The organism is Holdemania sp. Marseille-P2844, assembly GCF_900120005.1.
In the GTDB taxonomy this organism is placed as follows: domain Bacteria; phylum Bacillota_I; class Bacilli_A; order Erysipelotrichales; family Erysipelotrichaceae; genus Holdemania.
Genome location: NZ_LT635453.1, coordinates 173,015 through 230,685 on the forward strand (window position 1 = coordinate 173,015; position 57,671 = coordinate 230,685).

A 57,671-nucleotide genomic window follows, 5' to 3' on the forward strand; every position below is an offset into this window, starting at 1 on the left:
AGATGCTGGCGAGCGCGAAGGAAAACTATCCGGATTTAGCGGAGCTGACAGCCACGGTTGAAAAGCAGTATGAAGAATACAAAGCCAATCCGACAGGTTACTTTGATACCGAAGAGCTGTTTATGCTGGATACGCTGGTCGGCGGCAAGAACCTGAACGATCACGCTTTAGTTGAAGTTCTGGCGAATGAAGCGAAGAACGGCATTGAATGGTTAAAGACAATCGACGCGAACCTGTCGCAGGTCGGCAGCTTCGGCGGCGCGAGCGTCAAGCGGATTCACAAGCCGGTCAACGACGAAGGCAAGACAGTCGCAGTGGGTTCTTACCTGGTTCCGAAGCTGACAAAAGCAGCGGAAGACAAAGGCGTTCAGTTTGTAATGGAAACGGCGGCGACGGAATTAGTCGTTACTGACGGCAAGGTTACCGGCGTTAAGGCTGGCGATACGACGTATACCGGCAAAGCAGTTATTCTGGCGACCGGCGGTTTTGCGGCGAATACGGAAATGGTTCTGAAATACAAGCCAGATTATAAAGGCTTTGTCTGTACGAATGCTCCGGGCATGACGGGCGACGGCATCGTGATGGCAACGGCCATCGGCGCAGATACCGTGGATATGGAACAGATCCAGATCCATCCGACAGTTTCTCAGGAAACCAGCGCGTTGATCACAGAAGGTCTGCGCGGCGACGGTGCGATTCTGGTCAACAGCGAAGGCAAGCGTTTCTTTGACGAAGTCGGCACGCGTGATGCGGTATCGGCAGCGGAAGTTGCGCAGCCGGGCGGATTTGCATGGCTGATCGTCGACAACAAGATGGTCGAAGCTTCCAGCGTTATCGCGGGATACATCAAGCAGGGCCTGACGGTGGAAGGCGCCGACGTTGAAGCGTTAGCGGCGGCAATGGGCGTTGACGGCGCGGCGTTAGTTGAAACAATGGACAAGTGGAATGCCTGCGTCGAAGCCGGCAAGGATGAAGAATTCGGCCGGACCAGCTTCGCGAACAAGCTGGACGAAGGTCCTTACTATGCGATCAAAGTGGCTCCGGGCGTTCACCACACGATGGGCGGTCTGAAGATCAACACAAACACGGAAGTTCTGGATGCTTCCGGCAATCCGATTCCGGGTCTGTTCGCAGCGGGCGAAGTCACCGGCGGCGTGCATGGCGCTAACCGTTTAGGCGGCAACGCGGTGGCGGATATTATCGTCTTCGGACGGATCGCCGGCCAGCAGGCGGCGGCTTACGCAAACTAAGCAAGATTAACAATATCGAAGAAAGAGCGGATGTTCAGGCATGAATGTCCGTTTTTTTATGAATTTACCGTTAAAATAGGAAGTTTGAATTCTTTGTTTCATTTATTTTCTTTTGATGAATGCTATTTTTGAACTGGAAAGTTGATCGCGGACTGGTATAATGATAGAGAAAAGCTTAGCTTGCTAACTGTTGATAAAGGAAACTAAGTATGTGGAGGGGGAATGGGAATCTGTTATGGAACTCTTGAAGAAATACTTGAAACCGCTGCTGAAAGAGATGTCGATCAGCTTTTTGATGAAGACGCTGGGGGCGCTGGCGGTTTTGCTTCTGCCGTATCTGTTGGCGTATGTGATTGATACGATCGTGCCGACGAAGGACATTCAGCGGATTGTAGTTTACGGTCTGATCATGATCGCCGTGTCCATCGCGGGCTGGATTTTTGACATTAAGGCCAATCGGCTTGCCTCGCGCGTAGCCCGGGACGCCACGATTCACATCCGGCATGATCTGTTTGAAAAAACGATCCGACTGTCGTGCCGCAAGGGGGATGAATTTACGATTCCATCGCTGGAAAGCCGTCTGACCAGCGACACCTACAATGTCCATCGGATGATCGGCATGATTCAGCGAATGGGCGTCCGCGCGCCGATCCTGCTGATCGGGGGAATTGTGATCACGCTGATAATGGAGCCGGTGCTGGCGCTGGTGATGCTGGCGACGCTGCCGTTTATCACGCTTTTGGTTTACTCCAAAGCGACCAAGGGTATTCCGATGTTTACCAAGGTTCAGCGGGCACAGGACCGGATGATTTCCGTCGTGCGGGAAAACGCCCAGGGCATTCGCGTGATCAAGGCACTGTCCAAAGCGGATCATGAAAAAAAGCGTTATGAAACAGTCAATATGGGACTGGCGAACGAAGAACTCAAAGCCAATACCCGGATGGCCGCGATCAATCCGCTGATGAACCTGTTTATGAACCTTGGACTGGTCGGCGTCATTCTCGTCGGTGCGTGGCGGGTCAACGGGGGACTAAGTGAAACCGGCAAGATCATCGCCTTCACCAATTACTTTACGATCATTACCAACGCGATGATGTCGATCAGCCGAATCTTCGTCATGGTCTCCAAGGGCATCGCCAGCGCAAACCGGATTGAGGAAGTGCTTCAGGCCCACGATGAAATGGAAATCATCGCCGACGATTCTCCGCTCAATGACAAGATCGTTGAATTTGATCATGTCAATTTCTCCTATCTTGGCGTAAAGGATAACGTCGAGGACATCACGTTTGAATTGAAAAAAGGCCAGACGCTGGGGATTATCGGCGCAACCGGTTCCGGCAAGTCGACGATTCTGCAGCTGCTGATGCGCTTTTACGACGCAGACAGCGGCACGATCCGGATTCACGGCCGCGATATCCGCAGCTATGATCCGAAGGATCTGCGGAAGGAATACGGCATCGTCATGCAGAACGATTTCATCTTTCAGGATTCCGTGCGCGAAAACATCGCTTTCGGCCGACCGATCGACGACGAGCTGCTGGATGAAGCGACGCAGATTGCTCAGGCCCGGCCATTTATCAAGAGTCTGACCGATGAATTTGATTATAAGCTGAACTCCAAAGGCACCAACCTTTCCGGCGGCCAGCGCCAGCGGATATTCTTATCCCGAGCGTTTGTCAACAATCCGAAGATTCTGCTGCTGGACGATTCCAGCTCGGCGCTGGATTATGAAACCGACGCCCGGCTGCGCAAGGCAATCAATACGCACTTTGCCGATACGGCCAAGGTGATCGTTGCCCAGCGGGTTTCCAGCATCATGCACGCGGATGAGATTCTCGTGCTGGATCAGGGAAAAATCGTGGCCCGCGGAACACATGACGAGCTGATGCAGACCAGTGAGATTTACTCGTCAATCAGCGACAGCCAGATGGGAGGTGCGCTGCTTGAATAGAAAAGCGACAATCCGACGGTTGATCGGATATTTAAAGGAATCTCAGTTTCTGCTTTTACTGGCATGTGTGACGACGATCGTCGCCAACGTGCTCGCATTGTACGGCCCGAAGCTGACCGGCGTCGCGATCGACGCAATCGGCGGTCCGGGACAAGTTAATTTTGACAAGGTTCTCTATTACTGCGTTCTGATGATCCTTTTCTATGTTATATCCAGCGTGCTGACCTACATCCTGCAGATCATTCTGCTGCAGGTATCAAAGAAGATCACGCACCGGATGCGCAGGCAGGTGTTCGAGCATCTGCTGGAGCTGCCGGTCAGTTATTTTGACCGCAACCAGACCGGCGATATCGTATCCAAAATTTCCTATGATATCGACACAATCAACACCTCGCTGTCCAGCGATATTCTGCAGCTGGTCACCGGGGTGATCACGGTTGTCGGCTCGTTGTTGATGATGTTGTCCATCGCGCCAATATTGGTGCTGGTCTTTGTCATCACCGTCCCGATCACGCTGGTGTTTGCACGCTATCGGATGATTAAAGTCAAGCCGCTGTTCCGCCGGCGTTCCCGCAAGCTGGGTGAGCTGAACGGTTTTACGGAAGAAATGTTGTCAGGCAACAAGACGATCAAGGCGTATGGTCAGGAAGATACGATCATCACGAAGTATGACAGCCGCAATGAGGACGCCAGCCAGGCCTACTACACCGCGGACTATGAGGGTAGTATTATGGGGCCTTCCGTCAACTTCGTCAACAACCTCTCGCTTTCCTTAATCAGTATGTTCGGCGCGATTCTGTTTCTTCTGGGCAAAATCACGATCGGCAACATTTCCTCGTTTGTCATGTATTCGCGGAAGTTCTCCGGTCCGATCAATGAAACAGCCAACATCATCACAGAGCTGCAGACCGCGGCGGCTGCGGCGGAGCGGGTGTTCCGGCTGCTGGATGAGCCATCGGAAATTCCGGACGCTCCGGACGCCAAGGTTCTGATCGACACGAAGGGGATGGTTGATATTGATCATGTCAAATTCGGATACACACCGGAAAAAGAAATTATCCATGATTTGCGTCTGCATGCCGACCCGGGCCAGCTGGTTGCGATCGTCGGTCCGACCGGCGCGGGCAAGACGACGATTATCAATCTGCTGATGCGTTTCTACGACGTCAATGAAGGCGTGATCTCGGTCGACGGCTATCCGATCCGCAATCTGACCCGCGACAGTCTGCGCAAGGCGTTTACGATGGTGCTGCAGGATACCTGGCTGTTCCAGGGCACAATTGAGGAAAACGTCGCGTATGCCCGCGAAGACGCGACACTGGAGGAAGTGATCGCGGTCTGTAAGAAGGCGCATATCCATGACTTTGTGGAAACGCTGCCGCAGGGCTATCAGACCGTGCTGACCGATGACGGCGTGAATATTTCCAAGGGCCAGAAGCAGCTGTTGACGATTGCCCGGGCAATGCTGTCCAACGCACGGATGTTGATCCTGGACGAAGCCACCTCCAACGTCGATTCCCGCACGGAAATGGCGATTCAGGACGCGATGCTGGAACTGATGAAGGGACGCACCTGCTTTGTCATCGCGCACCGGTTGTCGACGATCAAAAACGCCGATGTCATTCTGGTACTGAAGGACGGGGACATTATCGAGTCCGGGACGCATGACGAACTGCTTCAGGCGCGCGGCTTCTATGCCAAGCTGTTTAACAGTCAGTTTGAAAGTTGAATTTCGCAGCGATCAGAAACTTAATTTCTGGTCGCTTTTTTTTAGATCGCAGGACATTGCTTCCGCGATTCCGCTCAGTTATAGGTTTTAAAATTTGACTTCTGAGTGAAATTCAAGGAAAGTATGCGACAATGAAGACAAAGAAAGTAATGTCATGACCCGCAAGGAATGGGGACAGTCCTGTTTTAAGAATGTTTTCAGCCGATTCCGGTTTTATCTGATCACTTCTGTACTGATATCGTTGGTCATCACCGGCGCGGTACTGAAATGGAAGGAACCGGTGTTGATCGGGATCGCTGTGATTTTCTGGCTGGTGACACTGGGCGTTTTGCTTTTGCTTCTTCTGGAATGGAGAGGAATCCAGCGGATGATGCAGAACTTGCCGGAGTCGCTGGGACCTGTGCGGCAGCTGAATACACTGTGGCTGGGAGAAGATACTGTCTATTTCTGGTACCGCCGTCAGGGACATGTCATTCCGATTCGAGAGATTGTGTCCTGCAGCGTCGCATCCGTTACGGAAAGTCCGTATGCCAGCGGCAGTGCCCGCAATAGCATGTTGATTCTGGGCTTGAAGGATCGAAATCTGGGTGTAAATGTCAGCGACCGAAAGAACGCAATCCAGGCTGCGCAGTTTCTGAAAACAAAAAATCCGCGGCTGACGCTGATGGATATTGAAGAAAAAAAGGTGTCTTTGACAGAAATTCACACTGAATAATAATCAGAAAGTTGAGACGTTGGACTGGAAGCAAGATTCAGAAAGACTTAGTTCTCTTAAAGCCATCGCTATTCAACGAAAGTTTGGAAAGGTTTTTGAGCTTGAAGTAAACTTTGGCTTATGAGTATGAGTTCACGGAAAAAGTATAATGAAAAACAGGAGAAACAGACTGATTGAGAGGGATATCCCTTGTCAGCAGGGTAAAACTCCTGTTTTTCTTTCGCTTATTTTTGTCTTAAAAGCCATTTTGCTTGTGGAAAAATTAAGTTCAAAATAAAAGAGATTGGGATCAGTCCGTAATATCTGATTTGCTTTTTTGTGATGCACTTCATTTTACATTAAATTTCATCGATATTTCTTCTTGTCAGACAGGTCTGCTTATCCCTAAAAAGTGATAAGTAGAAAGAAGAAACAGAGCTCTTTTTGAATTCAGGAAATTTCAATTTTCAAAACAGCGATGCTGAAAAGGCGGCAAATAAAAAGAAGCTTTCGCGTTGACAGCGGCGCTTTTTTCCGTTATTTTATGGATAGAGAGAGGGCGGCTGTTTTGGCAGCTGTCTGAATGAGGAATTCCGCCCGGCCATGCAGGACGAGTTCACGAACCGAATTCTAATGAATGGAATAGACTAAAGAGAAGCCTGGAATCGACTTCTTTTTCCGTATTCTTAAGTGAAAATGACACAAACTAACAGAAAGGTGATGATGAATGTTTAAATTAGCGATTTTATTGATTGCGCTGTTGTATTGGATTCTGCATTAAAAAGTGACAGAGTGTTCAGTGAAAAACGAATGGGATTTGACTGAACAGCCTGATCGAAACGGAAAAACGATGTCGCATGACTTCCACAGGAGCTGCCGAAAATCCGGCAGTTTTCATTTTGCGCCGCAAGTGAATTGAAAAAGTAAACGCAGCCTTAAGACAAAAAGAAATTGCATTTACTTTTGCAAAGACGCGGACTGCATTTACTCGTGCAAATGAGTTATAGTCATCTTGTATCTCCCTGTCCAGATAGGAGTCCTCATTATGAGCCACTTAACTTTGCAAGATCGGATTACGATTCAATCCGAGTTGAATCAGGGTTCTTCTTTCAACACGATTGCTCGTTTGATTTCCAAGAGTCCTACCACGCTCTCCCGCGAGATTCGAAATCATCTGCTGATTCGCGATCGTTCTTCTTACCCTCAGTCTCGCATGATGAACGATTGCCTCCATCGCTTTGAATGCCGGCTAAAATTTGTCTGTCAGCCTCAGTGCCATTTTCAAAAGGGGAATTGTCGTTTTTGTGGTCATTGTTTCCGGGTTTGTCATGATTATGAAAAAGAGTGCTGTCCTTCTCTCTCTCATCCTCCTTATGTTTGTAATGGCTGTCGGCAGCGTCAGCGCTGCTCCCTGGAACAACGTGATTATAAGGCAGCAGAAGCCCACCAGGAATATCGGCAGAGGCTCGTTGAAACCCGTTCTGGATTTAATTTAACCGAAGCTGAATTGGCTTTGATTCAGCGGGAGCTTACTCCGCTTATTAAAGAGAATAAACAATCCGTACATCATGCTTGTCTGGTTAAAGCTGATATTCTCCCTTGTCATGAGAAAACCATTTATAATCTCATTGACGCCAACCTGCTTCCCGGTATCAAAAATTTAGATTTGCCTCGAAAGTGCCGCTTAAAACCTAGAAAATCAGGGCGGAAAGAACATAAGGTCGATAGTCAATGTCGGATTCACCGAACTTATGCAGACTACCTGGACTTCGTTCAAGCTCATCCGGATGTCTCCGTTGTAGAGATGGATACTGTTGAAGGGATTAAAGGCGGTAAGGTGATTCTCACGTTTCTCTTCAAGTCCTGCAATCTTCAATTATACTTCCTGGCCGACCACCATACCTCTCAAGCTACAATTCAACAGATGGATCAACTTTATGAACAACGATTCGGTCCTGAGTTATTCAAGAAAATATTTGAAGTCACCCTGACGGATAATGGCTCCGAATTCTCCAATCCGACGGCGATTGAAAACGATGCCTTCCATCAATCCAGGTCTCGTTTATTCTACTGTGATCCCGCTGCTTCCTATCAAAAAGGGACTTGCGAGAATAACCATGAAATGTTGCGCAGATTCTATCCTAAAGGATCATCTTTCGATCAGTTAACACAAGATGAATTGAACCTCATTTCAAGCCATATCAATTCTTATAAAAGAAAAAGACTGAATGATCACTCGCCTCTTGAGTTATTCAGTCTTCTCTTCGGGAACGAAACGCTCGATAAATTAGGGCTTGTTTCCATCGCTCCTGAAAGCGTTTGCCTTTCCCTCCGGGGTTTGTTCAACAAATAAAGAATAGACACAGGGAGATCCATTGACAAGCCAGCCTAAGAACGAATTTAGCACCTGCATTTACTCAACGAAATAAATTGCATTTCGCTAAATATCTTTTCTTGTACCCTTTTTTATCTGGTTTCTACGGATATTTTAACACTTTTCCCTCATTATCTGGCTCTTTTTTTGTTTCCTTTTACTCTGTTTCTCCTTTTACTCTGCCCCGATACACATTTTCTTCTTTACCTGCGTTTACTTTTACTATTGACCCATTTTGCGCCGCAGGATACTCAATTCAAATTAATTATGTTTAAGCGATGCTCAGAAAAAGCTTGTGGGCGCAGATCAGGTAGGCTATAATGTTCTGGATTTTGTAAATCGGAAGGGGGAAAAGAATGCATAATCGAATGACGGAAGGCAGTCCGCTGAAACTGATCCTGATGTTTGCGATGCCGGTTTTGTTAGGCAATGTCTTCCAGCAATTTTATAATATGGCCGATACGATGATGGTCGGCAGGATTCTGGGGGTGGACGCTTTGGCGGCAATGGGCGCTACGGCTTCGGTTTCCGGTCTGGTTTTGGGCTTGAATATCGGTTTGGCGCAGGGCTTTGCGATTCCGATCGCGCAGTATGTCGGCGCTGGAGACATGGGGAAAGTCAGAAAAGCGGTAGCGGGCACGCTGATGCTGGGGGTGATCTTTGTTCTCGGCATTACGATCGCTGCGCTTATGACAGGCATTCCGGTACTGAAGCTGTTGGGGACGCCGGAAGAAATCATGGGAATGTCAGTTGAGTATATCTTTATTATTTACGGCGGGCTGATCATCACGATGATGTACAACATGGCCGCCAGTATCTTACGTTCCTACGGCGACAGCCGGACTCCGCTGTATTTTCTGATTCTGGCCTCGCTGACCAACATTGTGCTGGACTATGTATTTTTAAAGACCCTGCGGATGGGCGTCGGCGGCGCGGCGATTGCGACGTTGATTTCCCAAGCTCTGTCCGTCGTGCTCTGCGTCTTGTATATCAAAGAAAAGACAAGCTTTCTGATTCCGGGAAAAGAGGATTTCTGCTGGGATAGAGAGATGCTGAAAGCGCAGCTGTCGTTGGGAATCTCCATGGGTTTGATGAATTCGATCGTTTCGATCGGCTCGGTCATTCTGCAAAGCGCCGTCAACAAGCTGGGGTCGGTGATCATCGCCGGACATACTGCTTCCCGCAAGGTGATCGAAATGTTCATGCAGCCGCTGATCAGCATCGGCGTTACCGCAACAACCTATGTTTCACAGAATCTGGGGGCCGGGAAGCTCGAACGGATCCGCAAAGGGCTGCACTGCTGCACGGCGATCAGCTTTGTGTGGTCGACGTTCTGCATCCTCATTTCCTTCTGGGGAATTGACTTGATCCTGGCGCTGGTGGTGGACGCGAAGGAGATTCAGGTCATCGCCACCGCCCGGCAGTATTTTAAAATCAACGTGTTCTTCTTCTATGCTTTGTCGGTTTTGTTTATCTACCGCAACGCGCTGCAGGGATTGGGAAAAAGTCAGGCGCCGATCTTTTCCAGCTGTATCGAGATGGTCGTGAAGATCCTGGCGACGCTGCTGCTGACGCCGGCTCTGGGGTATCTGGGCGTATGTTATACCGAACCGATTGCCTGGATCTTGATGGCGGTGTTTCTGTTGGCGGCCTTTTACCGGGATCCCCGGTTCCATCCCGACTTTCATCACAAAAAAGTCTGAACAAAGACACGAAAAAGGTTGGTATAAATGTGGAAATCGCTTTCTTTAACTGCGCGGTGCCAAAACGATAAAAAAGGAAAGAAAAATCTGGCAGATTGCGGTAAATTTTTGTGCCGAATGGGCATAACTGTGCTAAACTAGTTCTGCATTATATGGAGGAAAAGGCATGAATAAAGTTTACACTGGAAAGACAAAAGATGTTTACGCGTTAGACAACGGCAACTACCAGCTGAAATTCAAGGACGATTGCACGGGCACCGACGGCGTCTTCGATCCGGGAGCCAACACCGTTGGATTGCAGATTGAAGGCATTGGCCGCGAAAATCTGAAAGTATCGGTTTATTTCTTCGAAATTTTGAAAAAAGCAGGTGTGAAAACACATTATGTCAGTGCGGATATCGACAATGCGACAATGGAAGTGCTGCCGGCGAAGGTGTTCGGCAAAGGTCTGGAAGTCATCTGCCGTTACCGTGCGGTCGGAAGCTTCATCCGTCGTTATGGCGCCTATATGGAAAGCGGCACACCGCTGAACGCTTATGTGGAAACAACGCTGAAAGATGATGATCTGGGTGATCCGCTGATCACGCCGGATGGTCTGGAAGCGATTGGGGTCATGACGCTGGATCAGTATGCACAGATGAAGGCGATGACGCAGAAGATTTCCGGTATTGTCAAAGACACGCTGGCGGAAAAAGGTCTTGATCTGTACGACATCAAGTTTGAATTCGGTTATTATAACGGCGAAGTTATCTTAATTGATGAAATTGCGTCAGGCAATATGCGCGTTTACAAAGACGGCGAAATTGTTGAACCGACGGATCTGACAAAATTAATCTTAGGGTAAACGTAAGCAAGACTCAGAACGGGAACGGATGAAAATCCGTTCTTTTTCGTGATTAAAATAGAGAAATGAAATTGAAAACAAAACGGTACTGAGTTATAATAAGCTCAGAAAGATTAACTCAAAAAAGTATTTTTACAAATTTCAATTCTTTTAGGGGGCTTTTCCTGATTTTCCGCAATATTAATATTAGGAGGCTCCTGAATATGAAACAAAGTAACTTACTTCTCAACATTTCCGATCAACAATTACAGCAGGCGGGACTGACCCGCGCTCAGGCTAGAAAAAGTCTGGCCGCTCTTGATTATCGGGATAACGACGTGTTCCGTCATGTGATGAACGCGGAGAATCCGGTTTCCCGAAAGATTCTGACGATGTATCTCTCGGATTTGCTTCATCGGCGGATTGTGTGGATAGGATCGGAAGCGACAGAACCGGTGAAGGCAAACTTCCGGGAGAAAGGGGTCCGCTACGACGTCATGGTGAGGATCCAGGATGATCAGGGAAAGCCGATGCTGGTAAATTTAGAAATGCAGAATTATCGGATGGCGGAATCGTTATCGCTGCGGTCGCAGGGCTATGCCTCAAGGATGGTTTCCGATCAGATTGAAGTGGGCGGCAGCTTTGATTTTATTCCTGTGCTTCAGATCATGATTACCAGGCGGATGCCGGAGATGAAAGCGAGTCGTGAATATTTGCATTACCACCGGTATACCAACGAAAAAACAAGCAAATGGATGCCGAAGGAACGCTGCCGAACGCTTTGGATCGAGATGGAAAAAACACAGGCGTTGGAGAGGATTCCGACAGAACAATGGCGGATCTCAGACAAGATGACGTACATGCTTCGATACAGCCGGGATCCGAAAAAGCAGAAGATCATTCATGAATTGATAGAGAAAGAGGAGGTTATTCGAATGATGGAAGAAAAACGGATGGATTTTTTAAAGGACACCAGTGATGCAATAGCCAGGATGCGGATGAAATACGACGAGATGGATGAGAAGACGGTGTATAAAAAAGGCATAAAAAAAGGGATGCGGAAAGGTGTAAAGAAAGGCGTGAAACAAGGGATGAAACAAGGATTGGAACAAGGGATGGAACAAGGGATGGTTCAAGGAATCGTAAAAGGGAAAGTTTCCTTGCTGAAGGAGTTACTGCGGCAGAAATGGGAATTAACGGAAAGTGATGAGAAAGATTTGGACAGTTTAAATGAAGAAGAAGTGAATCAGATCGTCCAAGTTTTAAATAGAATAAATACCCCAAAAGATCTTCATGATCAACTGAAAAAGCTTTCCGGTTCAAAGCATCAAGCGGAGAGTCATGCTCAATTTTCATTTTCTCATGACTAATTGAAGGAGAGAAGCCAAGGGAGAAAAGCAAATGGACTATTTAAAGGACACCAGTGATGTAATCGTCAAGATGCGTATCAAACAGGATGAAATGAACATGTAGCAGATAAAAAAAGGCATAGAATAAAGAATAGCACAGGGTGAAAGGGAAAATTAACCCTGAAGGACAGACTGAATCAGAGATGAGCGTTAACGGAAACGGATGAAGCCTGTTTAGATAAATTAAAGGAGAAGGATGTCGATCGGATAATCTTAGTTTCATAAAAGATGAATACGCTGGTCGATTTCCATGATCAGCTTAGAAAACTCACTCCGTCAAAAATTAACGGTTAAGAATAAAATCTGTAATTCTTCAAACAGACTAAAATAAAATTGTCTTTTGGTTAACCGACAAATAAAGTGTCATGACCATAAAATTACGTTCAGGATTCAATCTATGAACCGATCAAATTTTGAAAAGAAGAAAGAGCAGAAACCAGTATAATGATCAATGTGGAAATCTTAATTTTAACGATAATCTCTGGTTAATTTAGACGGAGGTTCCATGAGAGGAGCAGACCATGAAGGGAATTTTATTGTTAAGCCATGGCGATATGGCGAAAGGCATGCTGCAGTCATCTTCAATTTTTTTCGGTGAGAATTTGCCGCAGGTGCAGGCTTTAGGCTATCAGATGACTGATGACAGCGAGGCGTTTGAGGAAAGGATTGGTAAGGCGATCGCGGAACTGGACAGCGGCGACGGCGTGCTGGTGCTGACGGATCTGTTTGCGGGAACACCGGCGCACAAGACGACGCGCTATTTAAAGCCGGGGCAGGTCGATGTGATCTGCGGTGTTAACCTGCCTTTGTTTTTAGAACTGCTGGGTTTGCGGGAAGCTGGTGATCTGGATCTGAGCACGGTGATGCAGACTGGGAAAGATGGAATTCGGCTGTGGGAAGTCGCACAGTCGCAGAGCGACGACGATTTCTTTTAAAATCGGACGATTACGATAAGACTGAAGATTTATATTTTACAAAAACCCTGGCTGATGGGGCGGTCCAATAAAACAGTATAATAATGTTTTCGGGAAGCGGCATGAGTAATCATGCCGCTTTTCCGTTTATAACGTCATAGAGCAAATCGGCGGGGAGTATGCCGATATAGTTGTAGCTGATCGTCACATCCTGCACTCGGTGTCCGCTGGACTTATCCGGTGCATGAACATATACGGCGTTGACCATATCGTTCAGAATAGTGGGTGTCAGCTTCTCCAAGTACAAGTACTTCTTTGCCTGTCGGATAAACCTATCAACATTCTCCGCTTGATCTTCTTGATTCTGTATTTCGTTTTCAAGCATTTCAATCTTAGCTCTCAGGTCTGCCTGCTCCTGCTCATAATCATCAGATAACATCTGAAAGCGAGCTTCGGACAGCTTTCCGTTTACCATGTCCTCGTAAATACGCTTGAACAATCTGTCCAGTTCTACCAGACGGTTTTCGGATTTCTGCAAGGTTCGTTTCTTGGCAGAAAGCTCTTTCTTTGCTTCGTCACTTCGCTTTGCGCCCAACGCTCGGCGGAACGCATCCTCGTAATCGGCAACGCATTGGATAACCAATCTCAGGTGTTGGAGCGTACCTTCTTCCAGTACCACGGCACGGATGAAGTGGGTGTCGCAGACTTCCTTGCCCTTTTTACGGGAAGTGGAGCATACGAAGTGATCTTGTCTGGTTTCAAAACTGTTGCTGGTACAGTAGTACAATTTTTCACCACAATCGGCACAGCGGACGAGACCGGAGAACATATTGGTCTTGCCTGTTCTGGCAGGTCTGCGTTTGTTCTTGCGAAGTTCCTGTACACGGGCAAAGGTTTCTTCGTCAATAATGGCTTCATGAGTGTTCTCGAAAATCTTCCATTGATCGGGAGGATTTTCGAGTTTCTTTTTGCTCCTGTACGACTGCTTGCGTGTCTTGAAGTTGACCATGTGCCCAAGGTATTCCTGCTTTTCCAGTATGCCGGTGATGGTGCGTGGTGCCCAATCGTAAGGATTGTCCGGTGTCTTTGCAGGAGCATTTCGTCCCATCTTCATCCAATGAACCGTAGGACACTCCACCTTTGCTTTCTTCAGCTTCTTAGCGATCTGAGAGGGGCCGTAGCCCTCCATGCACCATGCGAAGATCTGACGAACAACGGCTGCGGCTTCATCGTCCACAATCCAATGTTTCTTTGGATTGTCGGGGTCTTTCGTGTAGCCATAGGGCGGGTTGGTGGTCAGATACTCACCGGATTCGCCTTTCTGCTTCATGGACGCTTTGACCTTTTTGCTGCTGTCCTTGACATAGAACTCGTTGATGATATTCAAGAACGGAGTAAAGTCGTTGTCCTGCTGATTGGCGCTGTCCACACCGCTGTTTACAGCGATGAAGCGGACATTGTGTTCGGGGAAAAGCATTTCGGTGTAAAGACCAACTTCCAGATAGTTTCTGCCGATACGGCTCATATCTTTGGCAATGATGATACCAACCTTATCGTTCTCGACCAACTCAATCATTCGTTTCCAATCGGGTCTGTTGAATAATGAGGTGTGATAGCGATAGCGGCAAAAAGCTAATAAAATCAATGGTTTTGCGGACAGCGGATAGACAGGGAATGTGTTAAAAACTGAATACGCACACAAACGGCGTTACCTTAACCCCTTTGGGGGAGAAAGTAACGCCGTTTTTTTATGCCCGCAGGAAAGGAGGTGCAGCCGGAATGTATTTCACAAAGGGCAAGCAGCGGGCGTTTGAATTGCTCATGCAGCAGAAGCCGGGATTTGACCGCTATCAATCCGGTTGTGCCGGAGATGATGAAGATTGCGGCACTTGCCGTTTCTACCGCCCCGGGTGGAAATATGAGTTTTGCGTTTTCAAAGAGTGTCCCTATTGCCCCGGCAAAAGGACGCGGAAAACGCACGCCAGCATGGACAAATAGACGGGCAAAAGCCCTTGTGCCATGCGGCTTTGCAGACGCGAAAACGGCAAAGGGCATATTGCAATACCAAAACAGCCGAAAACGGCTTTCTAATTGTCCACGCATACCAAGAGAGGAAGTGAGGAAATATGGCAGTTTTCAGAGTGGAGCGAAATACGGGATATACCGTTATGAGCAACCACCACTTGCGAAACAAGGAATTGTCCTTAAAGGCAAAGGGCTTGTTGTCGCAAATGCTTTCGCTGCCCGAAGATTGGGATTATACCCTTGCGGGCTTATCCCATATCAACCGGGAGAAGATCGACGCAATCCGCGAAGCGGTAAAGGAACTCGAAAAAGCCGGATATATCGTGCGCAGCCGGGAGCGCGACGAAAAGGGACGCTTGCGGGGCGCAGATTACGTCATATACGAGCAGCCGCAGCCGCGAGAGCCGGAAGCAGCTACCAGCGGCGGACAGCCGCCTATATTGGATTTACCTACATTGGAAAATCCAACATTGGATAATCCAACGTTGGAAAAACCTACGCAGGAAAAACCTACGTTGGAAAATCCAACGCAATTAAATAAAGATATATTAAGTAAAGAACAATCAATTACTGATTTATCAAGTACCGATTCCATTCCTTTCCATTCCCTAAACCCCTTGCCCTTTGCGCATGGCGAAGCGGCTACGCCGCCGGAAAGGAAAAGAACGGAAGCGAAAAGCAATAGCGCAGTAGAGATTTACAGGGAGATTATCAAGGACAATATCGAATACGACCATCTCATTCAAAACTGCAAAATTGACAAAGACCGTTTGGACGAGATTGTTGACCTTATGCTGGAAACCGTCTGCACAGCCCGAAAGACAATCCGTATTGCCGGGGACGACTACCCCGCCGAATTGGTGAAATCCAAGTTTTTGAAGCTGAACAGCAGCCATATTGAGTTTGTTTTGGATTGCATGAGGGAGAACACAACCAAAGTGCGCAACATCAAGCAGTATCTAAAAGCGGTGCTGTTCAACGCGCCGAGTACCATTGACAGCTACTATACCGCCCTTGTCAATCACGACTTATACGGCGGCGAATGAGCATAGCCGCACTTTACCGGGAAAGGAGTTGATACCTTGCAGGAGGAAGTAACCCAAAAAACGATTGCCCTATACGTCAAAGTGGGAAAAGGCGCGGCGCGGCTTACCGAACAGGCGTTACAGAAAGCAATCCAAAAGTTTTTGGAGCAGAAAAGCAAACCCGCGCATGGGAAACAGACCATGCGGCAGCTTATGAAGCAGAACGCGGGTGTTTCCAACATCGAGATCACCGACAGCAATATTAAAGCCTTTGAGAGTACGGCGAAGAAATACAACATAGATTTTTCGCTAAAAAAGGTTAAGGGCGAGCAGACCCGTTACCTTGTGTTTTTCAAAGGCCGGGACGCGGACGTTATGACCGCAGCGTTTCAAGAGTTTTCCGCAAAGAAGCTGAACCGGGAGAAAAAGCCCTCTATCCGCAAAGCCCTTGCCGCTGCAAAGGACAAGGCGAAGCAGCTTAACGCCGCCCGCGACAAGGTAAAGAAAATGGACAGGGGGCGCGAGATATGAAGCAGATCAACTACAAAAAGCTGATACTTCCGAATATCCCCTATGTGTTCTTTGTCTATCTCTTTGATAAAGTCGGACAGGCGGTGCGGCTTGCCCCCGGCGCGGATATTTCTGCAAAGATACTGAATATCACACAAGGATTTTCCGCAGCCTTTGAAAACGCCTTGCCGAGCGTTTACCCGTTGGATTTGCTTGTCGGCATTGTCGGTGCGGTGATTATCCGCTTGATAGTCTATGTCAAAGGGAAAAACGCGAAGAAATACCGCAAGGGCGCGGAGTACGGCTCTGCCCGATGGGGAAACGCCGAAGATATAAAGCCCTACATAGACCCGGATTTCCAAAACAACATCATTTTGACGCAGACGGAACGGCTTACCATGAACAGCCGCCCGAAGCAGCCGAAGTACGCGAGAAATAAGAACGTCGTCGTGATCGGCGGCAGCGGCAGCGGAAAAACAAGATTTTTTGTCAAACCTAATCTAATGCAGCTTCATTCCTCTTACGTCTTAACCGACCCGAAAGGTACGGTTTTGATTGAGTGCGGGAAGCTGCTGCAACGGGCGGGCTACCGCATTAAGGTACTGAATACGATTAACTTCAAAAAATCTATGCACTACAACCCCTTTGTGTATATCCGCAGCGAGAAAGATATTTTGAAGCTGGTAAATACGTTGATAGCGAATACCAAAGGTGAGGGAGAAAAAAGCGCGGAGGATTTTTGGGTAAAGGCAGAACGGCTTTTGTATTGCGCGTTGGTGGGCTACATCTGGTACGAAGCCCCCGCCGAGGAAATGAACTTTATTACCCTGTTGGAACTTATCAACGCCAGCGAAGCCCGCGAGGACGACGAGGAATATCAAAGCCCCGTCGATTTGCTGTTTGCCGACTTGGAAGAACGCGACCCCGACCATTTCGCGGTGAAGCAGTACCGAAAATATAAATTGGCGGCGGGCAAAACCGCAAAATCAATCCTCATTTCTTGCGGTGCGAGGCTCGCTCCTTTTGATATAAAGGAATTGCGCGATCTTATGTCCTACGACGAATTAGAACTTGACACGTTAGGCGACAGAAAAACAGCTTTGTTTTTGATTATGAGCGATACGGACAGCACGTTTAATTTTGTTATCGCTATGCTGCAATCGCAGTTATTTAATCTCTTGTGCGACAAGGCCGACGACGAATACGGCGGCAAGCTGCCGGTTCATGTTCGCTGCCTGTTAGACGAGTTTGCAAACATTGGACAAATCCCGCAGTTTGAAAAATTGATTGCCACAATCCGCAGCCGGGAAATCTCGGCTTCTATCATTCTGCAATCGCAGAGCCAGCTAAAAGCCATTTACAAGGACGCGGCAGAAATCATACTTGACAATGCCGACAGCACCTTGTTTTTGGGAGGGCGCGGGAAAAATGCAAAGGATATTTCGGAGAACTTGGGACGTGAAACAATCGACAGTTTCAACACTTCCGAAAATCGCGGCACGCAGGTTTCTCATGGCCTCAATTATCAGAAATTGGGAAAGGAGTTGATGACACAGGACGAAATCGCAGTTATGGACGGAGGAAAATGTATTTTGCAGTTGCGCGGCGTGCGCCCCTTTTTCAGCGATAAGTACGATATAACGCAGCACCCGAACTACAAATACCTTTCCGACTTCGACAAGAAAAACGCTTTTGACGTTGAACGGTATATGTCCACCCGTCCGGCAATCGTAAAGCCCGACGAACCCTTTGACATATACGAAATAGATTTGTCCGACGAGGACGCAGCCGCCGAATAAAAACGGCGGCATTTTTATTTCCAACAACATTTTTTGAGCCGTTTTAGCGGCAGAAAGCGAGGTTTATATGGATTTTTTCAACAGCGCAGTTGACGTATTGCAGACTTTGGTAATCGCGCTTGGCGCAGGACTTGGCATTTGGGGCGGCATTAACCTCATGGAGGGGTACGGCAACGATAACCCCGGCGCGAAGTCGCAGGGCATGAAACAGTTGATGGCGGGCGGCGGCGTTGCCCTTATCGGCCTTACCCTTGTCCCGCTGCTCTCCGGCCTGTTTGGATAATGCCACAAACTAACACTACCCGCCGCGCTCTCCCGCTTCACGCGGGAGGGCGCGGGAAAGGAGGGATTAGCTTTTGATATGGCAGATGATTGAAGATTGGTTTCGCGGCATTTTGACAGACGGAATACTCTCTAATCTCTCCGGGCTGTTCGACAGCGTAAATACAGAGGTTGGAGAAATCGCAACGCAAGTCGGCACAACCCCCGCCGGGTGGAACGCGGGCATATTCAATATGATACGCAGCCTATCGGAAAACGTCATTGTGCCGATTGCGGGCGTTATCATTACCTTTGTCATGTGCTACGAACTAATCCAGCTTGTAATTGAGAAAAACAATCTGCACGATCTCGACACTTGGATTTTCTTCAAGTGGATTTTCAAAACCTTTGTTGCGGTGCTGCTGGTAACAAATACTTGGAACATCGTCATGGGCGTATTTGACATTACACAGAGCGTCGTCAACGACAGCGCGGGCGTTATCATATCCGACACAAGCATAGATATTGCAACCGTTATCACCGATATAGAAGCAAAGCTGGACGCTATGAGCGTCGGCGGGCTTTTGGGGCTATGGTTTCAATCACTCTTTGTGGGGCTTACCATGAAAGCGTTGTCTATCTGTATCATGCTGGTGGTGTACGGGCGCATGATTGAAATATACCTTGTAACGAGTATCGCCCCTATCCCCGTTGCGACAATGGTAAATCGTGAATGGGGCGGCATGGGACAGAACTACTTAAAATCCTTGCTTGCCCTCGGTTTTCAGGCTTTTCTAATTCTTGTGTGCGTCGGTATTTATGCGGTTTTGATACAGACAATCGCAGCAACCGATGACATATCCGGCGCGATCTGGTCTTGCATGGGCTATACCGTCCTCTTGTGTTTTACGCTTTTCAAAACGGGAAGCCTTGCAAAATCCGTATTCAGCGCGCATTAAGGGGGTGCAGATGAAGAAATACAAAATCATTTACGCCGATCCCCCTTGGAGATACGCGAGAAGCAAGGTACAGGGCGCAGCGGAAAAGCACTATCCCACTATGAGTATTGAGGAACTTTGCGCTTTACCCGTCAAAGAAATTGCGGATAAGGACTGTATTTTATTCCTATGGGCGACGTTCCCGCAGCTTAAAGAAGCGTTGCAGTTAATCAAGGCTTGGGGATTTACCTATAAATCCGTTGCCTTTGTATGGTTAAAGCAAAATCGGAAATCGCCCACTTGGTTTTATGGCTTGGGCTTTTGGACGCGAGGAAATGCGGAAATCTGCTTGCTTGCTACCAAAGGACACCCGAAGCGACAATCAAACAAGGTACATCAATTTATTATTTCCCCTGTTGAGCAGCACAGCAAAAAGCCGGATATAACGCGGGAAAAGATACTTGCCCTTATGGGCGACCTACCGCGTATTGAACTGTTTGCAAGGCAGCATACCCCTGGTTGGGACGTATGGGGAAATGAAATCAAAAGCGACATACGGTTTGCCGGAAAGGAGGTTTGAAATGGCGTATGTAACCGTCCCAAAGGATTTAACCAAAATCAAGAGCAAGGTAATGTTCAACCTTACCAAAAGACAATTACTCTGTTTCGGCGCGGCGGTGGCTATCGGGCTACCGCTATTCTTTTTGACAAAGGACAGCGCGGGAACGACAACGGCGGCTTTGTGCATGGTGCTTGCCATGCTGCCCATGTTCCTACTCGCTATGTACGAGAAGAACGGGCAACCGCTGGAAGTGATTATACGGCAATTTGTGGAAGTGAAGTTTCTTCGCCCCAAAGAGCGACCTTATCAGACCAACAATTTTTATACCGCCCTTGCGCGGCAGGAGCGATTAGATAAGGAGGTACGGGCGATTGTCAAAGGAAAAGGGAAAGACCCAAAACAAAAAGCGTAAACTTACGCGGCAGGAAAAGAAACAGATCGACGCGCTTATCCGGCAGTCAAAGGGCGACGGGAAGCCCCATACGGCGCAGGACAGCATACCGTTTGAACGAATGTATAAGGACGGGATTTGCCGCCTTGCAAACGGGCGGTATTCCAAGTGCATTGAGTTTGAAGATATTAACTATCAGCTTGCGCAGCCGGACGACAAGACCGCCATTTTTGAAGCCCTTTGCGATATGTATAACTCTTTTGACGCTTCTATCAGTGTGCAGCTTTCCTTAATCAGCCGCCATGCGAACAAGGAGGATTTCAAGAGCAGTATCACGATTGCCCCACAGAATGACGACTTTGACAGTATCAGAGCCGAATACACCGAAATGCTGCAAACACAGCTTGAACGCGGCAACAACGGGCTTATCAAGACAAAGTTTCTCACCTTTACCATTGAAGCAAAAGATATTAAATCGGCGCGGGCGCGGCTTGCCCGTATCGAAACGGACACCCTCAACCATTTTAAGGTGATCGGCGCGGCGGCGCGGGTATTGGACGGGAAGCAGCGGCTTGAAGTGCTGCATGGGCTTTTCCACCCGGACGGGGAACGCTTCAACTTTGCGTGGGAATGGCTACCCGTAAGCGGCCTTTCCGTCAAAGACTTTATTGCCCCGTCCTCTTTCCGTTTTGGCGACGGGCGAATGTTTCAAATGGGCGGGAAGTTTGGCGCGGTTTCCTTTTTGCAGATTGCCGCGCCGGAACTTTCAGACCGTATGCTTGCCGACTTCATGGAAGCGGAAAACGGGATTGTCGTCAATCTGCACATTCAGAGTATCGACCACAACGAAGCGATCAAGACGATCAAGCGGAAAATCACCGACCTTGACCGTATGAAAATCGAGGAACAGAAAAAGGCAATCCGCAGCGGCTACGATATGGATATAATTCCGTCCGACCTTGCCACCTACGGCGGCGAAGCGAAAAACCTTTTGCGGGATTTGCAGAGCCGGAACGAGCGAATGTTTTTGCTTACGCTGTTAGTTTTGAATGTGGCAGACACAAAGCAGAAATTGGACAACGACGTATTTCAGGCCGCAAGTATCGCACAGAAATACAACTGTATGCTCACCCGCCTTGACTACCGGCAGGAACAGGGGCTTATGTCCTCTATCCCATTGGGCGAAAACCTAATCCAAATCCAGCGGGGCTTGACGACTTCCAGCACCGCCATTTTCGTCCCCTTTACGGTACAAGAGCTGTTCCAAAGCGGCGAAGCGTTGTATTACGGCTTAAACGCATTATCGAATAACATGATTTTGTGCGACAGGAAAAGGCTGAAGAACCCTAACGGCTTGATACTCGGCACACCCGGCAGCGGCAAGAGTTTTTCGGCAAAGCGCGAGATCACCAACGCTTTTCTCATTACCGCAGACGATATTATCATTTGCGACCCGGAAGCGGAATATTACCCCCTTGTGGAACGGCTGAAAGGGCAGGTTATCAAGGTTTCGCAGAACAGCACGCAGTACATTAACCCGATGGATATAAACCTCAATTACAGCGAGGGCGACACGCCCATAGCCTTAAAGAGCGATTTTATCCTTTCCTTTTGCGAGTTGATTATGGGCGGCAAAAACGGGCTGGAAGCGGTTGAAAAGACTTTGATTGACCGCGCCGTTATCAGCGTGTACCGCAGCTACCTTGCAGACCCGAAGCCGGAGAATATGCCGATTTTGGGCGACCTCTACAATGAAATCAAGAAGCAGCCGGAAAAGGAAGCGCAGCGTATCGCGTCGGCATTGGAACTCTATGTAAATGGCAGTTTGAACGTGTTTAACCACCAAACAAACGTTGACATTCACAACCGCCTTGTCTGCTTTGATATTAAAGAACTCGGCACCCAGCTACGAAAACTCGGTATGCTCATTGTCCAGGATGTGCGCTTTGTTTCTTGTTAATCTCCATAGAAATATGGAACAAAGCAAGACAGATTTCTAATGAAATCTGAACTCTATATTCGATTTGACAGGGGAAGTTCCTGTCTGACCCGGTGTGACGGGTTACAAAAATTCTAATTTCCGACGTGCATTTCATTGTGACAGGTGAATTGTACGAAGCTCGGTGAAAAGCGGGGAAGAAGCTTGAGACAGCTTGGATAACCGCAAGAAGCTATAAATTAGTCATGTCCAGTATATTTTGTTGCAATCGACAAAAGTCCTGAGTGTAAGGCTCGTAAACGATGGGATGATAACACAGCCATCCTCCCCATGTGGGGTGCTGTCGCCGTTGAAATATGTCTTGGTGGAAAACGGCAGAAAACCGGAATGGTCGAATGTCACTGGCAATCAATCACACAAGCCAGTGATGGCAGCCGGGTCAGAGGGACGGGCTAAAACTAAATGTAAAGCTAGAATATAGGGAACAAAGGAACCGTGGACGGCGCTCCGGTACATGCCGGTGCAAGTAAGGTGTCACCCTTGCCGCACAGGTAGGAAATGACCTGTTAATCCACGGGGCATCAGCCCGTAGTAGTGATGAAGCTCCTGTAATGGGAGTGGAGCGAAGGGGCATAGTCAATATGGATTCGTATGTGAACAGAAAGTCGAGGAAGCCGTAGGCAAACCTGACTAAAACCAGAAACACAACCTCGGAAGGAGGTGGTGCGTATGGCACAACAATTCGACTGCCCAAAAACTGAAACTGAATTACGCACTTTGTTAGACGAATTGTATCAACAAAGCAGGAAAGCCAGACAGGAAGGGAAATACCCTGCCTTCAAAGGCTTACTGGAAATTATGTCAGCAGAAACAACGATTGTGACTGCAATTCACAATATCAAGAGCAATCATGGGAGTGATACTCCCGGTGTCGATAACAAGACTATGCGGCGGGAATATCTGCAAAAACCCTACCGATGGGTTATTAACGACATCCAGAGAGCTTTTGAAAAGTTTGAAGCACAGAAAATACGCAGGAAATATATTGACAAACCGGGGAAAAAGGAAAAGCGTCCGTTAGGTATTCCTACAATACGGGACCGCATTGTACAGGAATGTATGCGTATCGTGTTGGAACCCATTGTAGAAGCGCTATTCTTTGAACATTCTTATGGTTTCCGCCCAATGAGGGATACGGCAATGGCGCTGGAAAGACTGAATTTCATCACTTTCCACACAGGTTATTACTGGTTTGTGGAAGGAGACATCAGTAAATGTTTCGACTATATCGACCACGCTATACTTCTTCGCAGACTATATCATTTGGGAATTAAAGACCGGCGTGTGCTTCAAATCATCAAACAAATGCTGAAAGCAGGCGTTCTTGATGAATGTGAAGTAAATGAAGAAGGCACTATGCAGGGCGGGATTATCAGCCCTCTGCTTGCAAATGTCTATCTCGACATTATGGATGAATGGGTAACAAAACAGTGGGAACTGAAAAACACCACCCACAAATACAATCAGGATTCCGCAAAAAGAAGGGCATTGAAAAAGACCAGACTGGTGCCGGGATTCCTAGTGAGGTATGCCGACGATTTTGTAATTATTACAGATAGCCGGGAACATGCTGAATTTTGGAAATCATCGTTAAAGGAATTTCTGGAAACAGAGATGAAGCTGACATTGTCCAAAGAGAAAACACTGATTACGGATGTAAGAAAGAAACACGCCACATTTCTCGGATACGAGTTTAAGGTAGTAAAGGGGAAAGGCGAACATGGTTATGTTACCAGAACACAGCCGGACAGAGAAAGACTGAAACGCAAAGTTGATGTGATAGCGGATAATATTAAGAAAATCCCACGGGATACAAGCCGTGAAAAGCTGATTGATGAAATCAATCGGATTAACAGCCAGATACGAGGGGTCATCCAGTATTATCAATGCTGCACATGGGTTAGCGTGAGCATGGACAAATATGGCAGAAAGATACAACTTGCAGCGAGCCGCCGGCTCAAACAGTATAAAGGGAAATGGATTCGAGCCAAAGATACGCAGAACCTTCCCCGAATACACCAGAATTACAGGCAAAAGATACCTTCTGTCAAATACCGTGACATCTATGTTGGAGTTACATCGCTCACGTTCTGTAACTGGCAGGAAACGAGAGGGAAAAATCCAAAAGAAACGCCCTATACTGCCGAAGGACGGGAAATCAATTTCAGGCGCACTAAGAAGAAGCGCATACAAGCCAGATTGGATGATGTGTATTCAGAAAATGCGTCAATCGCTGTCTTAAAGGGTAAATGGGGCTATCTGAACAATTTTGAGTTTGTCATGAATAAGGCATACGCCCTGAACCGTGACCGGCTCAAATGCAGGGTTTGCGGAAAATGGTTGATAGACCATGCTCCATACACCCATAGAATTAACCCATATCTTCCGCTGGATAAAGTAAACCGTGTCAACAACCTTATATCAGTACACAAGAAATGCTCTATGGCGATTAACACGCCGGGCATGGACATCAGTGATTATGAAAAACAAGTGCAAAAGAAGATTTTAAGTTATAGGGAAAAACTGGTAGCTTCACATACACGCAACAACTAATCCGTATTGATGGAGCGCCGTGTGCGACGAAAGCCGCACGCACGGTGCGACGTGGGGGAAAATCCGTCCTGACTACCATATCGGGAGATATGGCAAAAGCGGCGGATTACCTATCACAATCAAGTTTGGAACAGAGTTACCATAAACCGCAGCGAAGGCAAGGCGACGCGGTACTATATCGACGAGTTTCATTTGCTGCTCAAAGAGGAACAGACCGCAGCGTACAGCGTTGAGATTTGGAAGCGTTTTAGAAAATGGGGCGGTATTCCGACAGGTATCACCCAAAACGTGAAAGATTTGTTATCGTCCCGCGAGGTGGAGAACATTTTTGAAAACAGCGATTTTGTGTATATGCTCAACCAAGCCCAGGGCGACAGGGAAATCCTTGCAAAGCAGCTTAACATTTCGCAGCAGCAAATGACCTATGTAACCCATTCCGACGCGGGCGAGGGGCTTATCTTCTATGGCAACGTGATTTTGCCCTTTATTGACCGTTTCCCGCAAGATACGGAACTCTATCGTGTAATGACGACCAAACCCGGCGAGGTGTCGGCATGAGGATAGAAATGGACAAAATCTATTGCGGCGACAGCTTGCAGGTGCTTCAAACCTTGCCGGAAAATGCAGTTGATTGTTGCGTAACGTCCCCACCCTACTATGCCTTGCGGGACTACGGCGCAGACGGGCAGATCGGACGGGAAGCAACGCCGGAGGAATATGTTTCCCGTATTACGGCGGTATTCCATGAGGTAAAGCGGGTGCTTACGCCGGAGGGTACTTGTTGGCTGAATATCGCGGACACTTATTGCGGCACAGGCAGCAAAGCCGACCACCAAGACCCCAAATACCCCAAAGGCAGGAACGGGCAGCAAGTGGCGTTTAACCACCGCGCCCCCGGCTGCAAGCCCAAAGATTTAATTGGTATTCCGTGGCTTGTAGCCCTCGCCTTGCGGGGCGACGGTTGGTATTTGCGCAGTTCTATCATTTGGCACAAAACAAACCCCATGCCGGAAAGCACGCGGGACAGGCCGACCCGCTGCTATGAATATGTGTTTCTGCTTACCAAGTCAAAGAAGTATTATTACGATTGGCAAGCAGTAGCCGAGCCGATAGCCCCCACAACGGCGGGGCGGCTGAAAAGCGGAGTTAGCAAAGGAAATAAGTATAACGTTACTGTTCCGGGGCAAAACCAACCGCAGAAAATCAACCGCCCCCGCGAAAAGGGCGCATACGCCGACGAGTTGATTTCTCCCGTCCGCAGCCGCCGCAACGTTTGGCAGATTAACAATGTCGGCTATCATGGCGGGCATTTCGCAGCGTTCCCGCCGAAACTTGCGGAAACGTGCATTTTGGCGGGCTGTCCCATCGGCGGGATTGTCCTTGACCCCTTTTTCGGCAGCGGCACGACGGGCATGGTAGCAAAACGGCTTAACCGCCGCTATATCGGCATTGAGTTAAACCCCGACTATTGCGAACTTGCAAAACAGCGGATTGGAGGTGATGAAGATTGAGCAAGGAACTGAAAGCCCCCGACAAGGTAACGCAAAAAATGACCCGCGACGGTGCGGTTGCGGAAAACCTCACGACGGGCGAAACGTCCAGTATCAGCGAAAGGCCGCAGGAAGAAAACTATTCAGCCCCCGCAGGGGTGGCAGCGGAAAAGGTTGTGCAGCATATCGGCGCAGAGATTGAGCGACACGCAGCAAAAGGCGCGGAGAAAAAAGCCCTTGACGCGACGCAGCCTAAAACCCATTCTTCCCGCTTGCAGTTTTCCGAAGCGGAACGGGCAACGCCGGAACTTCAAAAAGCGATCAAGAAATCGGATAAGGCGGCAGACTGTTTAGACGCAGCGCGGGCGGCTATCCCCAAGCAGACCAAAATCAAGAAAGAGCGCGTTTTTGACGAAGCGAAAGGCAAGGCAAAGACGCGCCTTTCCTTTGAAAAGACGGATAAGCCCCCAAACGGCAAGTTGCGGCATAACCCCTTATCCCGTCCGGCACAGGAGTTAAACAGTACCGTACATGGGAAAATCTACGAGGTAGAGAAAGAAAACGTCGGTGTGGAAAGCGGGCACCGGGTAGAACTTGCCGGAGAGAAAGCGGGCGGCATGGCGGCGCGGGCAGTTAAGGGCGGCATACGCCGCCATAAGCTGAAACCCTACCGGGCAGCGGCGGCAGCGGAAAAACAAGCGGTAAAGGCAAACGCAGATTTTCTCTATCAAAAGGCGTTGCACGATAACCCCGCGCTTGCGCACTCCAACCCCATTTCCCGTTTTTGGCAGAAGCAGCGCATTAAAAAGCAGTATGCAAAAACGCTGAAAGCGGGCGGCAAAGCGAAAAAAACCGCTGAAGCCACCGCAAAGGCGGCGAAGAAAACCGCGCAGGAAACCAAACGGGCGACGTTCTTTGTTGTCCGGCATTGGAAAGGCTGCTTGATTGTGGGCGGGATTGCCTTTATCGTGCTGCTGCTTTTCGGCGGGCTGTCCTCTTGCTCCCTCTTTGGCGGCAACAGCGGCAGCGGCTTGATTGCGTCGTCCTATCTCTCCGAGGACGCGGATATAACGGGCGCGGAAAGCGCGTATGCCGCTATGGAAGCCGAGTTACAAGATATGCTGGACAATATCGAAAGCGAATACCCCGGCTATGACGAATACCGGGTAAACGCGGACGAGATCGAGCATGACCCCTATGTGCTAATTTCTATCCTTTCCGCGTGGCATGAGGGCGTGTTTACACTCGATGAAGTGCAAAGCACCCTTGAAATGCTCTTTGAGAAACAGTATATCTTGACGGTCGAGGAAGAAGTACAGGTACGCTACCGCACCGAAACAAGGACGGACAGCGAGGGCAACCCCTATACGGTTGAAGTCCCCTATAACTATTACATTCTTCATGTGGATTTGGAAAACTTCAACCTCTCCCATGTCCCCGTTTACATCATGGGCGAAGAACAGCTATCCATGTACGCTATGTATATGTCGTCGCTGGGAAACAGACCCGACCTTTTCCCGCAATCCGGCTATGTGTCTAAATACTATGAAACCCCGCCCGCCGATTATGAAGTACCCGCCGCGCTGCTGGGTTCCGATGAAAAGTTTGCGCGGCTCATGGAGGAAGCAGATAAATACGTCGGTTTTCCCTATGTGTGGGGCGGCAGCACCCCGGAAACCTCTTTTGATTGCAGCGGCTTTGTGAGTTATGTGTTGACGAACAGCGGCCTATACAATACGGGCAGACTTGGGGCGCAAGGGCTTTACAACATCTCAACCCCTGTTTCTAACCCGCAGCCGGGGGATTTGGTGTTCTTTACGGGTACATACGACACCCCCGGCGTTTCCCATGTGGGGATTTATGTGGGCGAGGACGGGGACGGAAGCCCCGTCATGCTGCATTGTGGCGACCCTATCCAGTATTCAAAGCTGGACACCAGCTATTGGCAATCCCACTTTTACGCCTACGGGCGGTTAAATTACAATTAAAAGGAGTTGAAAAATGAATATTGTATCTTTTGGCGGCGGCACGAATAGTGCCGCCTTACTTATTGGCCTATACAAGCACAAAATCCCGATTGACCTTATCACCTTTGCCGATACGGGCGCGGAACACCCGCATACCTATCAATTTATCGAGATAATCAATCAATGGCTTGCGGAACACGGTATGCCGCAGATTACCGTTGTGCAGTATGTTGACCGCTACGGCAACCGCCTATCTCTTGAAACCGAGTGCTTGCGCTCTCATACGCTCCCGTCGATTGCCTACGGGCATAAGCGTTGTTCGCAGAAACACAAAATCGCACCGCAGGAAAAGTTTTGCAACCACTATGCGCCTTGCCGCGAAGTATGGCAGCGCGGCGAGAAAGTCAACCGCTATATCGGCTATGACGCGGGAGAAGTGAAACGGTATGAACATTCCCGCAAGTACAACGAAGCCGACAAAAAATATCATAACCGCTACCCCCTCATTGAAGAATGGGGCTGGAACAGGGACGATTGTATCCGGGAAATCAAAGCGGCAGGATTGCCGCAGCCGGGTAAATCGTCCTGTTTCTTTTGTCCGAGCATGAAGAAACAAGAGATTTTATATCTCAAAGAACACTATCCCGATCTATTTAACCGGGCGGCGACTTTGGAAGAAAACGCTATGCCCTATCTTAAAACCGTTAAGGGATTGGGGCGCAGCTATTCATGGAAAGAACAGTTTGGAAAGGAGTAAATGACTATGGCGAACACGAAACTTGACCGTATCGAAAGGGATATTGAGAAAACGAGGGCAAAAATCCTTGAACAGCAAAAGAAGCTGAAAGACCTTGAAGCGCAGAAAGTCGAGGAAGAAAACGCGCAGATCGTGCAAATGGTAAAGGCGGTACACCTTGACGGGACGCAGCTTGCCGCGTTCCTCTCCGCTTACGCCAGCGGCGAAATCACCTTGCCGCAGCCGGAAGCCACTTACCCCGCCGAACAGGAGGACAACGACAATGAAGAATAAAAAGATAATCCGAAAGTTTACCGTATTGCTTGCCGCACTGGTTATCATGTGCGGCTTTTCTGTTACCGCTTATGCGGGCGGTGGCGATGAAAGCGACGACACGCCTACCCCCGTAACCGAGGAAACCCCCGCGCCGGAAACCGAGCCGGAAGAAACGACGGGCGGCTATGAGCCGCAGCCCCTTACCCCGGACGGGAATATGTCCCTTGTGGACGATATAACGGGTGAAGCGTCCGGCGACAAGCAGTTTATCACCGTCGTTACCAAAAGTGGCAACTATTTTTACATCATCATTGACCGCGCCGAGGACGGGGAAAATACCGTCCATTTCCTTAACCAAGTGGACGAAGCGGATTTAACCGCCCTTATGGAGGACGGGCAGACCGAAGCCCCCGTTTGTAGCTGCACCGATAAATGCGTTGCCGGAAGCGTCAACACCGCTTGCCCGGTTTGCAGCGTCAACATGAGCGAGTGCGCGGGTGTGGAAGCCGAGCCGGAGCCGGAAGAAACCGAGCAGCCGCCGGAAGAAGAAAAAGGCGGCGGCATGGGTATTCTGCTTGTCGTGCTGCTTGTTGCCGCAGCGGGCGGCGGCGCGTTCTACTACTTTAAGATTTTGAAGCCCAAAAAGGACGCGGCGAAAGGCAGCAGCAGCCTTGACGACCTTGATTTTGACGAGGACGACGAGGAAACGGAAGTAGTCGAAACCGAACAGACCGAGCAGGAGGACGATAATCTATGAAACTTGTAATTGCAGAAAAACCGAGCGTCGGGGCGGCGATTGCCGCCGTTATGGGCGCGAATGAAAAGCGCAGCGGATATTTTGAGGGCGGCGGCTACCTTGTGTCGTGGTGTATCGGGCATTTGATTAGCCTTGCAGACGCGGCGACCTACAATGAACAATTCCGTAAATGGAAGTACGACGATCTTCCCATTGTCCCGCAGGAGTGGCAGTTTATTGTTGCCAGCGGCAAGGAGCAGCAGTTTTCCATTCTCAAAGACCTTATGCACCGCAGCGACGTTACCGAGATTATCAATGCTTGCGACAGCGGGCGCGAGGGGGAACTCATTTTCCGCTTTGTCTATGAACAGGCGAATTGCAAAAAGCCCTTTTCCCGCCTTTGGATTAGCAGCATGGAAGCAAGTGCAATCCGCGAGGGCTTTTCAAATCTCAAAGACGGGCGCGGCTATGACAACCTCTATCAATCCGCGCTTTGCAGAGCAAAGGCCGATTGGCTCATTGGCATTAACGCGACCCGCCTTTTCTCTATCCTCTACCATAAAACATTGAATGTCGGCAGAGTGCAAACGCCCACCCTTGCTATGCTGGTAAACCGCGACTATGCAATCAGCAGCTTTAAGAAAGAGAAATATCATGTCGTCCGGCTGGACGTTGGCGGCGTTGCCGCCCTTTCCGAAAGGCAGGACGACGAAGCGGCGGCGCGGCAGATGAAAGCGGCTTGCGAGAAATCGCAGGCCGTTTGTACTTCCCTTAAAAAAGAGAAAAAGACCGCAGCCCCGCCGAAACTGTTTGACCTCACCGCCTTGCAGCGGGAAGCAAACCGTTTGTATGGGTTTACGGCGAAACAGACCCTTGACTATGCGCAAGCCCTTTATGAAAAACGGCTTTTGACCTATCCCCGCACCGACAGCAAATATATCACTTCCGATATGGAGGGCAGCACAAAGGAACTTATCACCGGCCTTTGCGCTGCTCTCCCCTTTATGCAGGGCGTGAAGCTGCAAGCCGACCTTGCGAGGATTTGCGACAACAGCAAAGTAACCGACCATCACGCCATTTTGCCGACAGCGGAGTTTGTGAAAACGGGCTTTTCTTCCCTTGCCGAAAGTGAGAAAAAGCTAATGACCCTTGTGTGCGCAAAACTGCTTTGCGCCGTTGCCGCGCCCTATGAGTATGAAGCGGTTACGGCGGTTTTCACTTGCGGCGGCTATACCTTTACCGCAAAGGGCAGGACGACGCTTTGCGAGGGTTGGCGCGAGATTGAAAGACTATCCCGCGCCGCGTCCGGGGAACAGGACGAGGACGCAGAGCCGGAAGCGGTTTTACCCCCGCTTGCCGAGGGGCAGACCTTTGACAATCCGGCAGCGGAGATCTCCGAACGTTACACGCAGCCCCCAAAGGCATTTACCGAAGATACGTTACTTTCGGCTATGGAGAGTGCGGGAAAGGAGGACACGCCGGAGGACGCGGAGCGCAAAGGGTTAGGCACCACCGCGACGCGGGCGGGTATCATTGAAAAACTCATTAGCGCGGGCTTTGCCGAGCGCAAGGGCAAAAAGCTAATCCCCACAAAGGACGGGTATAACCTTGTCGCTATTCTGCCCGACAGCCTTACGTCCCCGCAGATTACGGCAGAATGGGAAACGCGCCTTACCGGGATTGCAAAGGGCAGCGACAGCCCCGCCGACTTCATGCGCGGGATTGAGGAAATGACAGCGGGGCTTGTCAAGACCTATTCCGCGATTTCCGAGGATAAAGCGAAGCTGTTTACCCCGCAGCGGGAAGCAATCGGCACTTGCCCCCGTTGCGGCGCGGCGGTTTACGAGGGCAAGAAAAACTTTTACTGCTCCGACAGGGCTTGCAGCTTTGTGATGTGGAAGAATGACCGCTTTTTTGAGCAGCGCAAAAAGGCTTTCACAAAGGCGATTGCCGCCGCCCTTTTGAAAGACGGAAAGGTAAAAATCAAAGGTATGTACTCGACCAAGACGGGAAAGACCTTTGACGGAGTTGTGCTGCTTGCCGACACAGGCGGCAAGTATGTAAACTTCCGCGTCGAGCAGAACCGAAAATGATAAGGCTTGATGAAAAGCAATACCGCGCCGTAAAGAAAATGACCCGCGCCGCTTGTGCAAACAACGATTGCGGGAATTGTCTGCTGCTGGACGACGGGGAAACTTGCGTTTGTGTGCAGAGTATCAGCTATTCGCTGCTATGCCGCTATTTCCGCGAAGCGGTATTACCCGCCGACAGGCAGCTTTGCGAACAGATCACCCGCAGCGGGGAAACCGATTTGAAGCGTTGCGCGGTATGCGGCAGCACGTTTGCGGCGGGCAGCAACCGGGCGAAATACTGCCCCGATTGCGCGGCAAAGATACGCCGCAGACAGAAAGCCCAAAGCGAGAGAAACAGGCGTTTACGGATAAAAACAACTACATAGCAAGCACAGCAAACGAGTACCCGTTTGCGAGAAATGCCCGCGCTTCCCATAGAGAGCGCGGGCATTTTGCTTGTTGGGATAGTCCCAAACCCTTATATGACCGAGAAAGGACGTGATGAAAGAATATGCCGTATTCCTCATACGACCATGACAAATTAGAAGCCGCCGAAACCATGCGGATAGAACGCCGGATATATTTTGAAGCAAAGGACAGGGAGATTGCCCCTTATGCTTCCTTGCCGATTGCGCAGCTACTTTCCATGCGCAGCGAAAGCGCGGCGGCAGAACAGGCGATTTTTGACGACCTTAAAGAACGCGCCGCCGCATGGGAAGAACAGGCGGGAAGAACGCTTTTGCTGGATAAAACACTTGAATATGTGAGAACGCCGCACGTCCAGCACACCGCTAACGAGTGGCAGACCACCGAGCATAACCGCCATATTCGCAGCAATCGGGTATATCAGATGAATTACTACATTTACGAGAATACCCGCTACGACAAAGAAGCGCAGAAATCTATCCCGTATTCATGGACGCTTACATGGAGCGTGCGCACCAACAGCCCAAGCAGAACCCAAGCGAAGATTGCCGGACAAGATAGAAAGGTTTTCACCGACAAGGCAGCTATGGAAAAGTATCTGAATGGGCGTATCAAAGCGTATGACCGCTTGTTTACGGAAATCTCCCCGCCTATCCCGCAGGAGTACGCCGACTATTTCAAAGTAAACGGTATGCTCATGCCGGACTACACCATAGAGGGCGAAGAACCCCCGCAGCAGCAACAGGCGGCAGCTATCCCCGAAAATACCGGGCAGGAAAAGGAGCGTGAACACATGAGCGAACAGTTTTCTATTATGATAGGCAACCGCAGCCGCTTTGACGCGGGCGACCCCGGCGGCTATTGGTTGGATATGCCCGCCACAAAGGAGCAGTTGCACGAAGCTATGCGGAACGTCGGCATTACCGCCGACAACCCGCAGGATTTTTCCATTCGCGGCTATTCCGACGACCCGGAGAAACATATTGCCTTGCCTTATGAAATGGTATGCGCCGCCGACGTGGACGAACTCAATTTTCTTGCGGCGCGGCTCGAACAGCTTGACCCCGCCGAGGTTGGCAAGCTGAACGCAGCTTTGCAGCAGAAAAACGGGCTTGCAAATATTGGACAGGTAATTGACTTCACCTACAACGTGGATTTTTACGTCCATATCCCCGAAGTACATAACTACCACGATTTGGGCGACTATTACTTAAATCAATCCGGCATGGTACAAATGCCCGAAGAATGGAAAGGCGGCATTGACCTTTCTACTTTTGGCAGGAACGCTGCCGCGCAGGAAAAAGGCGCGTTTACCGAGTACGGCTATATCGTGGAAAGCGGCGACGAGTGGGAACGGCAGTTTGAGGGGCGCGAAGTGCCGGAAGAATACCGCATTATGAGTTACCCGCAGCCGGAGCGCGGCGAACAGGACAAAGCCTATATGGACGCAGCCGAAACGCAGCAAGCAGACGCACAGGCCGCAGAGCCGCAGCAGCCCCGCCCCGTCGTCCCCATTATCCTTACTTCCGAAAAGCCCGCCGAAAAGGTAAAGGAGATCACCGCGCGTTTGGAACAGGGCGTACAGGCGATTTTTGACAGCGACCGCTACAAAGAGTTTCTAACCGCTATGTCAAAGTTCCATGATTATAGTTTGAATAACACTATCCTAATTGCTATGCAGGGCGGCAATTTGGTAATGGGCTTCCGTCAATGGGAAAAGGAGTTTGACCGCCATGTAAAGAAAGGCGAGAAAGGCATTAAAATCTTTGCCCCCGCGCCCTACAAGGTGAAAAAGCTGGTTGATAAAATCGACCCCGAAACGAGAAAGCCCATGCTTGACCGCGAGGGAAAAGTGGTAAAGGAAGAAAAGGAAATCACCGTCCCCGCCTTTAAGGTTATAACCGTCTTTGATATTTCGCAGACCGAGGGCAAGGAGTTTCCCGACCTTTCCGTTAAACCGCTGCTTGCCGATGTGGAGCAGTACGAGGATTTTTTCGCCGCCCTTGAAAAAGCGTCCCCCGTCCCGATTGCATTTGAGCAGATCACAAACGGCGCAAATGGGTATTTCAGTTTGACCGACAAGCGTATTGCAATCAAAGAGGGCGTGAGTGAATTACAGGCGGTAAAGACCGCCATTCACGAAATCGCCCATGCGAAGCTGCACGACGTAGACTTAAACGCCCCGCCGGAGCAGCAAAACCGCGTTGACCGCCATACCTGCGAGGTAGAAGCGGAAAGCGTCGCTTATACGGTTTGCCAGCATTTCGGCCTTGATACTTCCGATTACTCTTTCGGCTATGTGGCTGGTTGGAGCAGCGGCAAGGAAATGACCGAGTTAAAAGCGTCCCTTGAAACAATACAGACCACCGCAAAGGAACTCATTACCGAGATTGAGGGGCATTTTACCGAGTTGCAGCAGCAGCGGCAAGCCGAGCAGGAGCAGGGCGATACCTTTTCCATTTATCAGTTAAAGCGCGGGGACGAAACAAGGGACTTGCGCTTTGAGCCTTATGACCGTCTGCAAGCGGCTGGACTTACCATTGACCGGGTAAATTATGAACTCGTCTATACTGCACCGCTTACAAAGGATATGACGCTGGGCGACATTTGGGAAAGGTTTAATATCGACCACCCCGCCGACTTTAAGGGGCATAGCCTTTCCGTTTCCGACATTGTTGTGCTTCATCAGAACGACGAGGACACCGCCCACTATGTAGACAGTATCGGTTTTCAGCAAGTGCCGGAGTTTTTGCAGGAGCAGCAGACCCCCGTATTTGACAAGCTGCCGCCCGAACAGCAGCAAGCCTTGTCCGACACCGTACAAGACACTTTGCAAATGCTGGTTGACGCAGACAAGCGGATTTATGGCGACGTTACGGGCAAGACCCTTGAAGCAATCGCGGCGCAAGGATATTCCTACAAGGACGGGCAGCTTGAAAAGCAGCAGCCGGAAGCGACCCCCGACAGCCTTTTGACGGGTGAAACCGTTAGAACGCCGAGGGGCAATTTTCATATTACCGATATGAGCCGTGAACAGATCGAAGCGGCGGGATTTGGTTTTCACCATGCGTCGGAGGACGGGAAGTATCTCATTATGGGGAATGGCACACAGGCTTATGCCATAGCCGCCGAGCAGCCGCAGCGGGATAATCCCTTAAAGCACGTCGAGGACACCATAGAGCAGAACGACAACAATTTTGACGGGCTTATCAACAATACGCCGCAAACGCCCACCGTTGCAGATTTTGAGCAGCGGGCAAAGGCGGGGGAAGCGATTTCCGTTACCGACCTTGCAAAAGCGGTAAAAGCCGAGAAACGGGAACAGCCGCAGAAAAAACCGTCCATTTTGAAGAAGCTGGACGAATACAAGAAACAGGCGGCGCAGCAGCCGAAAGATAAACAGAAAGAGCATAAAAAGGATTTGGAGGTTTGATAGCATGAATACCCGCTTTACCATTGAGGAAGAAAACATTGTTGCGATCTACGCCGAGGACAGCCGGGAAACAACGCTTGAAAATATCCTTGCCGCCATGCCCTACATGGACGAGGATATGCGCCAGCTTGCCGCCGCAGCGGTGAACAAGCTGCAAGCCATGACGGACAGCGAGTTTTCCGAAAGGGAGTTTATCTTGACCGACGAGGAATAGCCCATAGAGAACAGGGGCGCGGTTGCCGATTTCCGGCACCGCGCCCCTGTTCTTTTTTTGTCCTTGCGTGGACAATTAGAAAGCCGTTTTTGCGGGTTTGAATATACTTTATCGTCTATGTCGTTTTCATGCGCTGGAAGCCGCAGAAACACAGGCGTTTTCAGCCCTTAACATTCCACTTGCCACCCCATGTTTTGCGCCTTATCGCTCCTGCTCCCGCGCCCTGCTTTGGGACGGGTAAAGAATACTATCGACGTTCTTTTTGACAACGCCGTATTCCTGCATTTGCTTCTTGGCTTGCCGATAATCTTCATACAATTTGGTTTTCCTGTCGTTTAAGCTTCTATACTCCTTGCGCAGCGCGGCGAGATCGGGCAGCTTCTTTATCTGCATTTCCTTTAATGCCCTTGCCGCAGCTTCAAACAGGATAATTTCGCTTTCATGCCCCCGCAGATACTTTTCCTTGTCCGGCGATTTTCGGTATTCATCGTAAATCGGTTTTAACTGTCGGTATGTGGTGGTGTGCTTGATAAGCAGCGACAAATCAGACATACGCTGTTCCACTTCCTTAACCGCCTTTGCCGCCGCGTCATGAGCGGTCATAATATCGGCTATCTTGCTTTCAAGTTCGCTATAATACTCAATCTTGTTTTCGGTTAGGAAGTTCATGCTTTTAGCAGCCTGTTTCAGATTATGGATTTTTGCCCACCGTTCATAGCCCGCCGACTGTTGGGCTTTGATACTGTTTTCAAGATCGACGACAAGCCGGATTTTCTTATCTTCCCGCAGCGTTTTTGTTTTGGCAACATACACGCCCTTGATACGCTCCTTTATCGCTTCTTCCGTATAGGCCGCGCCGAGCGTCTTTGTGCGGGTAAACCGTTCCTGTCCGGCAGCGCGAAAGGAAATGTATTTGCCCTGTTTGATTTCATACCCCATTTCCTGCAAGCGGCGCAGCAGTTCGTCAAAATCTTTCACTTGGGGAATGAGAGTATCTATCGCCGTTTTCAGCTTTGCTTTGTAGCTTGTCCCTTGCTTTTCGGCGGTGTATTCTGCATAGCTTTTTCCCTTGTCCTGTCCCGGTACGACGACGGATAGCCCATGCTCTTTACATATCCTGTCGCTGGTGCGCCGGATAAAGTGATAGCTTTGCTTGTTGGAATGGTACTTTTTGTAGTCAACGAAGCTAACCGCGTTGAAAATCAAGTGATTATGCAGATGGTCTTTATCGACGTGAGTTGTCAAAACAAACTCATACTTGCCGCCTAATACCGCCCCGGCAAGTTCCATGCCGATTTTGTGCGCTTCTTCCGGTGTGGTTTCTCCCACCGCAAAGGATTGTATCAAGTGCCGCCCTAAATGTGTGCCGCGATCTCCGGCAGCTTCCCGCGTCCATGCAAACTCAATATCGGCGGTTTCCAGCCCGCAGCCGAAAGAGGACGCAAGCAGCTTCCCGTCTGTCTTTTCGGGATTTAAGATATAGTCTATCGCAGCCTTTAAGGTTGATTTAATAGGGTGCGTCTTTGTAACCGCCATATCTCGTCCACCGCCTTTTTAATGTCCTCTATATCCTGCCTGTAAACCGTCCCCGTCGCATTGGCGCGTTTTGCAATTTGGTTGATGTTCCGGCTCACCGCTTGCAGTTCCCGGATATATGCTTTTGTGTCGCTTCGGTCAACGACAAGAATATACCCGTCTATCGCCATTTTACGGAAGTATGCCCCATACTGCTTTATGGGAAGCTGCTTCATCTTCTCGTCGATCAGCCGCTTTTCTTCTTCCGTAACGTAAAACTTCATCTGTATATTTCTCTTTCGGTTTTCCATTTCCGCACCGCCTTTCGGTATAAGGGTTTGGGATTATCCCAACAAGCATTTTCCGCAAACGGGTACTCGTTTGCTGTGCTTGCTATCTACTCCATACCCCCACCGAAAGGCGGTATTTGTTGCGCGTTCCTTTGATTTTGGACGCAAAAAAAGATTGCAGCCGCCATGCGCTGCAATCTCCCGATTTCTCATATTGTGAGGTTAATCCTCTGCTTTTTCGACTTCCGTTATCTCCCTTGCTGTTGCGGTTACAATCCGTATGCCTTTATCGCTCATACCGTCCAGCAGCGCGTCAAGCTGCCGCCGCCCGGTGGATTTCTCCGCATTGCTGTTCGGGAAGAAAAATTGATCTACCGAAATATGATACCGGGTTACAAGGTCATAGAATACCTGTAAACTCGGCTGTTGTCCCTTGTTCTCGATATTCGCAAGGTAGCGCGGGGAAATATATAACTCGTCGCTTACCTTTTTGCGGCTCTCGCCGTATTCATTTCTCGCGGCTTTTATAGCTGCCCCGAAAGCCTTAAAGTCGTACAATGGTACGGGTCTTTTTGCCATTTTCATTCACCCTGTTACATTTTACAGTTCACCTTTCTTTTTGGATATGTCCACACAATTCATATCATTAGGTTAAATACTTCCTGTTGTGTATTGACAGTAGACTGATTTTCTGATAAAATAAAATTTATGTAAAAGGAGGCGGCGTTTATGTTGCATAGCATGCGTATTAGATAAGCATTGAAAAAAAGGATTTTCCCATTTTCAACATGGGCTTTTTTGTCATGCTTATTTTGCGGATGCTATACAAAAAACTAACGACGTATAGATATAGTATAGACATAGTGCAAGCTATGCCTTAGTTTTGTTGTACTGCTCTGTGCATTATAAATGCAGGTCAATGCTCATGTTGAGGATTGACCTGCATTTTTTTGTGTAAAAAGGACGAGTGAAATATAATGCTTAAAAAATATTGGATAAAATGTCCGATTTGTAACGGAAAGACGAGAGTTCAAGTATTTCATAATACTGTATTAAAAGATTTTCCTCTTTTCTGCCCTAAATGCAAATTGACGCATATCATTGATGTAGAAAAATTAGAGATTGTAATCAAAAATACAGAAAAACAAACTTTTATTATTTAGAAGAAAGGATATAAAAATGAAACGTTTACCTAAATATACGCCTGCGGAAGTACGGAATGATCCATACGGATTTACTTACAAAGAAATGTCGGAAGTTATTGGCGAGAATGAAGCAAAAGCCTTATATGAAGAATTATATAAGCAATTACCACGCAAAAAAAATCTATCAATGTTGGTAAAAAATATTTGCAAAAGCAGTGATACTGAAAAGTATGTTTACGAACTGAAAGACAACAAATACATTGAAACGGTTTTTATCAAGCGGCGAGATGGTGGAACTGTTTGCGTGAGCACACAAGTCGGTTGTCCTGTTGGTTGTATTTTTTGTGAGTCCGGGCGAAATGGCTTTGTTCGTAATCTAACATCGTCAGAAATCGTACAACAGATTATATTGTTGCGTCGAAAAGTAAACCGTATCGTTTTTATGGGTATGGGAGAGCCTTTATTCAATTATGACAACTTGATAAAAGCAATCCATATTCTCCGAGATAGATATGGGCTCAACTTTCCAACCGACGGCATTACCATATCAACAGTTGGTCCGGTCGATCAATTAAAAAAATTGCGCGAGGAACATCTTAAAATTCAGTTGACAATATCTTTACACGCAGCAACACAATCTGCAAGAAATCGTATTATTCCTCACATGCGCATATATGCTATTGAAGATGTTGTTAAGCAAGCCTTATCCTATTCTGAAAGGCATAATCGCAAAATTGTCTTTGCGTATTTGCTTTTACCGGGTATAAATGACCGGCCCTCAGATGTAAGACAACTTGCAAAATGGTTTCGGGGCAAAAAAGTTATGATTAACGTGTTACAATACAACCCAACAAGCAATTCAAGAATTAAAGCACCACAGAAACGGGAAATAGTTGCATTCAAACATCAATTAGAGCAAGCAGGACTTGAAGTTACTATGAGAGTTTCTCATGGCAGAGAGATTAACGCGGCTTGTGGACAGTTAGCTAACACATATAATAAATTCAAAAAAAAATGATTAAAAGTGCCAGACGCATAGACGCAGAGCCGATAACGCATTAGGTCAAAAAACCTATGTGTTATCGGCTTTTTTATTTAATATTGCGCAAAAGCCGCTGTTCCCTATTATAGAATGGATTGCGGGTAGTGTATTAAAGTCGCCCTTTTTTAAGGATACGGCGGTATCGGGGAGGTATCGCCGTGTCCATTTTTATTTACTGTAACCCGCCTAATGCTTTGCGGTCAAAAAAAGCTATGCTCCGCAAGCGGGATATTCCGGCTATGAATGTGAACTGTCAATACATTTAGCTACTGCTTACATTTCCTTTGCGCCCGTCCGCGTCTTGCGGACGGGCGCATTTTGCTTTTTTCAACTTTTTTCTGAAAAGCGCACTCAAGAGCCATCTCCCGAACGGGTACGGAGCGAAAGGGGCAGAGAGGACAAGCCCTTAACTCCCGTCCTCTACTCCACGCGGGAAGGAGGTGAACTCTATGGAGCTATCTTCTTCCGACAAGGAAAGAATACAACATCAGTACGACGCATTAGCAAAGAAAACTTTGGTCGGCGAAGCGAAAAGCCACCGCCGCACTCTTGCGAAACGCGCAGCACGCGAAGTTACTTTTTCGGATTTGAGCGAAAGCGAACTCGCGCAGCTTTTCACAACGGACGAATACGAAAGCGATTATTTCCGTTTTCAAGTGTCCGGCTTTGATGTACTCGTCAAAAATGAACTGCTTGCCGAAGCCCTTAACGCTTTGCCCGAAAGGAAACGCGACATTATCCTTTTGTCCTACTTCTTGGATATGAGCGACGCGGAAATTGGCGAACTGCTGAATGTTGTACGCACGACGGTTTTCCGGCACAGGAAATCCGCGCTTGCGAAAATCAAACAGTATTTGGAGGGAAAAGCAGATGATGAATACCGTTAGGAAGTCTGAAAATCTGTTGCCGTTCCCTGTCATTTCCGCAGCGGCAAACGGCGACACAACCGCCATGTGCGCGATCTTGAAGCACTACGAGGGTTACATAGCGAAACTTTGTACCCGCACGCTGAAAGACGACGCGGGCAATACCTATTCCTATGTGGACGAGGAAATGCGTAACAGGCTGCAAGTGCGCCTTATTACCCGCACCCTTGCTTTTCATGTAGGATAATCTTTTAGCCCATGCGGGGAGCGTGTCCCCTTTCCACGCTTCCCGTTATGGGCTATTTGTCGTTCCGCAAAAGCATATCCGCTGTTGATGTGCTTTTGCAGGCCGACAAAGCCTATTGTTCTTTGACAAAGAAAGCGGCCTTTGGTGCGCAGCATAACAGGCAAACGGGTACATTCCGTCTGTACCGAGCCAGTCGGCGGGTACGCCATGACAGCTTTTCCCCATAGGGGAAAAGCCGAGCGAGAACTACCGCGCCGTAAAACAGGTTTAGCAGCTTGTGGGCGACGACATACAAGGCGGCACAATGATACTCCCGCGTTGAACACCCTCAAAGTATTGCGCGGCGCACCCATAAGCATGGGCCGGGGTGAAACTCCCGTGAGGTTGCAGCTAACAACCGCCCGTTTTTGCCTTTTGACGAATATAGTTTATCCATACAGGAAAAGGAGGTTTTTCTAATGGATAAAAAACAGACAATTACAACCGAACGCAAAATAGGGAAAATCACCTATCTTGTTCAAGCGTTGCCGAGTGAAAAGGCAACCGATACAATCCATAAAAAGATTGAGAAACTCATTGTAAAGGATTTGCAGAAAAAGCCCGGAAATCCGGGATTTTTAGCGTCCGAGTAGTGCATTAGGCGGCGGGATATGGTATAATGATAGCAACACATTATACCTGTTTATTCGGCTGTCGGAAAGGAGGACTAATGTTACAGTCGAATAAAATCACCGCCCTTTACTGCCGTTTAAGTCAAGAGGATATGCAAGCCGGAGAAAGCGGAAGCATACAGCACCAAAAAATGATACTTCAACGCTATGCGGACGAACACCATTTTTTGAACACAAAGTTTTTTGTGGACGACGGATTTTCCGGCGTGAGTTTTGAGCGCGAGGGGCTGCAAGCGATGTTGCAGGAAGTGGAAGCCGGACGAGTGGCGACGGTCATTACCAAAGACCTTTCCCGTCTTGGCAGAAACTATCTGAAAACGGGCGAACTCATAGAGATTGTATTTCCCGAAAACGGAGTACGCTATATCGCGATCAACGACGGAGTTGACACAGCGCGGGAGGATAACGAGTTTACCCCCTTGCGGAACTGGTTTAACGAGTTTTACGCCCGCGACACAAGCAAGAAAATCCGCGCAGTTAAACAGGCACAGGCGCAAAAAGGCGAGCGCGTCAACGGGGAATATCCATACGGCTATATCCCAGACCCGAACAACCGCCACCACCTTATACCCGACCCGGAAACCGCGCCGATTGTCAAACAGGTTTTCGCTATGTTTGTTAGCGGCGTGCGTATGTGCGAAATCCAAAAATGGCTTGCGGAAAACAAAGTCTTGACGATTGGAGCGTTGCGCTATCAGCGTACAGGACAGGCGCGGTATCAGCGGGCAATGATCGCCCCCTATACTTGGCCGGACAAAACGCTCTATGACATATTAGCAAGGCAGGAATATTTAGGGCATACCATAACCGCGAAAACTCACAAGGTATCCTACAAGTCGAAAAAGACCCGGAAGAACGAAGAAGAACAACGCTATTTCTTCCCAAACACCCATGAGCCGCTTGTTGACGAGGAAACCTTTGAACTTGCGCAAAAGCGGATTGCTACCCGCCACCGCCCGACAAAAGCAGCGGAGATTGATATTTTTTCCGGCTTGCTGTTTTGCGCTGGTTGCAGACATAAGATGTATTACCAACAGGGCGTAAATATCGAGCCGCGCAAGTTTTCCTATTCTTGCGGCGCATGGCGCAACAGGGCAAGGACAGGCAGCGAGTGTACCTCTCATTATATCCGCAAAAACGTACTTCTTGATTTAGTGCTGGAAGATATGCGGCGGGTTTTGCGGTATGTTAAGGAACACGAACAGGACTTTATCTGTAAAGCTACCGAGTACGGCGACATGGAAGCGAGAAAGGCATTAGCGCAGCAGCAAAAGGAACTTTTCAAAGCACAGGCGCGTATGACCGAACTTGACACGCTTTTCCGCAAGCTGTATGAGGACAACGCATTAGGCAGACTGACAGATGAACGGTTTGTGTTTCTAACTTCCGGCTATGAGGACGAAAAGAAATCCCTTGCCGCAAGGATAGACGAGTTACAACAGCAGATCGCAACCGTTACCGAGCGAAAAAGGGATATATCAAGGTTTATTCAGATTGTCGGGAAATACAGCGACATACAGGAATTGACCTATGAAAACGTCCATGAGTTTATCGACCGTATTTTGATACATGAATTAGACCGGGAAACCAACACCCGGAAAATCGAAATCCATTATAGCTTTGTCGGACAGGTTGATACCGAGCAGGAGCCGACGCAAGTTGTCAACCATGACCGCCGCAACATGGTAGATGTAAAAAGTATCGCTATCTAACCCCAGCAAAGTTGGCACCGGAGTAACCATCGTCCACGAAAAACTGGATGTTGCGGAAACTTTGTTCTTGTGCGTATTTTTTGAGAATCGCCTTTTGATTGACAATGCTGTTGCTCTCTCCTGTGAGTTCGTCATCACGACTCAATCTACAGTAGATCGCAGTAATTTTGTCAGACTGCCTGTTCATGTCTTGTTCCTCCTTAATCGGCGGGCAGTCTGCCAATACAGGATTGCTTGTATCCATTATATCATACCCCTGCAAACTTGTCTCCTTTGTCATTCGTCGGCCCCCTCCTTTGCCATGTGGTTGAGTAATTTACCGGAAAGACTTCTTGTGCCATCGTAGCTTCCGCCAAATCTATAAGTAGTCTGCCCGGAACGGATGGTCACGGTGATCTGCGGCAGTTCAGCCGCACAATAGTTGTGAACGACAATACTGCCGTTTTCGTTGATGGTGTAATTTCTGCTTTTCTGTTCGTTCATTTAATCGTCCTTTCTTGTTTTGGAATGGAATGGAATCGAAAGGAAAGGAATGAATCAGCGTTCCTCTTGCTTTCGATGATCTTTTTTCTGGTTGCTCTGCTCGGCATGGCATCCTTTTTCCACGCAGGCGTGAATGTGATAAATCTTCTGGTGTTCTTCACGGATAGCTTTGAATTTTGCATAGGTTTCTGCATGAGCCTTTTCAAGCGCTGTATACTCCTTGTCTAAAAGCTTTTGGTCGTGCTTGCCGTCGGGGCATGCCTCCAAGAGCTTTCGCCTTACGGCGTAGTACTGCTTCAATTCCTTTTCGTGTTCTGCCTTGTACTTCGCCTTCGCCTTATCGAACTTGATTTTCTGCAAGCCGTCCACAATCGGTTTCAGATCTCTCAGAACGGAAAGGTATTCGGGAACCTTGCGAATTTCTTTCATACGGGTGACTTCCTTATCCATGGTGACTTTCAATTCATCCACGGTGTTCTTCAAATCAGACACACGGCTTTCCAAATCCTCGATGGTGTAAATCTCATGGGCTTTGAGATAGTTTGCCATCAGGTTCAGTTCTTTCAGATTGTTGACCCTGGCTGTCTGGGAATAAGCCTTTGCGTTACGCATATCAAAATATCTCTGCAGCGGAATGATGACGGGATCGGATTGCGGCTTATCCAGCTCAGCCTTGATCTCCTTGATGGCTTCAAGGAGCGCCGACAGATTCTTACGGAGATTGCGAATAAAGGCATTGGTGGCTCTGATCCAACGATTAAACTCGCCCTTTTCAGTTTTAATTCCTTTCTTCTCCATGGCTCGGACGGTGGAGCCTTCGTGTCGTGTGGGTAGCAGCTCTACGCCTTGGCGTTCATAGCTGCGATGGTCGATGCGAACATCCAAGCCCTTTTCTTCAAACTTGGCGTTGCACATCACTGCCCATTGCTCACGCCAGAACTCCAAAGTTTCAGCAGAGCCCCAATCGGTAGTGGGAACGGCGTTGAACACATAATCACCTTTGCCATCGGGGATGCGGTTGCCGTTTTCATCAAGCACATACTCTCGTCTTTGCTTCAAACCCCATTTGCCGTTTTGCTCGATAGGACGGATTGGACAGAGGAAGTGGAAGTGCGGATTATTGATACCACCTTCTTCTCGCTCCGGTTCGTGAACGGCAAAGTCCACCACCATGCCACGGCTGACAAAATGCTCGGTGAGGAATTGTCTGGCAAGGGCGATATTTTCTTCCTGGCTAAATTCATTCTGAAAGGAAATATCGAAGCTGTAGGCAAGCTGCGCTTTCTTTCCTTTCTCTGCTTTCTCAACTGCGTTCCATAAAGTTTCCCGGTCTGCATACTCTCGTGGCGCATGGGGTGGCAGAAAGATTTCTGTATAAATCACGCCGCCCTTATTGGTGTAATCGCTGTCCTCACCGTAATAATCGCTGTGCAGTTTTTCGCCTGCCCGGTAGGCAGCGGATGCCACAACCGATTGCCCCTCGCTGCGTTTGATCTGATCTACATGGAAATGATATAAAGCGATACTTACCCCTCCTTTGCTCGTCTAACTTTTGAGTCGTGGTTGATCTTCATGCGGTGCACCAACTTCTGTATTTCTTCCTTGTGGAAGATATATTCCAGAAGCTCCATCACCTCGGTGATGTCCAGTTCCTTGATCTCCGGTGCGATACTTTCCAAAGTTCCTGCGATGGTGCAAAGTCTGTGAGTGCGGCGCTTGCGTTCGCCGTCCACAAAATACTTCTGGCGATTTTCCAGCCGAGTGATTTTGTGGGTGAGCTGTTCAATCTCCTTTTCGTTTTTCTCTTTTTCAGCTCGGAGCTTTTCAAGCTCGGGGTTAGATGTGTATTCCATAGAACCTCCTTTGAGTGTTGTTATTTTCAGCCTTGTGGGTACGGAATGATTTGAAAAATCGTTTCGTACTCATAAGGGCGCTGGGATAGCTGCATAGCAGCGCAAGGGGTGCAGCCCCTTGTTCGGAACAAAGTGACGGAAGGACAGATACAACTTCGGAGTTGTTGTCTGTCAGCCTCGCAGAGCGCACATACGAGGTGTGGAACACACCCGTATAGAAGTGCGCCCTTAGTAAACTAAGGGTTAAAATCGCTTTCGCCGTTCTACCCGAATGTCGTTCCTGCCCGGGAGTCTCACCCCAGCGTTGCTTCGCTCATGTCATCGCAAAGTCATATCCCATTCGGACGGTCATTTAGTTGTTGGATGTAGAAGAAAACAAAAAGAGCCGATTACACAGAGCACCAAGAATCGGCGGGAGCATAGCTCTCGCTTCAAAGTGATGTTCTATGTAATCGGCTCTGAAAATTCAAAGTCGGGTTCTGCTTTCTACAGCTCCTGCCAACAAAACCAAAGGCGTGGTGGAGCAGTTCGGCACTTCCGGTGTGCCGATACCGTGTCGGGTGAAACCGACTTATGGTGGAACATTGGTATTCAGTTGTTTATGTAGCGGATCACCGCTGTGCCACCATTATACAGATACATCACTTGACCGTCAAGTTTCTGAATGTCTCTCACTATATTCAGAATTTCAAAGAGCAGTTTTCAACGGGATCGAAAAAAAGATCCCTCTACTGGTTAGGATATTTAGGAGCGAATTATCAACGGTTTTTGAAAGCCTTTCTTCATATACCTCCAGAAAAAACTTTCACATTCGCACCTTGCACAGAAGAATTTACTTTCAAGTGGAGCCGGTGAGAAACGCTTTTTGTCCATAGTTGTTTTCAAATGGTAGCCGGGGAAACCAAACTTTTTATGCGTGCGTCGTTTGCAATTTTTCAAAATGTTTCTTCAAGTGGTAGCCGACGGGATTTGCGTTTTGGGGAGTGCCCACAGAAAAAATCTCTCCCAGTGGTAGCCGACGAGAAAGGCATTTTTAGAATCATTTCAAGAAAAAATTCCAAAAAAATAATTCTGCCCAAGTTGGACAGAATTTTCAAAATCAACTTCCCGACAACTTGTCGGGAAGAAAAACCCAACCTCCAACCAAGTTGGTCGGAAGTCCAAAATCCAACTTCTGCCCAACTTGGGCAGAAGTTAAAAATCACTTCGCCGTAACTTGCGGAGAAGTGAAAATTGCAACTTCGACACAGGTTGTGTCGAAGTTAAATATTCGCAAAAGAAGAAAGGCACTAACCGCATCAGTTAGTGCCTTTTGTGAATTGTGCTTACTTGTTACTGTCTTCCGCAAAAGATTCCCCAGCGTTGACCAGCCCGAAATACTTTTCAAAGAATGCTTTCAGTTTTTCAATAACTGTCTGCTTCTTTTTATCACGTGAACCACCGCCACCAAAACGGGAGACGGGCGGCATCAGACGGTCAACATCTGTGCCTGTTGTTTTGAGTACGCCATCACGAAAAGCGTTTTCAACAAACTTTCTGGTTTCTTCAGGCTTCAACTTTTCTTCTGCGATCAAGGCCTGAATATCGGTTTCACGCTGTTCTTTTACAAAACGCTGCCAATCTGCATTGACATCGGTTTTGGTGTTGATAGTAGCAATAAAGTTCTCGATCAGCTCTTTTTTCGATCTGAGCTGCAAACTCGACTTAATCGCCTTATCAATCGCAACGAGGATTTCTTTGTCTTCGCAGTTGCCGTCATGGTATTTCGCAACCAGCATCAGAATATAGTCGATGTTGACTTCAACCTGTTTGACAAGTTCCATTTCAAAGACAACATCATCCATGATGCTGTCTTTGCTTCCCGGCTTCGGCTTGATCTCATCGTACACATCGTGGTATGTACCAGTGTAGTCTTGGAAATCGATAGGAGACAAAATTTCGTTTCCGGCAAAGCGGTCAAAAGCTGACAGGATATTTCTCAGACGGAGAATATTACCGAACAGAACAATAAAATCTTTTTTATTCTGCTCGCCGATGATAGGCTGCCCCAATGGGTATTTCTGCAGTAGCTCTGCGATACGCTCTTCGTAGCCTTTCTGCTCACGTCCCTTGTCGTCAACACAGCCATAGTAATAGTCTTCGTAGGATTTCAGAAGAACAATGCCATTGGCTTCTTTGTCGCCGAATAAGGCGATGGCTTCGTTTGTCTCTTTTTCAAGATCACGGAAACAGACAATATTACCAAAGGTCTTAACGGAGTTCAGGATGCGGTTGGTTCTTGAAAACGCCTGAATCAGACCATGCATTTTCAAGTTTTTGTCTACCCAAAGGGTGTTGAGTGTCGTTGCATCAAAGCCCGTCAAGAACATATTGACCACGATAAGCAAATCAACTTCACGCTTTTTCACTTTGTCAGAGAGGTCTTTGTAATAGTCCTGGAAGCCCTTGCTGGATGTGTCAAAGTTGGTCTTGAAAGTCTTGTTGTACTCGTCAATCGCCATGTCCAGAAAATCACGAGAACTCTGGTCAAGTCCATCGGTATCAAAACTTTCATCATCCAAGATGCCATCTGCGCTATCTGCTTCGTTGGGGGCAAACGAGAAGATGGTGGCAATCGTCAGATCACGATGCTGTTCTGCAATCTGCTTTTTCAGTTCCAGATAGTATTTTTGGCAAACGGAGATGGAGCTGACTGCAAGCATGGAGTTGAAACCATTCACACGCTGACCCTTAAGACTGTAATAGGAGTTTCGCATAGTCTTTTGGTCAAAGTGTTCCAGAATGTACTTCACAACTTCGGATATACGTTCCTGAGAAGCAAGGGCTTCCTCGGTATCAATAGCAGCAACTTGCTTATCCTGTTTTCCGTCCTTTTGCTTTACCGTATTGATATAGTCAATGCGGAACGGCAAAACATTTCCGTCATTGATGGCGTCAACGATGGTGTAGGTATGGAGTTTATCACCAAATGCCTGCTCAGTAGTTTTCAGATTTGGATTTCCGCCAGTACCTGCATTGACCGAGAAAATCGGAGTGCCCGTAAAACCAAAGATGTGATAGTTTCTAAAGTATCTGTGTACTTTAACAACCTTTTCACCTTTTTTGATCTGACCGCCCACAATTCTCGTATGCATATCACCGAACTGGCTTCTATGGCATTCATCAAACACCAAAACAATATGCTTATCCCTAATGGGATGCATGGGGTTCTTCTGAATAAAGACATCCAACTTCTGAATTGTAGTTACAATAATTCGAGAAGTAGAGTCCTCAAGCTGCTTTTGCAGAATCGCTGTGCTCTTATTGCTGTTGGCAGCACCTTTTTCAAATCGGTCATACTCTTTGATGGTCTGATAGTCTAAGTCCTTGCGGTCAACAACAAAGAGTACCTTGTCAATGTACGGCAAGTTGGTAGCGAGTTGTGCCGTTTTGAAAGAGGTGAGGGTTTTACCGCTGCCCGTAGTATGCCAAATGTATCCGCCTGCTTCGATCTTTCCGGTTTTCTTGCTGTTGGAGGATGTCTCGATTCTGTTCAAGATGCGTTCTGTTGCAACGATCTGATAAGGACGCATGACAAGCAGCAATTCCTCAGATGTAAACACGCAGTACTTTGTTAGAATATTCAGCAGAGTATGCTTGGCAAAGAACGTTTTTGTAAAGTCAACAAGGTCTGCAATGACTCTGTTGTTACCATCTGCCCAATAGGAAGTGAACTCAAAACTATTGGAAGTTTTCTTGCTGTGTTTTTTGCTGCTGCCGTCATTCTCCTTGATATGGCTTGCTCTCGTGGTATTGGAATAATATTTCGTGAATGTGCCGTTGGAAATGACAAAAATCTGCACATACTCGTAAAGCCCGGAGCCTGCCCAAAAGCTGTCTCTCTGATAGCGGTTGATCTGGTTAAATGCTTCCTTGATCGCAACACCACGGCGTTTCAGCTCCACATGAACCAACGGCAGACCGTTCACAAGAATCGTCACATCATATCGGGTGTCGTGATTGCCGGCACCTTCTTCATACTGATTGATGACCTGCAAACGGTTGTTATGGATATTCTTTTTATCAATCAGATAGATGTTTTGAGTTTTGCCATCTTCGCAAGTCAGGTTCTGTACATAATCTTCCTGAATCTTACGAGTCTTTTCTACGATACCTTCGTTGGCATTGGCAATCTTAGATTTGAAGAATGTCTCCCATTCTTTGTCGGTGAAGCTGTACTGGTTAAGGCGCTCAAGCTGCTTGCGAAGGTTAAGCACGAGATCTTCTTCGTTGTGAATGGACACGTACTCATAACCTTGTTCGCCAAGCATTTTGATGAAGGCTGCCTCCAAAGCAGCTTCACTCTGATACGCATCGGAACGTTTCGCTTGCGGCTCATATTCAGTTACAACGGTACTTTCATTGGTTGAAAGCACAATGTTATATGTACTCATCGTATTATTTCCTTACCCCCATTCTGTATAGGATTTAATCTTCATGTAAGTCGGGCTGGATGTTTCCTTTATGGTTTCCACAAGCTTTAGTTCGTTTCCGCATACCTCAGCAAGCACGAAATGTCCTGCATATATGAATGTGAAGTACACATCGAATTGTGCGGCAACATCCTTACGATATTTGAATACTTCGGAGAAATCTTGTGTCAAGGCCTCGATAATATCTGCTACCACGGCAGAAAAGTCATTATTGGTTTCCGTAAAAAACTCATACGGAAAGAACATTAAAATGTGTTTTTGAGTTTCAAGTGTATCCAATAAGGCTTTGATATCAGTTTCGATTCCTTGCTTTTTCTCCTTACTGTTTCGAATTGACTTCAATTCAGCAAGATCAATTGATCTCAATGCCGCAAAGATGCGTGTTGCCTGAATAGGTTTGTACTTGGGATTATCGGCCTCTATTTTAGGACCGCAATAAGCAGTAACACCTTCTGCCATTTGATAAATTCTGCCCGAAAACAAATTTCTGGCCCGCAGCGAAGTTTCGCTGGCAATTAACTTGAAATCAAGGGAATAGTTTTCAGAAATGCAATCCCATTCACCATGAGATTCGTCCGGTGGCGCTGTATACACCAATCCGTTGGACTTGCTTTTGAAATACGCAGATGCATTGACTATTTCACGCAGATAAATTTCATAATCGCAATCTGCCATTCCGGTTATGTAGCCTTTGCAGATCAGTGCTGCAGGAAGCAATTTTGCAGTAAGTGTTTTGTCCATTTGTATTTCCTTTCTCAAGGAATCTGCTTGAAAGTTAGAAGCTTGTCTCGATAATACGCATATTGTTTTTGCCTCATTTCGATTTCTGCAGGCAAACCGGTGGAAACATTATTACATAATGCATCAAATTTTCTCACCAAATCGACAACTCGTTCTTGCTCTGTTAGGTTTGGTACGGGAATTTTTACATCAAGCAAGTCTTTTACTTTCAGATGCGGAACTGAACCTTTGGATATTTTGGGTTCGAATTGTCTTTTGGCACTTTGTGTATACAATGCGTACATCAAATAGTATGGGTTAATAACATCCACTTTGGGTTTTAGGCAAAACATGGTTTCACTTACAGCCCATGTATTGTCGTAGTTGTCTACCACGGCCATTCTTCCAACAGTTCCAGTACCCGTACTCGCAAAAAGGACGTCGTTAGTTGCCAAGCATGCTCTGCGGTTAATTAGTAAAACAACATCATCTGTAATGAGATCTGTTTTATCAGAAACATTGATCGAATTGTTATATATGTCTTTTCCTGTGATGTATGGTTTATCACCGCCTACATTCAATTTGAAGTTCTGTCGAGGATTGAGTCCAGTCTTGAGAGAAATAATTATTTCTCCAACGGCCATCCACTCGTTTGGGGGAATATCAGATACGAACAGGTAATCCGCATAATGTTCATACTGCTTTTTCCTTGCAATAAGTTCAAGTCCAAGGTTATTACCAAGAGATTCAAACTTATCGAAAATACGAACAATCTCGCGTTGGACAGATATCGGAGGGACCGGAACTTTGACTCTTTTCAAAGAATCAACTGTAAGAGATACATTTGCTCCTCCTCGCATGAGCGGAACAATAAGAGTATCCTTTTTATGATTCAAGTAATAGAACAGGAATTTTGCAGACAGCTCATCACTATTAACAGGAGTAACACCACAAAGGATATTACCGAGAGCAAACTTCCCCTCCTGATAATACAAGCTATTCAAAGACGCAACACCGTGACCTCTGGACGAAACCAACGGGATACAAACAGTTGGTTTGTCAAACTGATATGTATTGCAAGACTTGCGTTCTTCGGTTGTCACAACTAAAGGAAATTCTCCAGGTATTGCTTTCTGAATGGGCGTGTTTCCCTTTTCCAACACACAGCAATCTGCGAGTTTTTTGTACTCAACACCATTAGGGCAAAGCTCATGTATCAAGTCCTTTAATTTATTCACTTTGCTCACCCCCATTGCTAAATCCTATTGCCGCCAATGCCTTCTTGATTTCGGCATTTCGTTTAATTTCTTCCTCGTTTTTTCTAACGTTCTCAATCACGCCAACAACCAATCTGCGCAAAGGTTCATACTCTTTCAAAGCAGTTTCCTCATCAGAGTTACCGTGAGCAATTTCACTCAGCTTTTGAAAGAGTTTATAACCGTTATCTGAATAAATCGTTGGGATGATAGAGCATTGGGCATCTACGGCCTGTAACACCTGATTAAAAGGTTTGGTACGACCGTTAGGTTGATAAATATCAACGCCTGCATCATTGCCCACTTTTATTGTAATCTGTTCCAAGATAGATCTTAGATAAATAACTGAACCGGCACCAAGTCTTTCTTTGTGCGCAATTTCCGCTTTTGCCAACCACTCAGTAAATTTGTCTTCTGTTTCAACTGGCAGCTTTATGTTTGCAGGTAGCTTGAAATTCTGCTTGATCAGATAGACGTTGGGCGTTGCCGAAAAAATATCGTCTGCTCCTACCAAAAACCATGCTTGGATGCAGTGGCTGCACTCTTTGCACGCTTGATTACTATCATCATAATCCATGCACTGCAACTGGCAATCAATGCTGATCATTTTCTCACTGATTATCAGGCAATGCAGATTTTTGGGAGATACAAAAGAAACACTATCATTGCATTTGGTTGAGTAAAACGGCAAGGTGATTTTACCAATCTGAATATCAATGAAATCACCGGCAGAGATCAATTGAAGATCTTCCGATTCTTCAGGAGAAATCGTGTACTTTTCCCAATCAATGAAAGATTCGATTTCACCGTGGTTTTTACTTTTATCAGATAATCTACTGCTGAGTCTCATAAATTATCCCTCTAATTCTGCAATGATTTTTGCAATTTCTGCTCTCAGCACCTGCTCCCTTGCAACAATTTCTTCAATCTCCTTATTGAGCTTTACGATATCAATTTCTTCTCTGGTATCCTCTTGCTCAACATAGGAGCTGACAGAAAGGTTATAGTCCTGTTCCACGATTTCTTCGTAAGGAACACAGCGTGCAAAATGCTCCTTATCCGCACGAGAAACGAAAGCATCAACGATATGTGCGATATTTCCGTCAGGGCCGTCGGTTAGTTTGTTGTTGTTCGTTACCTTTACGCACTCGTTAGTAGCATCAATGAACAGGGTTCGGTTGTCAGCCTTGCTGCGCTTCAAAACCATAATACAGGTAGCGATAGTAGTTCCAAAGAACAGATTGCTCGGCAACTGGATGATACAGTCGATAAAGTTGTTGTCGATCAGATACTGGCGGATTTTCTTTTCAGCACCACCACGGTACATGATACCAGGGAAACAAACAATCGCAGCCGTGCCGTTAGTAGCAAGCCAAGACAAAGAGTGCATAATAAACGCAAGGTCAGCTTTGGACTTAGGTGCAAGTACACCGGCAGGAGAGAAGCGGGGATCGTTAATCAAAACAGGGTTATCATCGCCTTCCCATTTGATGGAGTAGGGCGGATTGGAAACGATGACTTCAAAGGGTTCATCGTCCCAATGCTGCGGATTGAGCAGAGTATCCTCATGTGCAATATCAAACTTGTCGTAGTCAATATCGTGCAGGAACATATTGATACGGCAAAGGTTATAGGTGGTGAGGTTGATCTCCTGACCATAGAAACCTTGACGAACATTCTCTTTGCCAAGGATCTTCGCTGCTTTCAAAAGAAGCGAACCAGAGCCGCAGGCGGGGTCGTAGACTTTGTTTACTTCAGTCTTTCCTACAACAGCAATGCGGGTCAACAGTTCGGAAACTTCCTGCGGGGTGAAGAATTCGCCGCCGCTCTTTCCTGCGTTGGATGCGTACATGCTCATCAGGTATTCGTAAGCATCACCAAAAGCATCAATGGAGTTGTCCTTGTAGTTGCCCAGCTTCATGTCCGCAACGCCCTCAATTAACTTGACGAGATTGGCATTACGCTTGGCAACGGTGGCACCCAGTTTATTGCTGTTGACATCAATGTCATCAAACAGGCCTGCGAAATTATCTTCGCTCTCGCTGCCTTTGGCGGAGTCCTCAATGTTTTTGAAGATCGTTTCCAACGTCATATTCAGGTTTTCATCGCCCGCAGCCTTTTTTCTGAGGTTGCAGAAAAGTTCGGAGGGGAGAATGAAAAAGCCCTTTGTCTTGACCATGTCTTCACGAGCCTGTTCTGCATCTTCGTCAGACAGTAAGGCATAATCAAAGCCCTCATTGCCGGCTTCAATCTCACCCTCGTTAATATAGTTGGTCAGATTCTCAGAGATATAGCGATAGAACATCATGCCCAGCACATAGGACTTGAAGTCCCATCCGTCTACGCTTCCACGCAGGCCGTCAGCAATCGCCCATATTGCACGATGGAGTTCATCTCTTTCTTGATCTTTTCTAATGTCAGCCATTGCTCTTTCCTCCGTTTATGTTTCCAACTGTTTTTCTGTATTTGTCAGGATTTTTCAGATAGGCTTCTGCCGCTTCATTGAAAAAATCAGCAAGTGAGCTATCATCCTGTATTAGTGCCAATTTCAACTGCTTGTGTAGTGACGCAGGTAAACGCACCTGTACCTGCTTATCACGATCCGATTTCAGATCTGTTTTCTGCATCACTTGCCACCTCCAAATGATATCATTATATCTCGATATAATGATATCATATTTTAGTGAAAAAGTCAATAGAACTGAGGAAAACGCAGAAAAAAGCCGCTCTATGCTACCCATAAAAGCAACATAGAGCGGCTTCGTCAACTTGTGAAATTAGAGTTCTTCCATGACTTCCAACATCATTCTTGCGCCCAGCTTAAAGCCATTCTGGAAAATCAAACAGTCTGTATTGGTTTGATGCTCTCGCACACAATCGGTATATTTCTCAAACAGTTCTTTCTGCTCGTCCGTCATAGTGGCTTTGAGCTTTTCTTCATTCCTGCAAATCAGCTCCAGCAGCTTTTTATATTCCTTGTAAGAGGACGTGTCATATTCGGTTGGCTCGATGTTGCCGTGCCAAAATTCTTCGAGGATTCTCATACCGCATCCTCCTCATAGATCATCTCACGCAGAACAATTTCCTCGGCTCGGTTGCGGATGCTATTCATGGCTCCAACCCACGCCATCTGATCGTGCTGCTTCATGCGCTCTGTCATGCCCTCAGAGTCTTTTATTTGCTCAATGATAAGTTCAAGGCGGTTTTGTGCCTGTTCGTTCAAGTCAGCCAAGTACGTCCACAATTCGCCGCTGAGACAAAGATCGTTGATGCGGATAGGGTTGTGCTCCTTGATATAATCTCTGTGCATACGTCCCCACCGACCAATAGGTCTATTTTCCTCCGGTAAACGAATATCGGGAATATAGTAATCACCGCAACGGATATAGTTGAGTTCCTGCATCATATGTACCTCCAATAAGATTCAAACATTCTGTTAACGATAGAAAAAGGCGATACCTGGTTGTGAAAACCAAGTATCGCCAATTTTTCTTGTCGCACTCCTGTACGGCAGCTACCCTATGTCAGTAATGTTCTCATACTGTCTTATTGGAAACTACCCGAGGCTGGGTTTTTTGTGGTTTTGGGCATTGGAAATCAGAAATCCAGATCAGGCTGAACAGGAAGATCAAAATTTCTCAGCTTCTTTCTTCACCTTGGGGTTGATGCCGTAAATCAGAAAGCTTGATTCAAGTCACAACTAAGATCTCAGAATGAAAAGTTCACAAAAAGCGTCCATTAATTATTACTTTTTGAAATTTTAGGTGAAAGCGCTTTAAGTATAATGATGATGTTGAAATCAACGGAAATCACCGCTGATGAAAAAAGAGGAGGAAAGGAAGAATGATTGTTCAACTTAGAATCGACGAACGTCTGATCCATGGACAGATTACCACTGCCTGGTCACGCTATCTCGATGTCAGCCGGATTGTCGTCGCGAGCGATAAGCTGGCTAAGGATCCGCTGACCACCCAGACGTTGCTGATGTCGGCGCCTGCAGGCAAAAAGGTCGCGGTGAAGACGATTCCCGACGCGATTAAGCTGCTGTCCGATCCGCGCGTGGACACGGTGCGCGTGCTGATCATTGTCGACAATCCGAAAGACGCGGTCGCTTTGGTCAAAGCCCTGCCGATCACGGAGGTCAACGTCGCCAACTACGTCAAGAAAAAATCCGCCAACAAGGTCAATCTGACAAGGGGAGTCAATTCCGATCCGGAAGATCTGGTCTATTTCAAAGAACTGGCCCAGATCGGCGGGCATGTATTCTCACAGCTGATTCCATCCAATCCGATTGAAAACTTCGCCGAGATCGTTTCCAAACTTTAAAGAAAAAGGGGGTTCCTCATGACCAACGCATTATTGATCGCGTTCGCCTATCTCTTATGGCAGGTTGCTGACAACTGGCTGGGATGGCAAACGTTTACCCGTCCGTTAGTTTTATGTACATTAACCGGTTTAATGTGCGGCGATATCACCACCGGCGTCATCATTGGCGCTGAACTGGAAGCTGTTTACATGGGCGTCTCCGCCATTGGCGGCGAAGCACCGTCCAACTATCAGGCCGCTTCCGTTCTGGCTGTCGGCTTTGTTGTTCTGTCCGGTGCGGATCAGGGCGTCGGCTTGGCGCTGGCTGTTACCGTCGGCACGCTGATCAACGCCGTGAAGCCGTTCACGCAGGCCATTGCCTTAGCGCTACATCCGTGGTTTATGAAAATTGCGGAAACCGGCAATGTTAAGAAATTCCGCATCGCCATGTGGATGCAGGTCATCTTCGTTTCTCAGCTGCTGAACACGATCGTCGTCTTCTTGGTCGCGTTGGGCGGCGAAGCGGGTTTGCAGACGTTTATCTCGATCTGCCCGGCCTTTATCATCAATGGTCTCAACGCTTCCGCGAACATGCTGGTAGTCGTCGGCTTATGCTTGACGACGCAGGCGATCTGGAATGGAACAACAACCGTCATGTATGTCATTCTCGGTTTTGTCGCCGTCAAATATCTGGCGCTGGGCACGCTGCCGCTGGCGTTGATCGGCATCGTCATTGCCTTCGCGCATTTCCAGAACAGCTATAAATTAGCGCAGAGCCGCTCTGCCGCGGCGATTGGCACGAATGCTCAGGAAGGGGATGATTTCTATGAATAA

General features: G+C 47.8%; 52 protein-coding genes and 3 pseudogenes (2 of these 55 running past the window's edge). 38 read left to right on the forward strand and 17 right to left on the reverse strand.

Features of this window, described 5'->3' with window-relative positions:
* The 9 genes from BQ7364_RS13425 to BQ7364_RS13465 all read left to right on the forward strand — a co-directional run.
* A protein-coding gene (locus BQ7364_RS13425; RefSeq protein WP_072685211.1) for a flavocytochrome c crosses the window boundary here: on the forward strand, positions 1 to 1,250 show its 3' portion. It extends 316 nt beyond the left edge of the window; the window shows 1,250 of its 1,566 coding nt (coding positions 317-1,566); its start codon lies off the left edge, out of view; its stop codon occupies positions 1,248 to 1,250.
* A 235-nt stretch (positions 1,251 to 1,485) separates the two neighbouring features.
* On the forward strand, positions 1,486 to 3,201 hold the full coding sequence (locus BQ7364_RS13430; RefSeq protein ID WP_072685212.1) for an ABC transporter ATP-binding protein: 1,716 nt from the start codon (positions 1,486 to 1,488) through the stop codon (positions 3,199 to 3,201).
* Entirely contained in the window at positions 3,185 to 4,930 is a 1,746-nt protein-coding gene (locus tag BQ7364_RS13435) for an ABC transporter ATP-binding protein (RefSeq protein WP_072685213.1), read from the forward strand. The genes BQ7364_RS13430 and BQ7364_RS13435 overlap by 17 nt, the downstream gene beginning before the upstream one ends.
* A 154-nt stretch (positions 4,931 to 5,084) precedes the next feature.
* Positions 5,085 to 5,645, forward strand: coding sequence for a hypothetical protein (locus BQ7364_RS13440; protein WP_072685214.1), 561 nt, complete (start codon positions 5,085 to 5,087; stop codon positions 5,643 to 5,645).
* A gap of 1,024 nt (positions 5,646 to 6,669) precedes the next feature.
* On the forward strand, positions 6,670 to 7,977 hold the full coding sequence (locus BQ7364_RS13445; RefSeq protein ID WP_072685215.1) for an IS30 family transposase: 1,308 nt from the start codon (positions 6,670 to 6,672) through the stop codon (positions 7,975 to 7,977).
* 377 nt (positions 7,978 to 8,354) lie between these two features.
* Positions 8,355 to 9,701, forward strand: coding sequence for an MATE family efflux transporter (locus BQ7364_RS13450; protein WP_072685216.1), 1,347 nt, complete (start codon positions 8,355 to 8,357; stop codon positions 9,699 to 9,701).
* A gap of 166 nt (positions 9,702 to 9,867) precedes the next feature.
* Entirely contained in the window at positions 9,868 to 10,545 is a 678-nt protein-coding gene (locus BQ7364_RS13455; RefSeq protein WP_072685217.1) for a phosphoribosylaminoimidazolesuccinocarboxamide synthase, read from the forward strand.
* 203 nt (positions 10,546 to 10,748) lie between these two features.
* The gene (locus BQ7364_RS13460) at positions 10,749 to 11,894 is read left to right on the forward strand and encodes a hypothetical protein (protein ID WP_072685218.1); all 1,146 of its coding nucleotides are present in this window, start codon (positions 10,749 to 10,751) and stop codon (positions 11,892 to 11,894) included.
* 560 nt (positions 11,895 to 12,454) lie between these two features.
* Positions 12,455 to 12,868 carry a PTS sugar transporter subunit IIA gene (locus BQ7364_RS13465; protein ID WP_072685219.1) on the forward strand — a complete coding sequence of 138 codons (414 nt, stop codon included), beginning with the start codon at positions 12,455 to 12,457 and terminating at the stop codon, positions 12,866 to 12,868.
* 109 nt (positions 12,869 to 12,977) lie between these two features.
* Here the strand turns inward: BQ7364_RS13465 and BQ7364_RS13470 are convergent, their stop codons facing one another.
* Positions 12,978 to 14,492, reverse strand: coding sequence for a recombinase family protein (locus BQ7364_RS13470; protein ID WP_234973186.1), 1,515 nt, complete (start codon positions 14,490 to 14,492; stop codon positions 12,978 to 12,980).
* 68 nt (positions 14,493 to 14,560) lie between these two features.
* Positions 14,561 to 14,950, reverse strand: coding sequence for a hypothetical protein (locus tag BQ7364_RS18205; RefSeq protein WP_173018957.1), 390 nt, complete (start codon positions 14,948 to 14,950; stop codon positions 14,561 to 14,563).
* A 23-nt stretch (positions 14,951 to 14,973) separates the two neighbouring features.
* Here BQ7364_RS18205 and BQ7364_RS13480 point away from each other — a divergent pair, with 23 nt between their 5' ends.
* The 19 genes and pseudogenes from BQ7364_RS13480 (at position 14,974) to BQ7364_RS13570 (ending at position 36,260) form a co-directional block, all read left to right on the forward strand.
* Positions 14,974 to 15,918, forward strand: a complete 945-nt coding sequence (locus BQ7364_RS13480) for a DUF6017 domain-containing protein (RefSeq protein ID WP_002604485.1) — start codon at positions 14,974 to 14,976, stop codon at positions 15,916 to 15,918.
* 36 nt (positions 15,919 to 15,954) lie between these two features.
* Positions 15,955 to 16,428, forward strand: coding sequence for a PcfB family protein (locus BQ7364_RS13485; RefSeq protein ID WP_002604484.1), 474 nt, complete (start codon positions 15,955 to 15,957; stop codon positions 16,426 to 16,428).
* On the forward strand, positions 16,425 to 18,206 hold the full coding sequence (locus BQ7364_RS13490; protein ID WP_002604483.1) for a VirD4-like conjugal transfer protein, CD1115 family: 1,782 nt from the start codon (positions 16,425 to 16,427) through the stop codon (positions 18,204 to 18,206). The genes BQ7364_RS13485 and BQ7364_RS13490 overlap by 4 nt, the downstream gene beginning before the upstream one ends.
* Positions 18,207 to 18,273: 67 nt before the next feature.
* Entirely contained in the window at positions 18,274 to 18,489 is a 216-nt protein-coding gene (locus tag BQ7364_RS13495) for a Maff2 family mobile element protein (RefSeq protein WP_002604482.1), read from the forward strand.
* Between the two features lie 85 nt (positions 18,490 to 18,574).
* Positions 18,575 to 19,426 carry a VirB6/TrbL-like conjugal transfer protein, CD1112 family gene (locus BQ7364_RS13500; protein WP_003502113.1) on the forward strand — a complete coding sequence of 284 codons (852 nt, stop codon included), beginning with the start codon at positions 18,575 to 18,577 and terminating at the stop codon, positions 19,424 to 19,426.
* 10 nt (positions 19,427 to 19,436) lie between these two features.
* Entirely contained in the window at positions 19,437 to 19,985 is a 549-nt protein-coding gene (locus BQ7364_RS13505; protein WP_002604480.1) for an MT-A70 family methyltransferase, read from the forward strand.
* A 1-nt stretch (position 19,986) separates the two neighbouring features.
* Positions 19,987 to 20,379, forward strand: coding sequence for a PrgI family protein (locus tag BQ7364_RS13510; RefSeq protein ID WP_002604479.1), 393 nt, complete (start codon positions 19,987 to 19,989; stop codon positions 20,377 to 20,379).
* A pseudogene (locus BQ7364_RS13515) lies at positions 20,339 to 22,297 on the forward strand (VirB4-like conjugal transfer ATPase, CD1110 family); the annotation flags it as partial. The gene BQ7364_RS13510 and the pseudogene BQ7364_RS13515, both read left to right, overlap by 41 nt.
* 729 nt (positions 22,298 to 23,026) lie before the next feature.
* Complete coding sequence (locus tag BQ7364_RS13520; RefSeq protein WP_072685221.1) at positions 23,027 to 24,910, forward strand: reverse transcriptase domain-containing protein; 1,884 nt, start codon at positions 23,027 to 23,029, stop codon at positions 24,908 to 24,910.
* 117 nt (positions 24,911 to 25,027) lie between these two features.
* Positions 25,028 to 25,468 (forward strand): annotated as a pseudogene (locus BQ7364_RS13525) (VirB4-like conjugal transfer ATPase); the annotation flags it as partial.
* Positions 25,465 to 26,421 (forward strand): DNA-methyltransferase, encoded by a 957-nt coding sequence (locus tag BQ7364_RS13530; RefSeq protein WP_002604477.1) that lies wholly within the window; start codon positions 25,465 to 25,467, stop codon positions 26,419 to 26,421. The pseudogene BQ7364_RS13525 and the gene BQ7364_RS13530, both read left to right, overlap by 4 nt.
* Entirely contained in the window at positions 26,418 to 28,388 is a 1,971-nt protein-coding gene (locus BQ7364_RS13535; RefSeq protein WP_072685223.1) for a C40 family peptidase, read from the forward strand. Before BQ7364_RS13530 ends, BQ7364_RS13535 begins: the two co-directional genes overlap by 4 nt.
* Before the next feature lie 13 nt (positions 28,389 to 28,401).
* Positions 28,402 to 29,124, forward strand: coding sequence for a phosphoadenosine phosphosulfate reductase domain-containing protein (locus BQ7364_RS13540; RefSeq protein ID WP_002604475.1), 723 nt, complete (start codon positions 28,402 to 28,404; stop codon positions 29,122 to 29,124).
* Between the two features lie 6 nt (positions 29,125 to 29,130).
* Positions 29,131 to 29,397 carry a DUF4315 family protein gene (locus BQ7364_RS13545; RefSeq protein ID WP_002584965.1) on the forward strand — a complete coding sequence of 89 codons (267 nt, stop codon included), beginning with the start codon at positions 29,131 to 29,133 and terminating at the stop codon, positions 29,395 to 29,397.
* On the forward strand, positions 29,387 to 30,136 hold the full coding sequence (locus BQ7364_RS13550; protein ID WP_002584964.1) for a DUF4366 domain-containing protein: 750 nt from the start codon (positions 29,387 to 29,389) through the stop codon (positions 30,134 to 30,136). The genes BQ7364_RS13545 and BQ7364_RS13550 overlap by 11 nt, the downstream gene beginning before the upstream one ends.
* The gene (locus tag BQ7364_RS13555) at positions 30,133 to 32,208 is read left to right on the forward strand and encodes a type IA DNA topoisomerase (protein ID WP_072685224.1); all 2,076 of its coding nucleotides are present in this window, start codon (positions 30,133 to 30,135) and stop codon (positions 32,206 to 32,208) included. Before BQ7364_RS13550 ends, BQ7364_RS13555 begins: the two co-directional genes overlap by 4 nt.
* Positions 32,205 to 32,573 (forward strand): cysteine-rich VLP domain-containing protein, encoded by a 369-nt coding sequence (locus BQ7364_RS13560; RefSeq protein WP_002584962.1) that lies wholly within the window; start codon positions 32,205 to 32,207, stop codon positions 32,571 to 32,573. Before BQ7364_RS13555 ends, BQ7364_RS13560 begins: the two co-directional genes overlap by 4 nt.
* 125 nt (positions 32,574 to 32,698) lie before the next feature.
* A complete protein-coding gene (locus BQ7364_RS13565) occupies positions 32,699 to 36,046 on the forward strand; it encodes a YodL domain-containing protein (RefSeq protein WP_002584961.1) in 3,348 nt (1,115 codons plus the stop codon).
* 4 nt (positions 36,047 to 36,050) lie between these two features.
* Positions 36,051 to 36,260 carry a transposon-transfer assisting family protein gene (locus BQ7364_RS13570; RefSeq protein ID WP_002584960.1) on the forward strand — a complete coding sequence of 70 codons (210 nt, stop codon included), beginning with the start codon at positions 36,051 to 36,053 and terminating at the stop codon, positions 36,258 to 36,260.
* 201 nt (positions 36,261 to 36,461) lie between these two features.
* Here the strand turns inward: BQ7364_RS13570 and BQ7364_RS13575 are convergent, their stop codons facing one another.
* From BQ7364_RS13575 to BQ7364_RS13585, 3 genes are all read right to left on the reverse strand, one after another.
* Positions 36,462 to 37,796: a relaxase/mobilization nuclease domain-containing protein gene (locus BQ7364_RS13575; RefSeq protein WP_002584959.1), complete on the reverse strand. Its 1,335-nt coding sequence runs from the start codon at positions 37,794 to 37,796 to the stop codon at positions 36,462 to 36,464.
* Complete coding sequence (gene mobC / locus BQ7364_RS13580) at positions 37,757 to 38,086, reverse strand: plasmid mobilization protein (RefSeq protein ID WP_002584958.1); 330 nt, start codon at positions 38,084 to 38,086, stop codon at positions 37,757 to 37,759. The genes BQ7364_RS13575 and mobC overlap by 40 nt, the downstream gene beginning before the upstream one ends.
* Positions 38,087 to 38,287: 201 nt before the next feature.
* The gene (locus BQ7364_RS13585) at positions 38,288 to 38,644 is read right to left on the reverse strand and encodes a helix-turn-helix transcriptional regulator (protein WP_002584957.1); all 357 of its coding nucleotides are present in this window, start codon (positions 38,642 to 38,644) and stop codon (positions 38,288 to 38,290) included.
* Positions 38,645 to 39,042: 398 nt separating this feature from the next.
* Here BQ7364_RS13585 and BQ7364_RS13590 point away from each other — a divergent pair, with 398 nt between their 5' ends.
* From BQ7364_RS13590 to BQ7364_RS13620, 6 genes are all read left to right on the forward strand, one after another.
* Positions 39,043 to 39,228, forward strand: a complete 186-nt coding sequence (locus tag BQ7364_RS13590) for a cysteine-rich KTR domain-containing protein (protein WP_003431289.1) — start codon at positions 39,043 to 39,045, stop codon at positions 39,226 to 39,228.
* Between the two features lie 16 nt (positions 39,229 to 39,244).
* Entirely contained in the window at positions 39,245 to 40,228 is a 984-nt protein-coding gene (gene rlmN, locus BQ7364_RS13595) for a 23S rRNA (adenine(2503)-C(2))-methyltransferase RlmN (RefSeq protein ID WP_002584956.1), read from the forward strand.
* Between the two features lie 473 nt (positions 40,229 to 40,701).
* Positions 40,702 to 41,139: a sigma-70 family RNA polymerase sigma factor gene (locus tag BQ7364_RS13600; protein ID WP_002604474.1), complete on the forward strand. Its 438-nt coding sequence runs from the start codon at positions 40,702 to 40,704 to the stop codon at positions 41,137 to 41,139.
* Complete coding sequence (locus tag BQ7364_RS13605; protein ID WP_002604473.1) at positions 41,123 to 41,365, forward strand: helix-turn-helix domain-containing protein; 243 nt, start codon at positions 41,123 to 41,125, stop codon at positions 41,363 to 41,365. Before BQ7364_RS13600 ends, BQ7364_RS13605 begins: the two co-directional genes overlap by 17 nt.
* A gap of 458 nt (positions 41,366 to 41,823) precedes the next feature.
* A complete protein-coding gene (locus BQ7364_RS13615) occupies positions 41,824 to 41,997 on the forward strand; it encodes a transposon-encoded TnpW family protein (protein ID WP_002604472.1) in 174 nt (57 codons plus the stop codon).
* Positions 41,998 to 42,074: 77 nt separating this feature from the next.
* Positions 42,075 to 43,748 (forward strand): recombinase family protein, encoded by a 1,674-nt coding sequence (locus BQ7364_RS13620; RefSeq protein WP_002604471.1) that lies wholly within the window; start codon positions 42,075 to 42,077, stop codon positions 43,746 to 43,748.
* Between the two features lie 7 nt (positions 43,749 to 43,755).
* On the opposite strand, the pseudogene BQ7364_RS18620 reads toward BQ7364_RS13620, so the two are convergent.
* From BQ7364_RS18620 to BQ7364_RS13640, 4 genes and pseudogenes are all read right to left on the reverse strand, one after another.
* A pseudogene (locus tag BQ7364_RS18620) lies at positions 43,756 to 43,935 on the reverse strand (recombinase family protein); the annotation flags it as partial.
* Between the two features lie 89 nt (positions 43,936 to 44,024).
* Positions 44,025 to 44,231 (reverse strand): hypothetical protein, encoded by a 207-nt coding sequence (locus tag BQ7364_RS13630; protein ID WP_072685225.1) that lies wholly within the window; start codon positions 44,229 to 44,231, stop codon positions 44,025 to 44,027.
* A 54-nt stretch (positions 44,232 to 44,285) separates the two neighbouring features.
* Entirely contained in the window at positions 44,286 to 45,755 is a 1,470-nt protein-coding gene (mobQ, locus tag BQ7364_RS13635; protein ID WP_072685226.1) for a MobQ family relaxase, read from the reverse strand.
* Positions 45,756 to 45,757: 2 nt separating this feature from the next.
* Entirely contained in the window at positions 45,758 to 46,084 is a 327-nt protein-coding gene (locus BQ7364_RS13640) for a DUF3847 domain-containing protein (protein ID WP_072685227.1), read from the reverse strand.
* Positions 46,085 to 46,969: 885 nt separating this feature from the next.
* Here BQ7364_RS13640 and BQ7364_RS17820 point away from each other — a divergent pair.
* Positions 46,970 to 47,299: a hypothetical protein gene (locus BQ7364_RS17820; RefSeq protein WP_139248643.1), complete on the forward strand. Its 330-nt coding sequence runs from the start codon at positions 46,970 to 46,972 to the stop codon at positions 47,297 to 47,299.
* Between the two features lie 110 nt (positions 47,300 to 47,409).
* On the opposite strand, the gene BQ7364_RS13645 is transcribed toward BQ7364_RS17820, so the two are convergent.
* The 8 genes from BQ7364_RS13645 to BQ7364_RS13680 all read right to left on the reverse strand — a co-directional run bounded on the left by BQ7364_RS13645 (position 47,410) and on the right by BQ7364_RS13680 (position 55,935).
* Positions 47,410 to 50,517 (reverse strand): type I restriction endonuclease subunit R, encoded by a 3,108-nt coding sequence (locus BQ7364_RS13645; protein ID WP_072685228.1) that lies wholly within the window; start codon positions 50,515 to 50,517, stop codon positions 47,410 to 47,412.
* Between the two features lie 12 nt (positions 50,518 to 50,529).
* Complete coding sequence (locus tag BQ7364_RS13650; protein WP_072685229.1) at positions 50,530 to 51,297, reverse strand: hypothetical protein; 768 nt, start codon at positions 51,295 to 51,297, stop codon at positions 50,530 to 50,532.
* A 14-nt stretch (positions 51,298 to 51,311) separates the two neighbouring features.
* Entirely contained in the window at positions 51,312 to 52,514 is a 1,203-nt protein-coding gene (locus BQ7364_RS13655) for a restriction endonuclease subunit S (RefSeq protein ID WP_159432816.1), read from the reverse strand.
* On the reverse strand, positions 52,507 to 53,382 hold the full coding sequence (locus tag BQ7364_RS13660) for a hypothetical protein (protein ID WP_072685231.1): 876 nt from the start codon (positions 53,380 to 53,382) through the stop codon (positions 52,507 to 52,509). Before BQ7364_RS13660 ends, BQ7364_RS13655 begins: the two co-directional genes overlap by 8 nt.
* Positions 53,383 to 53,385: 3 nt before the next feature.
* Positions 53,386 to 54,957 (reverse strand): type I restriction-modification system subunit M, encoded by a 1,572-nt coding sequence (locus BQ7364_RS13665; RefSeq protein WP_072685232.1) that lies wholly within the window; start codon positions 54,955 to 54,957, stop codon positions 53,386 to 53,388.
* Complete coding sequence (locus BQ7364_RS13670; RefSeq protein ID WP_072685233.1) at positions 54,950 to 55,159, reverse strand: hypothetical protein; 210 nt, start codon at positions 55,157 to 55,159, stop codon at positions 54,950 to 54,952. Before BQ7364_RS13670 ends, BQ7364_RS13665 begins: the two co-directional genes overlap by 8 nt.
* A gap of 150 nt (positions 55,160 to 55,309) precedes the next feature.
* Positions 55,310 to 55,576 (reverse strand): DUF6809 family protein, encoded by a 267-nt coding sequence (locus BQ7364_RS13675; RefSeq protein WP_072685234.1) that lies wholly within the window; start codon positions 55,574 to 55,576, stop codon positions 55,310 to 55,312.
* Positions 55,573 to 55,935 (reverse strand): TnpV protein, encoded by a 363-nt coding sequence (locus BQ7364_RS13680; RefSeq protein ID WP_234973189.1) that lies wholly within the window; start codon positions 55,933 to 55,935, stop codon positions 55,573 to 55,575. Before BQ7364_RS13680 ends, BQ7364_RS13675 begins: the two co-directional genes overlap by 4 nt.
* Before the next feature lie 440 nt (positions 55,936 to 56,375).
* On the opposite strand from BQ7364_RS13680, the gene BQ7364_RS13685 reads away from it, so the two are divergent.
* Positions 56,376 to 56,858, forward strand: a complete 483-nt coding sequence (locus tag BQ7364_RS13685) for a PTS sugar transporter subunit IIB (RefSeq protein ID WP_006057784.1) — start codon at positions 56,376 to 56,378, stop codon at positions 56,856 to 56,858.
* Between the two features lie 18 nt (positions 56,859 to 56,876).
* Entirely contained in the window at positions 56,877 to 57,671 is a 795-nt protein-coding gene (locus BQ7364_RS13690) for a PTS mannose/fructose/sorbose/N-acetylgalactosamine transporter subunit IIC (protein ID WP_072685236.1), read from the forward strand.
* Positions 57,664 to 57,671: the 5' end (the start) of a PTS system mannose/fructose/sorbose family transporter subunit IID gene (locus BQ7364_RS13695; RefSeq protein ID WP_072685237.1), read on the forward strand. Its footprint extends 817 nt past the window's final position; only the first 8 of its 825 coding nucleotides appear in the window; it begins with the start codon at positions 57,664 to 57,666; its stop codon lies beyond the right edge, outside the window. Before BQ7364_RS13690 ends, BQ7364_RS13695 begins: the two co-directional genes overlap by 8 nt.

What these genes read in the sequence shown, in the direction of transcription:
- BQ7364_RS13430 (WP_072685212.1), top strand. Translation starts at nt 1,486, where the DNA reads ATGGAACTCTTGAAGAAATACTTGAAACCGCTGCTGAAAGAGATGTCG.
- BQ7364_RS13440 (WP_072685214.1), top strand. Translation starts at nt 5,085, where the DNA reads ATGACCCGCAAGGAATGGGGACAGTCCTGTTTTAAGAATGTTTTCAGC.
- BQ7364_RS13445 (WP_072685215.1), top strand. Translation starts at nt 6,670, where the DNA reads ATGAGCCACTTAACTTTGCAAGATCGGATTACGATTCAATCCGAGTTG.
- BQ7364_RS13450 (WP_072685216.1), top strand. Translation starts at nt 8,355, where the DNA reads ATGCATAATCGAATGACGGAAGGCAGTCCGCTGAAACTGATCCTGATG.
- BQ7364_RS13455 (WP_072685217.1), top strand. Translation starts at nt 9,868, where the DNA reads ATGAATAAAGTTTACACTGGAAAGACAAAAGATGTTTACGCGTTAGAC.
- BQ7364_RS13460 (WP_072685218.1), top strand. Translation starts at nt 10,749, where the DNA reads ATGAAACAAAGTAACTTACTTCTCAACATTTCCGATCAACAATTACAG.
- BQ7364_RS13465 (WP_072685219.1), top strand. Translation starts at nt 12,455, where the DNA reads ATGAAGGGAATTTTATTGTTAAGCCATGGCGATATGGCGAAAGGCATG.
- BQ7364_RS18205 (WP_173018957.1), bottom strand. Translation starts at nt 14,950, where the DNA reads ATGCGTGGACAATTAGAAAGCCGTTTTCGGCTGTTTTGGTATTGCAAT.
- BQ7364_RS13480 (WP_002604485.1), top strand. Translation starts at nt 14,974, where the DNA reads ATGGCAGTTTTCAGAGTGGAGCGAAATACGGGATATACCGTTATGAGC.
- BQ7364_RS13490 (WP_002604483.1), top strand. Translation starts at nt 16,425, where the DNA reads ATGAAGCAGATCAACTACAAAAAGCTGATACTTCCGAATATCCCCTAT.
- BQ7364_RS13495 (WP_002604482.1), top strand. Translation starts at nt 18,274, where the DNA reads ATGGATTTTTTCAACAGCGCAGTTGACGTATTGCAGACTTTGGTAATC.
- BQ7364_RS13500 (WP_003502113.1), top strand. Translation starts at nt 18,575, where the DNA reads ATGATTGAAGATTGGTTTCGCGGCATTTTGACAGACGGAATACTCTCT.
- BQ7364_RS13505 (WP_002604480.1), top strand. Translation starts at nt 19,437, where the DNA reads ATGAAGAAATACAAAATCATTTACGCCGATCCCCCTTGGAGATACGCG.
- BQ7364_RS13510 (WP_002604479.1), top strand. Translation starts at nt 19,987, where the DNA reads ATGGCGTATGTAACCGTCCCAAAGGATTTAACCAAAATCAAGAGCAAG.
- BQ7364_RS13520 (WP_072685221.1), top strand. Translation starts at nt 23,027, where the DNA reads ATGGCACAACAATTCGACTGCCCAAAAACTGAAACTGAATTACGCACT.
- BQ7364_RS13530 (WP_002604477.1), top strand. Translation starts at nt 25,465, where the DNA reads ATGAGGATAGAAATGGACAAAATCTATTGCGGCGACAGCTTGCAGGTG.
- BQ7364_RS13540 (WP_002604475.1), top strand. Translation starts at nt 28,402, where the DNA reads ATGAATATTGTATCTTTTGGCGGCGGCACGAATAGTGCCGCCTTACTT.
- BQ7364_RS13545 (WP_002584965.1), top strand. Translation starts at nt 29,131, where the DNA reads ATGGCGAACACGAAACTTGACCGTATCGAAAGGGATATTGAGAAAACG.
- BQ7364_RS13550 (WP_002584964.1), top strand. Translation starts at nt 29,387, where the DNA reads ATGAAGAATAAAAAGATAATCCGAAAGTTTACCGTATTGCTTGCCGCA.
- BQ7364_RS13555 (WP_072685224.1), top strand. Translation starts at nt 30,133, where the DNA reads ATGAAACTTGTAATTGCAGAAAAACCGAGCGTCGGGGCGGCGATTGCC.
- BQ7364_RS13560 (WP_002584962.1), top strand. Translation starts at nt 32,205, where the DNA reads ATGATAAGGCTTGATGAAAAGCAATACCGCGCCGTAAAGAAAATGACC.
- BQ7364_RS13565 (WP_002584961.1), top strand. Translation starts at nt 32,699, where the DNA reads ATGCCGTATTCCTCATACGACCATGACAAATTAGAAGCCGCCGAAACC.
- BQ7364_RS13570 (WP_002584960.1), top strand. Translation starts at nt 36,051, where the DNA reads ATGAATACCCGCTTTACCATTGAGGAAGAAAACATTGTTGCGATCTAC.
- BQ7364_RS13575 (WP_002584959.1), bottom strand. Translation starts at nt 37,796, where the DNA reads ATGGCGGTTACAAAGACGCACCCTATTAAATCAACCTTAAAGGCTGCG.
- mobC (WP_002584958.1), bottom strand. Translation starts at nt 38,086, where the DNA reads ATGGAAAACCGAAAGAGAAATATACAGATGAAGTTTTACGTTACGGAA.
- BQ7364_RS13585 (WP_002584957.1), bottom strand. Translation starts at nt 38,644, where the DNA reads ATGGCAAAAAGACCCGTACCATTGTACGACTTTAAGGCTTTCGGGGCA.
- BQ7364_RS13590 (WP_003431289.1), top strand. Translation starts at nt 39,043, where the DNA reads ATGCTTAAAAAATATTGGATAAAATGTCCGATTTGTAACGGAAAGACG.
- rlmN (WP_002584956.1), top strand. Translation starts at nt 39,245, where the DNA reads ATGAAACGTTTACCTAAATATACGCCTGCGGAAGTACGGAATGATCCA.
- BQ7364_RS13600 (WP_002604474.1), top strand. Translation starts at nt 40,702, where the DNA reads ATGGAGCTATCTTCTTCCGACAAGGAAAGAATACAACATCAGTACGAC.
- BQ7364_RS13605 (WP_002604473.1), top strand. Translation starts at nt 41,123, where the DNA reads ATGATGAATACCGTTAGGAAGTCTGAAAATCTGTTGCCGTTCCCTGTC.
- BQ7364_RS13615 (WP_002604472.1), top strand. Translation starts at nt 41,824, where the DNA reads ATGGATAAAAAACAGACAATTACAACCGAACGCAAAATAGGGAAAATC.
- BQ7364_RS13620 (WP_002604471.1), top strand. Translation starts at nt 42,075, where the DNA reads ATGTTACAGTCGAATAAAATCACCGCCCTTTACTGCCGTTTAAGTCAA.
- BQ7364_RS13630 (WP_072685225.1), bottom strand. Translation starts at nt 44,231, where the DNA reads ATGAACGAACAGAAAAGCAGAAATTACACCATCAACGAAAACGGCAGT.
- BQ7364_RS13640 (WP_072685227.1), bottom strand. Translation starts at nt 46,084, where the DNA reads ATGGAATACACATCTAACCCCGAGCTTGAAAAGCTCCGAGCTGAAAAA.
- BQ7364_RS17820 (WP_139248643.1), top strand. Translation starts at nt 46,970, where the DNA reads ATGGTAGCCGGGGAAACCAAACTTTTTATGCGTGCGTCGTTTGCAATT.
- BQ7364_RS13645 (WP_072685228.1), bottom strand. Translation starts at nt 50,517, where the DNA reads ATGAGTACATATAACATTGTGCTTTCAACCAATGAAAGTACCGTTGTA.
- BQ7364_RS13650 (WP_072685229.1), bottom strand. Translation starts at nt 51,297, where the DNA reads ATGGACAAAACACTTACTGCAAAATTGCTTCCTGCAGCACTGATCTGC.
- BQ7364_RS13660 (WP_072685231.1), bottom strand. Translation starts at nt 53,382, where the DNA reads ATGAGACTCAGCAGTAGATTATCTGATAAAAGTAAAAACCACGGTGAA.
- BQ7364_RS13665 (WP_072685232.1), bottom strand. Translation starts at nt 54,957, where the DNA reads ATGGCTGACATTAGAAAAGATCAAGAAAGAGATGAACTCCATCGTGCA.
- BQ7364_RS13670 (WP_072685233.1), bottom strand. Translation starts at nt 55,159, where the DNA reads ATGCAGAAAACAGATCTGAAATCGGATCGTGATAAGCAGGTACAGGTG.
- BQ7364_RS13675 (WP_072685234.1), bottom strand. Translation starts at nt 55,576, where the DNA reads ATGAGAATCCTCGAAGAATTTTGGCACGGCAACATCGAGCCAACCGAA.
- BQ7364_RS13680 (WP_234973189.1), bottom strand. Translation starts at nt 55,935, where the DNA reads ATGCAGGAACTCAACTATATCCGTTGCGGTGATTACTATATTCCCGAT.
- BQ7364_RS13685 (WP_006057784.1), top strand. Translation starts at nt 56,376, where the DNA reads ATGATTGTTCAACTTAGAATCGACGAACGTCTGATCCATGGACAGATT.
- BQ7364_RS13690 (WP_072685236.1), top strand. Translation starts at nt 56,877, where the DNA reads ATGACCAACGCATTATTGATCGCGTTCGCCTATCTCTTATGGCAGGTT.